At 27.7% G+C, this 56612-nt stretch carries 66 protein-coding genes, 6 tRNA genes and 1 riboswitch (2 of these 73 running past the window's edge); of the genes, 39 read left to right on the top strand and 33 right to left on the bottom strand.

Annotated elements, in window-relative coordinates; genetic code table 11:
* From ACBT_RS10705 to ACBT_RS10690, 4 genes are all read right to left on the bottom strand, one after another.
* On the bottom strand, positions 1-49 hold the 5' portion of the coding sequence (locus ACBT_RS10705; protein ID WP_024774444.1) for a CDGSH iron-sulfur domain-containing protein. The gene continues 155 nt to the left of window position 1, outside the view; only the first 49 of its 204 coding nucleotides appear in the window; the start codon lies at positions 47-49; the stop codon falls past the left edge of the window.
* Between the two features lie 27 nt (positions 50-76).
* Complete coding sequence (locus ACBT_RS10700) at positions 77-628, bottom strand: YceI family protein (protein ID WP_024774443.1); 552 nt, start codon at positions 626-628, stop codon at positions 77-79.
* On the bottom strand, positions 625-1110 hold the full coding sequence (locus tag ACBT_RS10695; RefSeq protein WP_024774442.1) for a MarR family winged helix-turn-helix transcriptional regulator: 486 nt from the start codon (positions 1108-1110) through the stop codon (positions 625-627). The genes ACBT_RS10700 and ACBT_RS10695 overlap by 4 nt, the downstream gene beginning before the upstream one ends.
* 140 nt (positions 1111-1250) lie before the next feature.
* Positions 1251-1841 (bottom strand): YceI family protein, encoded by a 591-nt coding sequence (locus tag ACBT_RS10690; RefSeq protein WP_024774441.1) that lies wholly within the window; start codon positions 1839-1841, stop codon positions 1251-1253.
* Positions 1842-1971: 130 nt separating this feature from the next.
* Here ACBT_RS10690 and ACBT_RS10685 point away from each other — a divergent pair, with 130 nt between their 5' ends.
* The 6 genes from ACBT_RS10685 to ACBT_RS10660 all read left to right on the top strand — a co-directional run bounded on the left by ACBT_RS10685 (position 1972) and on the right by ACBT_RS10660 (position 7436).
* Positions 1972-3078, top strand: a complete 1107-nt coding sequence (locus tag ACBT_RS10685; protein ID WP_024774440.1) for a pyridoxal-phosphate-dependent aminotransferase family protein — start codon at positions 1972-1974, stop codon at positions 3076-3078.
* Between the two features lie 4 nt (positions 3079-3082).
* Positions 3083-3928 carry an ATP phosphoribosyltransferase regulatory subunit gene (locus ACBT_RS10680; protein WP_024774439.1) on the top strand — a complete coding sequence of 282 codons (846 nt, stop codon included), beginning with the start codon at positions 3083-3085 and terminating at the stop codon, positions 3926-3928.
* Position 3929: 1 nt separating this feature from the next.
* Complete coding sequence (locus ACBT_RS10675; protein ID WP_024774438.1) at positions 3930-5180, top strand: adenylosuccinate synthase; 1251 nt, start codon at positions 3930-3932, stop codon at positions 5178-5180.
* A 2-nt stretch (positions 5181-5182) separates the two neighbouring features.
* Positions 5183-5734 (top strand): DUF507 family protein, encoded by a 552-nt coding sequence (locus ACBT_RS10670; protein ID WP_024774437.1) that lies wholly within the window; start codon positions 5183-5185, stop codon positions 5732-5734.
* Complete coding sequence (locus ACBT_RS10665) at positions 5734-6828, top strand: carbamoyl phosphate synthase small subunit (protein ID WP_024774436.1); 1095 nt, start codon at positions 5734-5736, stop codon at positions 6826-6828. Before ACBT_RS10670 ends, ACBT_RS10665 begins: the two co-directional genes overlap by 1 nt.
* 113 nt (positions 6829-6941) lie before the next feature.
* Positions 6942-7436 carry a hypothetical protein gene (locus tag ACBT_RS10660; protein ID WP_024774435.1) on the top strand — a complete coding sequence of 165 codons (495 nt, stop codon included), beginning with the start codon at positions 6942-6944 and terminating at the stop codon, positions 7434-7436.
* Positions 7437-7443: 7 nt separating this feature from the next.
* On the opposite strand, the gene ACBT_RS10655 is transcribed toward ACBT_RS10660, so the two are convergent.
* Genes ACBT_RS10655 through luxS form a run of 3 tightly spaced genes read right to left on the bottom strand, consistent with a single transcriptional unit; the run spans position 7444 to position 9564 of the window.
* A complete protein-coding gene (locus ACBT_RS10655; RefSeq protein ID WP_024774434.1) occupies positions 7444-8256 on the bottom strand; it encodes a D-alanyl-D-alanine carboxypeptidase family protein in 813 nt (270 codons plus the stop codon).
* 47 nt (positions 8257-8303) lie between these two features.
* Positions 8304-9047, bottom strand: coding sequence for a tRNA (5-methylaminomethyl-2-thiouridine)(34)-methyltransferase MnmD (locus ACBT_RS10650; protein WP_024774433.1), 744 nt, complete (start codon positions 9045-9047; stop codon positions 8304-8306).
* A 1-nt stretch (position 9048) separates the two neighbouring features.
* Positions 9049-9564: an S-ribosylhomocysteine lyase gene (gene luxS / locus ACBT_RS10645; protein WP_024774432.1), complete on the bottom strand. Its 516-nt coding sequence runs from the start codon at positions 9562-9564 to the stop codon at positions 9049-9051.
* A gap of 119 nt (positions 9565-9683) precedes the next feature.
* Between luxS and ACBT_RS10640 the strand changes: the two genes are divergently transcribed.
* The 4 genes from ACBT_RS10640 to ACBT_RS10625 are packed head-to-tail and all read left to right on the top strand — an operon-like array spanning position 9684 to position 13019.
* Complete coding sequence (locus ACBT_RS10640) at positions 9684-10796, top strand: MlaE family ABC transporter permease (protein ID WP_024774431.1); 1113 nt, start codon at positions 9684-9686, stop codon at positions 10794-10796.
* 1 nt (position 10797) lies between these two features.
* A complete protein-coding gene (locus tag ACBT_RS10635; protein ID WP_024774430.1) occupies positions 10798-11535 on the top strand; it encodes an ABC transporter ATP-binding protein in 738 nt (245 codons plus the stop codon).
* A 1-nt stretch (position 11536) separates the two neighbouring features.
* Entirely contained in the window at positions 11537-12451 is a 915-nt protein-coding gene (locus ACBT_RS10630) for an MlaD family protein (protein WP_024774429.1), read from the top strand.
* Complete coding sequence (locus ACBT_RS10625) at positions 12441-13019, top strand: ABC-type transport auxiliary lipoprotein family protein (RefSeq protein ID WP_024774428.1); 579 nt, start codon at positions 12441-12443, stop codon at positions 13017-13019. Before ACBT_RS10630 ends, ACBT_RS10625 begins: the two co-directional genes overlap by 11 nt.
* Here ACBT_RS10625 and ACBT_RS10620 read toward each other — a convergent pair.
* From ACBT_RS10620 to ACBT_RS10610, 3 genes are read right to left on the bottom strand one after another with little or no spacing between them, the layout of a single operon-like run.
* Entirely contained in the window at positions 13008-14045 is a 1038-nt protein-coding gene (locus ACBT_RS10620) for an AbrB family transcriptional regulator (RefSeq protein ID WP_024774427.1), read from the bottom strand. The two genes, ACBT_RS10625 and ACBT_RS10620, sit on opposite strands and share 12 nt — an antisense overlap.
* A gap of 3 nt (positions 14046-14048) precedes the next feature.
* The gene (locus ACBT_RS10615) at positions 14049-14693 is read right to left on the bottom strand and encodes an HAD family hydrolase (protein ID WP_024774426.1); all 645 of its coding nucleotides are present in this window, start codon (positions 14691-14693) and stop codon (positions 14049-14051) included.
* Between the two features lie 21 nt (positions 14694-14714).
* Positions 14715-16217, bottom strand: coding sequence for a peptide-binding protein (locus ACBT_RS10610; protein ID WP_024774425.1), 1503 nt, complete (start codon positions 16215-16217; stop codon positions 14715-14717).
* Between the two features lie 72 nt (positions 16218-16289).
* Positions 16290-16389, top strand: a riboswitch (TPP riboswitch).
* A gap of 88 nt (positions 16390-16477) precedes the next feature.
* Between ACBT_RS10610 and thiD the strand changes: the two genes are divergently transcribed.
* From thiD to tenA, 3 genes are read left to right on the top strand one after another with little or no spacing between them, the layout of a single operon-like run.
* Complete coding sequence (gene thiD / locus ACBT_RS10605; protein ID WP_034218413.1) at positions 16478-17260, top strand: bifunctional hydroxymethylpyrimidine kinase/phosphomethylpyrimidine kinase; 783 nt, start codon at positions 16478-16480, stop codon at positions 17258-17260.
* 15 nt (positions 17261-17275) lie between these two features.
* Positions 17276-18097 carry a hydroxyethylthiazole kinase gene (gene thiM, locus ACBT_RS10600; RefSeq protein ID WP_034218411.1) on the top strand — a complete coding sequence of 274 codons (822 nt, stop codon included), beginning with the start codon at positions 17276-17278 and terminating at the stop codon, positions 18095-18097.
* 12 nt (positions 18098-18109) lie between these two features.
* A complete protein-coding gene (gene tenA / locus ACBT_RS10595; protein ID WP_024774424.1) occupies positions 18110-18784 on the top strand; it encodes a thiaminase II in 675 nt (224 codons plus the stop codon).
* 74 nt (positions 18785-18858) lie between these two features.
* Here the strand turns inward: tenA and rpsI are convergent, their stop codons facing one another.
* The 13 genes from rpsI to rpsT form a co-directional block, all read right to left on the bottom strand.
* Positions 18859-19248: a 30S ribosomal protein S9 gene (rpsI, locus tag ACBT_RS10590; RefSeq protein ID WP_024774423.1), complete on the bottom strand. Its 390-nt coding sequence runs from the start codon at positions 19246-19248 to the stop codon at positions 18859-18861.
* Between the two features lie 5 nt (positions 19249-19253).
* Positions 19254-19673 (bottom strand): 50S ribosomal protein L13, encoded by a 420-nt coding sequence (gene rplM / locus ACBT_RS10585; protein WP_024774422.1) that lies wholly within the window; start codon positions 19671-19673, stop codon positions 19254-19256.
* Between the two features lie 75 nt (positions 19674-19748).
* A complete protein-coding gene (locus ACBT_RS10580) occupies positions 19749-21128 on the bottom strand; it encodes a HAMP domain-containing sensor histidine kinase (RefSeq protein ID WP_024774421.1) in 1380 nt (459 codons plus the stop codon).
* Positions 21122-21793 (bottom strand): response regulator transcription factor, encoded by a 672-nt coding sequence (locus tag ACBT_RS10575; protein WP_323053527.1) that lies wholly within the window; start codon positions 21791-21793, stop codon positions 21122-21124. Before ACBT_RS10575 ends, ACBT_RS10580 begins: the two co-directional genes overlap by 7 nt.
* Positions 21786-22184, bottom strand: coding sequence for a phosphate-starvation-inducible PsiE family protein (locus tag ACBT_RS10570; protein ID WP_024774419.1), 399 nt, complete (start codon positions 22182-22184; stop codon positions 21786-21788). Before ACBT_RS10570 ends, ACBT_RS10575 begins: the two co-directional genes overlap by 8 nt.
* Before the next feature lie 24 nt (positions 22185-22208).
* Positions 22209-22877 (bottom strand): phosphate signaling complex PhoU family protein, encoded by a 669-nt coding sequence (locus ACBT_RS10565; RefSeq protein ID WP_024774418.1) that lies wholly within the window; start codon positions 22875-22877, stop codon positions 22209-22211.
* A complete protein-coding gene (gene pstB / locus ACBT_RS10560; RefSeq protein WP_024774417.1) occupies positions 22877-23647 on the bottom strand; it encodes a phosphate ABC transporter ATP-binding protein PstB in 771 nt (256 codons plus the stop codon). The genes ACBT_RS10565 and pstB overlap by 1 nt, the downstream gene beginning before the upstream one ends.
* Before the next feature lie 16 nt (positions 23648-23663).
* The gene (gene pstA / locus ACBT_RS10555) at positions 23664-24851 is read right to left on the bottom strand and encodes a phosphate ABC transporter permease PstA (RefSeq protein ID WP_051429928.1); all 1188 of its coding nucleotides are present in this window, start codon (positions 24849-24851) and stop codon (positions 23664-23666) included.
* The gene (pstC, locus tag ACBT_RS10550; RefSeq protein WP_024774415.1) at positions 24848-25777 is read right to left on the bottom strand and encodes a phosphate ABC transporter permease subunit PstC; all 930 of its coding nucleotides are present in this window, start codon (positions 25775-25777) and stop codon (positions 24848-24850) included. Before pstC ends, pstA begins: the two co-directional genes overlap by 4 nt.
* Before the next feature lie 66 nt (positions 25778-25843).
* Positions 25844-27574, bottom strand: coding sequence for a GGDEF domain-containing protein (locus ACBT_RS10545; protein WP_024774414.1), 1731 nt, complete (start codon positions 27572-27574; stop codon positions 25844-25846).
* A gap of 66 nt (positions 27575-27640) precedes the next feature.
* On the bottom strand, positions 27641-28696 hold the full coding sequence (locus ACBT_RS10540) for a substrate-binding domain-containing protein (RefSeq protein ID WP_024774413.1): 1056 nt from the start codon (positions 28694-28696) through the stop codon (positions 27641-27643).
* Positions 28697-28817: 121 nt separating this feature from the next.
* A complete protein-coding gene (prfA, locus tag ACBT_RS10535) occupies positions 28818-29885 on the bottom strand; it encodes a peptide chain release factor 1 (RefSeq protein WP_024774412.1) in 1068 nt (355 codons plus the stop codon).
* Positions 29886-29899: 14 nt separating this feature from the next.
* A complete protein-coding gene (gene rpsT, locus ACBT_RS10530; protein ID WP_024774411.1) occupies positions 29900-30160 on the bottom strand; it encodes a 30S ribosomal protein S20 in 261 nt (86 codons plus the stop codon).
* A gap of 82 nt (positions 30161-30242) precedes the next feature.
* On the opposite strand from rpsT, the gene glmM reads away from it, so the two are divergent.
* The 7 genes from glmM (at position 30243) to ACBT_RS10495 (ending at position 36962) form a co-directional block, all read left to right on the top strand.
* Positions 30243-31577 carry a phosphoglucosamine mutase gene (gene glmM, locus ACBT_RS10525; RefSeq protein ID WP_024774410.1) on the top strand — a complete coding sequence of 445 codons (1335 nt, stop codon included), beginning with the start codon at positions 30243-30245 and terminating at the stop codon, positions 31575-31577.
* A 3-nt stretch (positions 31578-31580) separates the two neighbouring features.
* Positions 31581-32051, top strand: coding sequence for a signal peptidase II (gene lspA / locus ACBT_RS10520; RefSeq protein WP_024774409.1), 471 nt, complete (start codon positions 31581-31583; stop codon positions 32049-32051).
* A 66-nt stretch (positions 32052-32117) separates the two neighbouring features.
* Positions 32118-33398, top strand: coding sequence for a 3-isopropylmalate dehydratase large subunit (gene leuC, locus ACBT_RS10515; RefSeq protein ID WP_024774408.1), 1281 nt, complete (start codon positions 32118-32120; stop codon positions 33396-33398).
* Entirely contained in the window at positions 33398-33979 is a 582-nt protein-coding gene (gene mobA, locus ACBT_RS10510; RefSeq protein WP_024774407.1) for a molybdenum cofactor guanylyltransferase MobA, read from the top strand. The genes leuC and mobA overlap by 1 nt, the downstream gene beginning before the upstream one ends.
* 95 nt (positions 33980-34074) lie before the next feature.
* Positions 34075-35544: an NAD(P)/FAD-dependent oxidoreductase gene (locus tag ACBT_RS10505; RefSeq protein ID WP_024774406.1), complete on the top strand. Its 1470-nt coding sequence runs from the start codon at positions 34075-34077 to the stop codon at positions 35542-35544.
* A 3-nt stretch (positions 35545-35547) separates the two neighbouring features.
* Positions 35548-35772, top strand: coding sequence for a hypothetical protein (locus ACBT_RS10500; RefSeq protein WP_024774405.1), 225 nt, complete (start codon positions 35548-35550; stop codon positions 35770-35772).
* Positions 35769-36962 carry a rhodanese-like domain-containing protein gene (locus ACBT_RS10495; RefSeq protein WP_024774404.1) on the top strand — a complete coding sequence of 398 codons (1194 nt, stop codon included), beginning with the start codon at positions 35769-35771 and terminating at the stop codon, positions 36960-36962. Before ACBT_RS10500 ends, ACBT_RS10495 begins: the two co-directional genes overlap by 4 nt.
* 98 nt (positions 36963-37060) lie before the next feature.
* Here the strand turns inward: ACBT_RS10495 and rplT are convergent, their stop codons facing one another.
* From rplT to thrS, 4 genes are all read right to left on the bottom strand, one after another.
* Positions 37061-37417: a 50S ribosomal protein L20 gene (rplT, locus tag ACBT_RS10490; protein WP_024774403.1), complete on the bottom strand. Its 357-nt coding sequence runs from the start codon at positions 37415-37417 to the stop codon at positions 37061-37063.
* Positions 37418-37520: 103 nt separating this feature from the next.
* Positions 37521-37718 (bottom strand): 50S ribosomal protein L35, encoded by a 198-nt coding sequence (rpmI, locus tag ACBT_RS10485; protein ID WP_024774402.1) that lies wholly within the window; start codon positions 37716-37718, stop codon positions 37521-37523.
* A gap of 136 nt (positions 37719-37854) precedes the next feature.
* Positions 37855-38349: a translation initiation factor IF-3 gene (infC, locus tag ACBT_RS10480; protein WP_034218424.1), complete on the bottom strand. Its 495-nt coding sequence runs from the start codon at positions 38347-38349 to the stop codon at positions 37855-37857.
* Positions 38350-38378: 29 nt separating this feature from the next.
* Entirely contained in the window at positions 38379-40187 is a 1809-nt protein-coding gene (gene thrS, locus ACBT_RS10475; protein WP_024774400.1) for a threonine--tRNA ligase, read from the bottom strand.
* Between the two features lie 111 nt (positions 40188-40298).
* Between thrS and ACBT_RS10470 the strand changes: the two genes are divergently transcribed.
* Complete coding sequence (locus ACBT_RS10470; RefSeq protein ID WP_024774399.1) at positions 40299-40811, top strand: hypothetical protein; 513 nt, start codon at positions 40299-40301, stop codon at positions 40809-40811.
* A gap of 28 nt (positions 40812-40839) precedes the next feature.
* Here ACBT_RS10470 and ACBT_RS10465 read toward each other — a convergent pair whose 3' ends face one another.
* Positions 40840-41160 (bottom strand): hypothetical protein, encoded by a 321-nt coding sequence (locus tag ACBT_RS10465; protein ID WP_024774398.1) that lies wholly within the window; start codon positions 41158-41160, stop codon positions 40840-40842.
* 88 nt (positions 41161-41248) lie between these two features.
* Here ACBT_RS10465 and ACBT_RS10460 point away from each other — a divergent pair, with 88 nt between their 5' ends.
* The 17 genes from ACBT_RS10460 to ACBT_RS10380 all read left to right on the top strand — a co-directional run bounded on the left by ACBT_RS10460 (position 41249) and on the right by ACBT_RS10380 (position 50729).
* Positions 41249-42577 carry an NFACT RNA binding domain-containing protein gene (locus ACBT_RS10460; protein ID WP_024774397.1) on the top strand — a complete coding sequence of 443 codons (1329 nt, stop codon included), beginning with the start codon at positions 41249-41251 and terminating at the stop codon, positions 42575-42577.
* Between the two features lie 102 nt (positions 42578-42679).
* A complete protein-coding gene (locus ACBT_RS10455) occupies positions 42680-43456 on the top strand; it encodes a complement resistance protein TraT (RefSeq protein ID WP_024774396.1) in 777 nt (258 codons plus the stop codon).
* Between the two features lie 123 nt (positions 43457-43579).
* Positions 43580-44338, top strand: coding sequence for a phosphatidate cytidylyltransferase (locus ACBT_RS10450; protein WP_024774395.1), 759 nt, complete (start codon positions 43580-43582; stop codon positions 44336-44338).
* The gene (gene dxr / locus ACBT_RS10445) at positions 44335-45402 is read left to right on the top strand and encodes a 1-deoxy-D-xylulose-5-phosphate reductoisomerase (protein ID WP_024774394.1); all 1068 of its coding nucleotides are present in this window, start codon (positions 44335-44337) and stop codon (positions 45400-45402) included. The genes ACBT_RS10450 and dxr overlap by 4 nt, the downstream gene beginning before the upstream one ends.
* The gene (locus tag ACBT_RS10440) at positions 45392-45682 is read left to right on the top strand and encodes a hypothetical protein (RefSeq protein WP_024774393.1); all 291 of its coding nucleotides are present in this window, start codon (positions 45392-45394) and stop codon (positions 45680-45682) included. The genes dxr and ACBT_RS10440 overlap by 11 nt, the downstream gene beginning before the upstream one ends.
* On the top strand, positions 45675-46226 hold the full coding sequence (locus ACBT_RS10435) for an RBBP9/YdeN family alpha/beta hydrolase (protein ID WP_024774392.1): 552 nt from the start codon (positions 45675-45677) through the stop codon (positions 46224-46226). Before ACBT_RS10440 ends, ACBT_RS10435 begins: the two co-directional genes overlap by 8 nt.
* A complete protein-coding gene (gene tsaD, locus ACBT_RS10430; protein ID WP_024774391.1) occupies positions 46223-47218 on the top strand; it encodes a tRNA (adenosine(37)-N6)-threonylcarbamoyltransferase complex transferase subunit TsaD in 996 nt (331 codons plus the stop codon). Before ACBT_RS10435 ends, tsaD begins: the two co-directional genes overlap by 4 nt.
* Before the next feature lies 1 nt (position 47219).
* Complete coding sequence (locus tag ACBT_RS10425; protein WP_024774390.1) at positions 47220-47567, top strand: translation initiation factor; 348 nt, start codon at positions 47220-47222, stop codon at positions 47565-47567.
* Positions 47568-47588: 21 nt separating this feature from the next.
* Entirely contained in the window at positions 47589-48977 is a 1389-nt protein-coding gene (locus tag ACBT_RS10420) for a bifunctional ADP-dependent NAD(P)H-hydrate dehydratase/NAD(P)H-hydrate epimerase (RefSeq protein WP_024774389.1), read from the top strand.
* Positions 48974-49285 carry a divalent-cation tolerance protein CutA gene (gene cutA / locus ACBT_RS10415; RefSeq protein ID WP_024774388.1) on the top strand — a complete coding sequence of 104 codons (312 nt, stop codon included), beginning with the start codon at positions 48974-48976 and terminating at the stop codon, positions 49283-49285. Before ACBT_RS10420 ends, cutA begins: the two co-directional genes overlap by 4 nt.
* Entirely contained in the window at positions 49282-50061 is a 780-nt protein-coding gene (locus ACBT_RS10410) for a thiazole synthase (RefSeq protein ID WP_024774387.1), read from the top strand. The genes cutA and ACBT_RS10410 overlap by 4 nt, the downstream gene beginning before the upstream one ends.
* 109 nt (positions 50062-50170) lie before the next feature.
* Positions 50171-50248 (top strand) — tRNA-Pro (locus ACBT_RS10405).
* Between the two features lie 15 nt (positions 50249-50263).
* Positions 50264-50340, top strand: a tRNA-His gene (locus ACBT_RS10400).
* A gap of 12 nt (positions 50341-50352) precedes the next feature.
* Positions 50353-50429 (top strand) — tRNA-Arg (locus tag ACBT_RS10395).
* A gap of 4 nt (positions 50430-50433) precedes the next feature.
* A tRNA-Leu gene (locus tag ACBT_RS10390) sits at positions 50434-50518 on the top strand.
* Positions 50519-50524: 6 nt separating this feature from the next.
* Positions 50525-50601: transfer RNA gene (locus ACBT_RS10385), tRNA-Gly, on the top strand.
* 51 nt (positions 50602-50652) lie between these two features.
* Positions 50653-50729 (top strand) — tRNA-Arg (locus ACBT_RS10380).
* A 6-nt stretch (positions 50730-50735) separates the two neighbouring features.
* Here the strand turns inward: ACBT_RS10380 and ACBT_RS11795 are convergent.
* From ACBT_RS11795 to ACBT_RS10370, 3 genes are all read right to left on the bottom strand, one after another.
* Positions 50736-50861, bottom strand: a complete 126-nt coding sequence (locus ACBT_RS11795; RefSeq protein WP_257116994.1) for a hypothetical protein — start codon at positions 50859-50861, stop codon at positions 50736-50738.
* A gap of 123 nt (positions 50862-50984) precedes the next feature.
* On the bottom strand, positions 50985-52826 hold the full coding sequence (locus ACBT_RS10375) for a biotin/lipoyl-containing protein (protein ID WP_024774386.1): 1842 nt from the start codon (positions 52824-52826) through the stop codon (positions 50985-50987).
* 3 nt (positions 52827-52829) lie between these two features.
* Positions 52830-53093: an OadG family protein gene (locus ACBT_RS10370; protein WP_024774385.1), complete on the bottom strand. Its 264-nt coding sequence runs from the start codon at positions 53091-53093 to the stop codon at positions 52830-52832.
* A gap of 139 nt (positions 53094-53232) precedes the next feature.
* On the opposite strand from ACBT_RS10370, the gene ACBT_RS10365 reads away from it, so the two are divergent.
* Positions 53233-54108, top strand: a complete 876-nt coding sequence (locus ACBT_RS10365) for an AraC family transcriptional regulator (protein WP_024774384.1) — start codon at positions 53233-53235, stop codon at positions 54106-54108.
* Here the strand turns inward: ACBT_RS10365 and ACBT_RS10360 are convergent.
* Positions 54102-54803: a hypothetical protein gene (locus tag ACBT_RS10360; protein ID WP_024774383.1), complete on the bottom strand. Its 702-nt coding sequence runs from the start codon at positions 54801-54803 to the stop codon at positions 54102-54104. The two genes, ACBT_RS10365 and ACBT_RS10360, sit on opposite strands and share 7 nt — an antisense overlap.
* A 31-nt stretch (positions 54804-54834) precedes the next feature.
* Positions 54835-56612: the 3' portion of a methyl-accepting chemotaxis protein gene (locus ACBT_RS10355; protein WP_024774382.1), read on the bottom strand. It continues 268 nt past the right edge of the window; the window shows 1778 of its 2046 coding nt (coding positions 269-2046); its start codon lies beyond the right edge, outside the window — the gene reads right to left on this strand; its stop codon occupies positions 54835-54837.

Raw genomic sequence — 56612 nt, 5'->3', positions numbered from 1 at the left:
CACATGTACAGTAGTAATATTTTTTACCTGCTTCTAATTTTATTGCCATAATTTTTCCTTTTTAGAGTTTAGCTAATTACTTAGCTAAATTTCCTTGAATATCTATATTTAATTTTACTTCATCACTTACTGCAACTCCGCCAGTTTCAAGTACTTTATTCCATGTAATTCCAAAGTCACTTCTTTTAATTTTCCCACTTAATGCAAATCCAGTTTTCTCTCCAGATACTCCACCATTTTCAAGTTCTAATTTAACATTTTTTGTTACACCTTTTATTGTTAAATCTCCATATACATTATCTTTTTCAACTTTTGTTGATTTAAATGTAATTTTTGGAAATTTCTCAGCTGCAAAAATTTCTTCTGATTTTAAGTGCTCATCTCTTTTTTCATTTGCTGTATCAATAGAAGCTACAACTAATTCACCTTCAACTTTTACTAATGTATTTTTCTTCTCATCATATTCAAATGTTCCACTAATATCTTTAATTTTTCCAGTAACATTTGTAACCATCATATGTTTAACAGTAAATCCTGCATTTGAGTGAGCTGTATCAACTGTGTATGTTCCAGCAAATAGTGTTGAACTTGCAAATAAACTTAATATTCCTAAACTAACTTTTTTCATTGTTTTTCCTTTTTGTTTTTGTTGTAAATTTTGTTTAATAAATCATATAAAGTATTCATTTCTTCATCATTCAGAACATCCATAAAATCATAAAGATTTTTTGCATGATCAGGAAATACTTTTTCTATTATATTTTTACCATTTTCTGTAATAGATAAAATAGAAGCTCTACTATCCTTTGGATCTTTTATAGATGTTATTAGATTATCTCTTTTTAGGTTTTTTATAACAACAGTTGTGTTACCTGGAGTACTTGAAGTTAATTTTGTAATTGAACCAGTTGTTAAATCACCAAGATGATATAAAACTTCTAATACTTTAAATTGATTAAATGTCAGGTTGTTTTTTGATAAATAGTTTTCAGTTAGATTGTTTACTAAATGAAAAACCCTATCAATTCTAACAACTGTTTTCATTGATTTATCTATTTTGGGACCATAAGATTTTATTTTTGGTGATTTAGATTTATTGTTTGTATTCATTCGTAATCCCTCTTTTTTGTAAATCAATCAATTTAAAATCTTAAGTTTTAAATTGAATTCTTAAGAAGAGTAATTAAAGTATTTTGAATACTCTAATTATTCTAGGGGAATTATATTACTAATTAGTAGTATTGTCAAGACTATTTTTTAGATTTTTCGATAACTTTTGTAAAATTAAGTTTTTCTTCTTTTTTTGCTTCAATATCAATTTCAATGAAAATATCATTATCAACAGAGCTACTTCCTGTTTCTAAAAGTTCATCCCAAGTTAAATCAAAGTAACTTCTTTTTATTTTTCCACTTATTTTTAAATAAATCTTTCCGAAAAATTCACCACTATTTTCTAAATCAAGTTCAACATTTTTTGTAACATTTCTTATTGTTAAATCTCCAAAAATTCTATCTTGTTCAATTTTTGTTGCAACAAATTTGATTTTTGGGTATTTTTTTTCATTAAATATTTTTTCAGAAAGAATATAAGTAGCCAAATCATTTTTTGATGTAGTAAGAGAATCAACTTCAACTTCACCATTTAAAGAATTTAGAATATATTTCTTTTCATCAAAATTAAAATCTCCTTTTACAGTTTTGAAATTACCTTTTATTTCTTCATTTTTTAAGTACTTTATTGAAAATTCTGCTTTTGAAGTAGTAGAGTCTATTTTGTAATTACTAGCAAACAAAAGTGTCGAAAGAGCTAGTGTTGAAAAAGATAGTTTTATTAAATTCATTTTGTCCCTTTTAAAAATTGTCGCATAATTATAACTAATTAAACATATTTTTAACCATTTAATAATCTTTTTTTGGCTAGAATGCTCTGTTTTACTGAAATTTAAATAAAATTTAATAAGGATAAATAATATGTTATTAACACCAGGCCCAACTCCTGTACCAGAGTTTGCAAGAAAAGCAATGAGCGATATTACAATACACCATAGAACAAAAGAGTTTGAAGGAATTTTTGAAAAAACTAGAAATCTTTTACTTGAAATTTACAATATGCCAGAAGTTTTAATGCTAGCTTCTAGTGGAACAGGAGCTATGGAAGCTTGTGTTACAAATCTTACTAGAAAAAAAGCACTTACTGTTAATTCTGGAAAATTTGGAGAAAGATTTGGAAAAATCTGTAAAGCTTTCAATATTGATCATGTTGAATTAAAACAAGAATGGAATACTCCAGTTAGTGTTGAAGATGTTGTAAATACTGTAAAAAATGATTCAAATATTGATGCTATTTTTATTCAAGTTTGCGAAAGTGCAGGTGGATTAAGACACCCTGTTGAAGAGATAGCAAAGGAAATTAAAAAAATTAATTCAGAAATTATGATTGTTGCAGATGGAATAACTGCATTAGGTGTAGAAAAAATTGATACTACAAATATTGATGCACTTATTACTGGAAGTCAAAAAGCATTTATGCTACCTCCAGGTCTTGCGATGATTGGTTTATCTGCAAAAGCTGTAGAAAAAATTGAAGAAAAACCAGCTGGTTACTATTTTAATTTAGCAATTGAATTAAAAAATCAAAGAAAAAATACAACTGCTTGGACGGCTGCTACTACTTTAATCATGGGACTAGGAGCTATTTTAGAGAAATTTAAAGAGATAGGTTTTGAAAATCTATACAAGCAAACAGCATTAAGAGCAAAAGCTACTCAAGAAGCATTAAAAGCAATAGGATTTGAGATTTATCCAAAAAAACCTGCAAATGCTATGACTACTGTTTATACAGAGCAATCAAATGAAATTAGAAAAATATTAAAAAATAAATATAACGTTGATATAGCTGGTGGACAAGATCATTTAGCAGGAAAAATTTTTAGAATAAATCACATGGGATTAGTTGAAGATTTTGAAGCTTCATGGGCTGTTAATGCAACAGAACTTGTACTAGATGAGTTAGGAATTAGAACTTTTGATGGTACAGCAAATAAAGTATTTGCAGAAACTTTCTATAAAGGAAAATAGTTTAATGATTTTTGAACACGAAATTCCAAAAGGGAGTCGTCTTTATTTTGGAAAACTTGCAAAGGCTAAAAGAAGACTTGAAAATAGTGTTTGTGAAATTTTAGAGAAAAATGGATTTGAAGAGATTTTAACTCCAAATTTCTCTTATTCTCAACATCAAGCGATTGAAAATGAGCGTAAATTAATTAAGTTTTCCGATGAAGATAATGAACAAGTTTCATTAAGAGCTGATTCTACTTTGGATGTTGTAAGAATCATTACAAAAAGATTAGGGAGAACTACAAATCATAGAAAATGGTTCTATGTACAACCAGTTTTTTCATATCCTAGTAAAGAAGATTACCAAATTGGTTGTGAATGGATAGAGCACGGGGATATTTCAGATATATTAAATTTAACGGCTGAAATTTTAAAAGCTTTAAAAATTGAGCCAATTTTACAAATATCAAATATTAATATTCCAAAATTAGTAAGTACTGAGCTAAATATTAGTATTAATTTATTAAAAAATGGTGAAATTTCAGAATTAATAAAATTAGATTGTGATTGGTTAGATAAACTTTTAAGAGTAAGTAACATAAAAAGTTTAGAAGATGTTATATCAATAGTTCCAAATAATCTAAAAAACGAATTAGAAAAACTTCTAAAAAAAGCAAAAGAGGTTAATTACTCAAACATTGTAATTGCACCTTTATATTATGGAAGTTTAAAATATTATAATGACATATACTATAGAGTAATACAAGATAATTTAGTTATATGTAATGGTGGAATGTATGAAGCAGAGGGTATTAGCTCTTTAGGTTTCGCACTATACACAGATAATTTATTAAAAATAACGGAAGGGTAAAATGAAAGCAGATGTAATTGTAGGAATTCAATGGGGAGATGAAGGCAAGGGTAAAATAGTTGATATGCTTGCACAAAAGTATGATATGGTTTGTAGAAGCCAAGGTGGACACAACGCTGGTCATACAATTTGGGTAGATGGTGTAAGATATGCTCTTCAGCTAATTCCATCTGGAATTCTAAATAAAAAAGCTATAAATATTATTGGAAATGGAGTAGTTGTATCTCCTCTAAATATTATTAAAGAGATGAGTCAATTTGATAATTTAGAAGGAAGACTTTATATTTCTGATAAGGCTCATCTAAATTTACCTTTCCATGCTTTAATTGATCAAGCAAAAGAGAGACTAAAAGGTGATAAGGCAATAGGAACAACTGGAAAAGGTATTGGACCAACATATGCTGAAAAAGCTAGTAGAAGTGGATTTAGAGCAGGTGAGTTATTAAATCCAGAAAAACTTTGTGATGCTATTTTAGATTACTTTTCTCAAAATAAAGCAATTTTTGATGTATTAGAAATAGAAACACCAAACAAACCAGAACTATTAAGTGAATTAGAAGAATACAAATCAAAATTAGGTTCATTTATAGTAAATACAACAAATATGGTTTGGAAAGCACTAGAAAATGATAAAAAAGTTTTATTAGAAGGTGCACAAGGAACACTTTTAGATATTGATCATGGAACATATCCTTATGTAACATCATCAAGTACAGTTAGTGCAGGAGCTTGTACAGGATTAGGACTTAATCCAAAAGATATTGGTGAAGTTATAGGAATAGTAAAAGCTTATTGTACAAGAGTTGGAAATGGGCCATTCCCAAGTGAAGATTTTACAGAGTATGGTAAAACTATGGGTGAAGTTGGAAAAGAATTTGGAACGGTAACTGGTAGAAAAAGAAGATGCGGTTGGTTCGATGCAGTTGCTGTAAGATATGCTAGTAGATTAAATGGTTGTGACAAATTAGCTCTTATGAAGTTAGATGTATTAGATAACTTTGACAAAATAAAAGTATGTGTAGCCTATAAATACAATGGAGAAATAATAGATTATATGCCATCTAACATGGAAAATGTAGAAGCTGTTTATGAAGAAATAGCAGGATGGGATAGTGTAGTTGGAGTAAGAAAATATGATGACTTACCTGAAAATGCAAAAAAATATATAGCTAAGATAGAAGAGATAACAAATGTAAAAGTTGGGATTATCTCAACTTCACCTGAGAGAGATGATACAATTATAAGGGGATAGGCATGAGATTAAAATTACACCATACACCATACGTTTCTAGAAGAATAACAAGAGATTTAATATCTTGTGAATTCATAGAGGTGAGAAAAGAAAAAGCTAGCATTGAAGAGCAAGTAGAGAGAATTTTGGATCAAGATATTGAAAAAGAGCTTGCTTTAGATGAGAAAGTTCACGAAATTTTAGATGCTCAAACTGAAGAGATAGAGTATCTAAATGCGGATAGAAGACAACTTTTTTGGATGACAAAAAAAAGACTTGCAAATGATTTTGGCGTTATCTTAAACAATGAAGATAGATTTTCTGATATTGCTCACAAAATATTAGATTATCTATGGGAGGAGGATTATATACATTTCACTTGTTCAGATAACCAAATAAAGAATGTTATATTTGGTTCTTTGGATGATTTTATTAAAGGGTTTGAAAAGGCAGATAGTGAGGTTTTAGCTAAACTTAGAAACTATAAGAGAAAACTAATTCCAGGTACGGAGGACTATGATTTGGTGTATCATAGGCTTTATGAAGAAGAGTTAATAAAAAGAGGATTAATTTGATGCAAAAAGTATATATTTATTTAGAAAACGGGACTTATTTACAAGGACACTCTTTTGGTGCAAGTAAAACTGCAATAGGAAAATTAGTTTATAATAACGCAACATTTGGTTATCAAGAGATAATTACAGATCCAAGTAATGCAGGTCTTTTTATAAATTTTACAGCTGTTGAAATAGGAAATACGGGAGCTAATAAAGTTGATGTTGAAAGTTCAAAAGCACATGCTATTGGAATGATCGTAAGAAATTATCATGATGCTTACTCAAATTTTAGAGCAGAAATGAGTTTAGGAGATTTCTTGAAATCAGAAGATGTAATTGGAATTTGTGATATTGATACTAGATACTTAACAAAAATAGTTAGAGAAGAAGGTAGTCAGATGATGGTTGCATCTACTGAAATAACTTCTAAAGATGAATTAGCAAAACTTCTAAAAGATGCCAAAAAATATGATGAAACAAATTTTGTAGATACAGTTTCTACAAAAGAGAATTATATACATAAATCTGGTGCATGGAATAATGATGCACAAGAATTTAATAAAGCAAAAATGAGTGATAAAAAAGTTGTAGTTTATGACTTTGGAGTTAAAAAATCTTTATTAAATGAGCTTGTTGAATCAGGTCTTGAAGTTGAAGTAACATCAAATAAAACTACTTCAGATGAAATAATAAAAAGATTCAATGATAAACAAATTGGTGGAGTTGTATTAAGTAGTGGAGCTGGAAATCCAAATATTTATAAAAATGAAATAGAAAATATTAAAAAATTAATAGATGCAAATATTCCAATTCTTGCAGTTGGATTAGGACACTATTTATTAGCACTTGCAAGTGGTGCTAAAATAGAAAAAATAAAATCTATTAAATCAGGAAGTCATCCAATAAAAGGTGAAAAAACTGTTGAAATTTATTCTATAAATACAGAATATGATGTAAAAGATTTTGAGAAATTCGCAGAAGTTACATATACAAAAGTTTTTGAAAATAAAGCAGTAGCACTAAAATATAAAAATAAAGATATTTTAAGTACTGAGTTTACACCTATATCAAACTCTCCAATATATAAAGATTTTGCTTCTTTAGTAAAATAAATAAAAAACCACCTTTAGGTGGTTTTCTCTTAGAAATCCTCTAAAATATAGTTTTAACGATAATTATAAAAAAGTAAGATAAAATATAAATCAAAAATATATCAGGGAAAAATATGAAGCAAAAAAACATTTTAGATAAAGTTTTAAACTATGTTTATAATACATCAAAACAGCCAATTTTGTTGAAAGATATGTTAATAGCATCTGTACAGTTTAGTAATGGTATGGAAGTTGATAGTTCAAGATTAGGATTTAGATTGAATCTTACAAGAGCATATATTGTTTATATAGCTTTAGTTTTAGCAATTCTTGTACCTATTTCTCTTTTAACACATAAGCCATTAGCCAAAATTGATCCACATATTTCAATTATTGGTGCCATGATAATTACAGCACTGATATTTATGGGATTTAACTATTTTATGGATTTATTAAAAAATAGTATGACAAAATCAACAATTAAAAAAGCTTGGAGTTTACATTTTCCATATTTTTCGTATGAAGAGTATAATCAAAACGTAAATAAATTTTTTGAAAATGCTATGAGAGAAGAAGTATCAAAAAGAGATTTACAAAAGTATATTTTAGATAGATTAGCCCAGTTATAGGCTAATTTTATTTTTTATTTAGAACTGTATCCAGAGCTAATTTAGTATTTTCCCATCTATTTTGAGAATTAAGCATAACTAGAAGAATATCTTTTTTCCCCTCTTTTGCTCTAGCAATTAAACAAGGACCAGCTTTACTAGTGTAACCAGTTTTTACACCTATCATATATTTCTCTTTTGGAAGAAGTTTATTGCTAGTATGAGCTGTATAAGTTCTTTTTGTATTAATTGCTTTAAATGAATAGTTCTCTTTTTTTACAATATCATTAAATGTTTTATTTTTAATTGCATATTCTGTAAGTTTTAATAAATCATTTGCAGTTGTTTTGTGATTTGGAGCATCAAATCCACAAGGATTTTGGAAATTTGTTCCATTCATTCCAAGTTGTTTTGCTTTTTTATTCATCAAATTTACAAAGGCTTCTTTGTTACCTTTTCCAATATATATTGCAATTGCATTTGCTGCGTCATTTGCTGATTTAATCATTGCAGCATTTACTAAATCTCTTAAATAAAATTTTTCACCAACTTTAAAATTTAAAATAGTTGGTTCAACCTTTTTCATTTCCGCAGTTATTGTAACAACACTATCCATCTTACCGCTTTCAATTGCTAAAATAGCAGTCATAATTTTAGTTAAACTAGCAGGTCTTATTTGTTGATTTGCATCTTTTTGAAAGATTAATTGTTTTTTTGTTAAGTCTTTTACAATAATAGAATCTAAGTCTTTTTCAATTTTTTGAAAAACTTGTTTATCATTGTATGAAAACGCAAAAACAGGAATAATTAGTAATGATATAGCTGATTTTAATAATTTCATAAATTACCTTAATTTGGAATATACATTAATTATATAATAAAAAATATTTAATTATCATATAAAGCTTTGGCATTTATGTTTCTTTGTTTTTTTAATTCCATGTCAATATATTTACCAATAAGATTTTGTTTTTGTTTAAAAGCTAGAGTGATTTTTCTTTTAGTTGGTCTTGATTCATAGATAAAAAAACCCGCTTCATACATAGATAATCTTATATTTGTTGAAATTGCATAACTTGTCAAAATAGAATCAAAGTTAGAAATTCTGAAAATATCATCAAAATATTCTTTTGTCCAAAGTTCAAAGTTAACATCACTAGAAAAAGCATCTTGATAGATTACATCAAAAAAATTGTTTGGAAATTTCTTTAAATAATTTCTAGCATCACCAACAAAAATCTCAATATTAAGTTTATCATCATTATATTTTTGATTTAAAGAGAGTTCATTTATAATATTTTTAAAAGGCTCAAATTCTATAGGATAATTAAACTCTTTTAGTGATCTAATCAAATCAAAATCTAACTCAGGTGAATAAATATTGAGTTTTAAATTTAAATTATTTTTGTGAACATAGTATATAGTTGCAAGAGAATTGTATCCAATACCATAGCAAATATCTAAAATATTAAGTTCTTCTTTGTTTGAGTGATAGCTTAAAGCTGGAATTACATGTTTGTTTAATGCTTCACTTAAACTTCCATCTTCAGTGTTATGAAAGTGTTGATTGTATTTTGTAGAGAAAAGTGTATGGCTACCATCTGATGTAGTAACCAGTTTGTCACTTAGCAAATTAGTTTCCTAAGCTTGCTAATTTTTCTTCACTTAAAAATAGTTTTTCATTTGACATAACACCAATATTTGAAGATAAAATATCTTTTGCAATATCTTTTGCTTCATCTAATGAATGCATAGCACAAGTTCCGCATTGAAAAATATTTAATTCTGGAATATCAGATTGTTTTTCAACTTTTATAACATCTTCCATCGCTTTTTTCCAAGCAGATGCTACTTCTTCTTCACTAGGAACTCCAATTAAACTCATATAAAATCCAGTTCTACAACCCATTGGTGAAACATCAATTATTTCAACTTTGTCTGAGTTTAAATGATTTCTTATAAATCCAGCAAAAAGATGTTCTAAAGTATGAGTACCTTTTTCACTCATCATCTTTTCATTTGGTACACAAAATCTTAAATCAAAAACTGTAATATTGTCACCTTTTGGAGTTTGCATAGTTTTTGCAACTCTAACTGCAGGTGCTGGCATAATTGTGTGATCAACTCTAAAACTATCTAATAATGGCATAAAAAATCCTTTTAAATTTTTAATTAATAAAATAACAAAGATTATATCTAAAAGCGATTAAGAATATAAAATATAATTTTAGATAACATATATATAATTATTTTAAAGAAAGAAAATTAATGAGCGGTAATGAATATTTTTTATTAGAGCAGGGTGAAAATAACTATAAGTTAATCTTGTTAAACATTTGGGATAAAGATAATCTTTCAGATATTATAAAAAAGATAGATGCTTCTAATTTACCAAAAGATATTTCTTTAGTTATCGATTTTAAAAATTTAAAAGAGTGTGATAGCAGTGCAATAATATACTTAATATCTTTTTTTGAGAATTTTAAAGAAGAAAATTTAATATTTGAAAATTTTGATTTTATAGAAAAGAAATTTAATTTTTATAAAAAACATTATCAAAGTGAAGTAATAGAAACAACAAATAAAAATCAATTTTTCATTAATCTAGGAATGAAAACATATAATGTTTTTAAAGAGTCTAAATATTTTCTTGATTTTGTAGGCAAAGTTTTCTATTTTTTTGTCTACTCCCTTTTTAACCCAAAAAAAATTAGATTTAATGCAACACTAAAATATATCGAAACATCAGCTGTAAATGCTTTATTAATTGTTGCAGTTACCTCTTTTTTAGTAGGAATTGTAATCGCATATCAAGGTGCAGTTCAGTTAGAGAAGTTTGGGGCAAATATATTTATTGTTGAAATGATTGCAATTACAATGCTTAGAGAAATTGCTCCTTTAGTAACGGCTATTGTAATAGCAGGAAGAAGTGCAAGTAGTTACACAGCAGAAATTGGAGCTATGAAGATTACTGAAGAGGTTGATGCTATGAAAACCATGGGATTTGAGCCAATACTTTTTTTAACACTTCCAAGAATTTTTGCACTTAGTATTTCATTACCTCTTCTAGTATTTTTTGCAGATGTTATTGGAATTATTGGAGGAATGATAATTGCATATACTAGTTTAGATGTTTCATTTGTAGAGTTTGTTACAAGACTTCATAATGAAGTTGCAGTTAAACATCTATTAATAGGTATTTTTAAAGCAATTTTCTTTGGATTTATAATAGCAATTATAGGTTCTTATAGAGGTTTTCAAGTACAAAACAATACTACTAGTATAGGAAAATATACAACAATTAGTGTTGTAAATGCTATATTTGTTGTTATCGTAATAGATGCAATTTTTTCTGTGATTTTTACACAAATGGGAATATAAAATGGGGATAATAAAAGTTGAAAATCTTTATACTGCCTTTGGAGATAATATAGTTCATGAGAATCTCTCTTTTAATGTAAAAGAAGGAGAAATATTTGGAGTTCTAGGTGGAAGTGGTTCTGGTAAAACTGTTTTAGTAAAACAAATAGTTATGCTAAATGAGATACAAAAAGGAACCATAAAAATTTTTGATAAAGATATTTCAAACTTATCTTTAAAAGAAATAGAAGATATAAAATTACAATTTTCATATCTTTTTCAATTTGGAGCTTTGTACTCTTTTTTAAATGTTATAGAAAATATTGGAGTTATGTTAAAAGAGTATACAAATTTACCAAAAGATTTAATAGAAAAAATTTCATATACCTATTTAGATATTGTAGGACTTCCAAAAAGAGTTGCAAAACTTTACCCATCTGAATTAAGTGGTGGTATGAAAAAAAGAGTAGCTCTTGCACGTAGTCTTGCAATGCAACCTAAGATTTTATTTTTAGATGAACCAACAAGTGGACTTGATCCAGGTAGTACAAAGCAAATAAATGAGCTTCTTTTATATTTGAAAAATAGTCTAAACATTACAACTGTTATAATAACTCACGATTTAGAAACAATAAAAACTGTTCTTGATAGATTTATAATTATAAAAAAAGAGATAATTTTTGATGGAGACATAAATGCTGCTATGAATTCTTCTAATAAATTTGTTCAAGAGTTTTTAACAAACACAAAGGATACTTAATATGGATACAAAGATAAATTTTTTTAAAATAGGTTTGTTTGTAAGTATTATATTTACAGCTTTAGTCATAGGGATATTTTGGCTAGGTAAATATGGTATTGAGAATAAAAAATATGATGAATATTCAATTTATTTTTCAGAATCTATTTCTGGATTAAATGTTGGTTCATCTATTAAATACATGGGATTTGATGTAGGAACTGTAAAAAATATAAGAATAAATCCTGAAAACTCAGAACAAATACAAATTGATATTCAAATACAAAAAGATACACCAATAAAAGAAGATAATTACGCAATTTTAGGAAATTTAGGAATCACTGGACTTAAATATATAGAGTTAAAGGGAGGAAGTAATAGCTCTGAACTTTTAAAAGCTAATGAAGATGGAATAAAAGTAATAAACTCGAGAAGATCAGCTTTAAGTTCATTTGTTGATTCAACAGAGGATATTACAAAAGAGATAACTTTATTGTTGATTGAATTTAGAAAAATATTAAGCCAAGAGAATTTATCGAATTTTGCAATTTTATTAAAAAATAGTCAAAAAAGTATGAGTAATATTGAAAATTTTTCAGAATATTTAGTAAAAAATCAGAAAAAAATAGATGATCTTTTAATAAGTATGAAAAGTTTTGCAAATACAGGAAATTCTTCTTTTGCTAGTGTTAAAGCCTCAGCTGATAATTTTAAAGAATTGACTACAAAATTACAAAAAGAGCTTGATAATGGAACATTTGATATAAAAGAGATAACTCAAGATAGTTTAGATAACTTGAATAATGTATTAAAAAGCTTAGAGAGTAATTTGAATCAAACAGAGAATTTAATACAAAATATAAATGAAAGTCCAAGTGATTTATTACTTAAACAAAAAACAATAAAATATGGACCAGGAGAGAAAGATGAAAAATAGTATTTTAATTTTTGTAATATTATTTATATTTAGTGGATGTGGATTAAAGCAAGAAAACTTATCTATCAATTATTATTCAATTGATTTTCAAACAAAAAGTATGTTAGAAAAATCAAAGTTTAATTCGATTTTTATTGAAGAACCAAACGTAAATAATGCTTTCAATTTAAAATCTATTTTTTATAGCACAAAAGATTATAAGTTAGAAGAGTATGCAAAAAATAGATGGATAAATACTCCTTCAAATATGATTTATACTCAAGTAATAGACTCTTTTAATTCAAGCAATATTTTTAATACAGTGGTTACAAAAGATAAAAGAATAAAAACTGACTATTTATTAAAAACGGAAGTAATTAAATTTTATCAAGTTTTTGAAGAGGGTAAATCATATGCTATTTTAAAAATAAATTTTGATTTAGTAAAAGATAATATGATTATAAAATCATTCAATTATGATAAAAAGATTTTATGTAAAACAAATGATGCTTATGGTTTTGTAGTAGCTACAAATGAAGGAGTAGAAGAAAGTATAAATATTTTACTAAGAGATTTACTAACTTTTTAATCTCTTAGCTAAAATAGGAGCTATATTCATAACAATTAAAAGTCTTACAATATGATGTAAAGTTATATAAGGTAGATTTGCACCAACTAAAAGAGCTATTAGATTTATTTCAGTTTGTCCACCAGGACCAAAAGCAAGAAGAATATCTAAAGTCTTGAAATCTAAATAAAAATGAATAATTGCAATAAATATAATACATAATATGGCTAAAATTAAAAAGTGTCCAAGAGTAGCAATAAGTGTTTTATAGATTGTTTTAATTGGAACACCTTTAAATGTAAAACCTATAATTACACCAAAAACAACTTGAATGAATTTTAAAAATTCATCAGGAATTGCTACATTAAAAGTACCAGTTGAGTATAAAATTATGCTAACAATCATAGGACCCATTAAAAAAGCTGCTGTAAGTTTAACTTTTTTTGCAACTATAGCTCCTATTATTCCAAAAATGTATAAAATAAGAAATTGTTTAAAATCTATATTTACAAGAGGAGTTGTAAGTAATTGATTTCCTCTGATATCTATTTGAAAAATGTATTGTATAATAAAAGGTAAAGATACAACTACAAAAAACAATCTTGAGCTTTGCATTAAAGTTATTTTAGAAGTATTGGCTTTTAGTTCTTGTCCAATTATTACCATTTCAATAACACCTCCAGGCATACTACCTAAGTAAGAAGTTTTCAAATCATATTTTAAAATTTTATAGTAATAATAAGTTCCAAAGAATATCACTAATATAGTAAAAGGAACTACTAACAGTAGACTAAGTGTATATTGTGGAATATATTTTAAAATTTCTGGAGTAAAGGCACTTCCAATTGCAAGTCCTATTAATATTCTTGCTGGGCTTGAAAAAAGTTTTGGACTAGAAATAGGAATTTTTTCAAATCGTATAGCTATACTTGTAGCAAATATACTACCCATTAACCAAGGAAGAGGTAGATGTAAAAATATGAAAATTAAAGAACCAAATAGCCCTATAAAAAGGGCTAAAAGCATTTTAAAAAATGATATGGACATAAATTATATTAAATTTTGAAGATATTTTACAGCTTCAAGTGAATCTTTTTTTACAATATTTGTATATTTTATAAGTTCTTCTTCATTTGAGTAACCACATAAAAGACCAATGGAGTTAATATTTGCACTAGCTGCTGAAAGTAAATCTAGTTTTGTATCACCTATCATAAAGGCATTATGTCTATTCCTATCATAATTCATACCTTCTAGAGCTTTTAAAATAGGTTCTTGATGAGGTTTTGGATTTTCTACATCTTCTCTTCCAATAATAATCTCAAAATGTTTTGTAATATCAAAATTATCTAAAATTGGAGTTGAGTAGATTCTCGTTTTTGTAGTAACCACTCCAAGTCTCGCAAAATTTGAAGCTAAATTAACTGCTTCATAAGCATTTTCAAGAAGGGTAGTTTGTGCAACTGAAATCTCTTTATATCTATTTTTGTAGCTATCTACAAAATCCCAAACATATTTTTTTGGAACTCCTAAATTTCCAAACATAATATCAAGTGGGTACCCAATCTCTTTTATAATATCATTAATTGTTCCATTAAAATTGAATTTATGTTTATCAAAAGCGTGTAAGAATGTACTTGTAATTGCATCTGTTGAATCGATTAAAGTACCATCTAAATCAAATAAAATTATCATATCTTTTTTCAAATTTTTTCCTTATTCTTCTATTTGCCAATCTTTTTGGTTATGCATTATTCCTATAAATGCAGGTTCAATATTTTCTATTTTTTTATTAATTGCTGTAATTGAATCAGGAATATATAAAAATAAGTACGGTAAATCTTCAGCTACTATTTTAAAAATATCCTTATAAATATCACTTAGTTCATCTTTATTTATAGTTACACTACCTTTTTCTATTAGTTTATCTACCTTTTCATTTTTATAACCTACTAGATTAAATCCACCAAGTTTAGAGCTAGAACTATGCCAAAGAGGATAAGCATCAGGCATTAGTGCTAATGACCATCCAAGTAATACTGTTTCAAATTTTCTTGGATGAACAACTGTATTTAAAAAAGCTTGCCATTCCATGACTCTTATTTTTAATTCAACTCCCACTTTTGCTAGTTGATATTGTAAAATCTGAGCTGTATTTACTCTAATATCATTACCTGTATTTGTAATTAACTCAAAACTAAGTGGATTTTTCTCATCATATCCAGCTTCTTTTAAAAGTTGTTTTGCTTTTTCTAAATCTTGTTTAGTCTCTTTTACATTATCATTGTAAGCAAAACTTCCAGGCATAAAAGGTCCATTACAAACTTCTGCATAACCAAAAAATAAGATATCAACTAGTTCTTGTCTATTTATAGCTATAGATAGAGCTTGTCTTACTTTTATATCTTTAAATTTTGGGTTTTCCAAATTAAATCCTAAGTAACTAAATCCAAAACTAGGTCTAGATAGCATTTCGAAGTTATTTTTAAAATTATCATCAATTTGTCTTGAAGTTTGCATTGGAGTTAATCCTCCAATATCAAGTTTTTTTTGTTTTAGATATAAAAATGATGTATTTGGATCTGGTAAAAATTTATATAAAATCTTATCAATTTTTGGTTTTCCACCAAAGTAATCAGGGTTTGCAATAAGTTCTATATCTTGAGCTGTTTTAAATTCTTTAATTTTATATGAACCTGTACCTATTGGATTTTTATTAAAACTACTAGTCATTAGATTTTTTTCATCTTTTAAAATATGATAAGGTAAAAGTCCTACCATCCAAATCTCTAGAGCTTTAAAATATGGTTTTTTATAGATTATTTCAACTGTTAAATCATCTAAGGCTTTTACGCTTTGTACTTCATTGAAATTTGATTTTATTGAATTAAATACACTAGGATTTATTATTTGTTCATAAGTAAAAATAACATCTTTTGAAGTAAGTTTAACTTTATCATGCCACAAGACATTATCTTTTAATTTTACAATTAACTTAGTAGGGGTTATAAATTCATAAGAACTAGCTAATTCAGGTGTTATATTTCCATCTTTGTCATATTTAAAAAGTCCATTAAAAAGCCAATCAGATATCTCACCACTTGCACTATCATTTGCTAGGATTGGATTTAGTCTACTAGGACTTGAGCTCATACTTAAATTTAATGTACTTGCGCTAATTGATGTTAAAAATATTAAAATAAAAATAAAAAATTTCATGGGATATTGTATAGTTTTTTTACAAAAAATAGCATAAATTAGCTTTTAACTTTTATTTGTGATACAATTCATCTTTTATTGCAGGGGGACGTATTTTAGCGTTGAGAAGGTAAAACCTGACCCTTTGAACCTGTTGGTTTACACCAGCGTAGGAAGCGAGTTTGTTAAAATTAAATTTAATATCAAGGGTGCTTTCTAATTAGAAAGTACCCTTTTTTTGTGATAAAAATTATAAAGTAAAATATTAAGAAGGAAGAATTATGAAAAAAGTTTTAACTATTGCAGGATCTGACTGTATTGGTGGAGCTGGAATTCAAGCTGATATAAAAACTTTTAGTGCGTTTGGAACTTATGGGATGAGTGTCGTTACTGCTGTTGTTGCAGAAAATACTTGTAGAGTTATTGATATTCAAGATGTAAGTCCAATTATTATAGAAAAACAGTTACAAGCTGTTTTTGAAGATGTTGTTCCAGATGCTATAAAAATTGGTATGTTGGCAAATATAGAAGCTATGAAAGTAGTTGCAAATTTTTTAAAGAAACAAAAAGTTAAAAATATTGTAATTGATCCAGTAATGTATGCAAAAAATGGTGATGCATTAATGGATATAAATAATATGAGTAGTCTAATAGAAATTATTGTTCCATTAGCAGATGTTTTAACTCCAAATATAGCTGAAGCTCAACATTTAACAGATATGAAAATATTATCTAAAGATGATATGAAGATAGCAGCAAAGAAAATATACGAAATGGGTTGTAAAAGTGTTTTAATAAAAAGTGGAAATAATTTTGATGATGAATCAATTGATATTTTATATGATGGTAAAGATTTTCATCTATTTGAAACACCAAAAGTGGATACAAAAAATACTCATGGAACAGGATGTACATTCTCTTCTGCAATTGCAGCTAGTTTAGCTTTAGATAATTCTTTAGAAAACTCTATAAGAAATGCAAAAGATTATATTTTTGGTGCTATAAAAAATTCACCAAATATTGGTCATGGAAATGGTCCATTAAATCATTTCTATAAATTTTAATTAAAAGGATATTTTATGATAAATGATTTAGTTGAAATTTTAAATCAAATAAGAGTAAAAAATCCTCTTATTCATCAAATAACAAATTATGTTACAGTAAATGATTGTGCAAATATAACTTTAGCAGTTGGAGCAAGTCCTGCAATGGCAGATGATGAAGCGGAGGTAGAAGAGTTTGTTAATATTGCTTCATCTTTATTAATAAATATAGGAACATTAAATAAAAATGTAAAAAATTCTATAGTAAAAGCTGTAAAAAAAGCAAATGAATTAGAGGTTCCAGTTGTCTTAGATCCAGTTGGTGTTGGTGCTTCAAAATTTAGAAAAGATTTTGTAGAAGAGCTTTTAAAACAAACTAATATATCTTCTATTAGAGGAAATATATCTGAAATAAAGTCTATATTAAATCTAAGTTCAAATACAAAAGGTGCAGATGCTTCTAAAGAAGATTTGGAATCAATTGATAATACAGTAAATATAGCAAAAGAGTTAGCAAATAAGTTAGGTTTAGTTGTTGCTATTACTGGTGAAGTTGATGTTATATCTGATGGTAAAAGAGTTGTTGCTATTAAAAATGGTAACCATCTTTTGCCACAAATTACAGGAACAGGATGTATGTGTAGTTCTTTGGTTTCTAGCTATTGTGGAACATCAAAAGATAAAATATTTGAAGCGACAATTCTTGGCGTGATTACTATGGGAATTGCTGGTGAAATAGCTTATGAAAAAAGTAAAAATAGTGGTTTAGGAACTTTTCATAAAGAGTTATTTAACTCTATAGGTAATTTTAATGAAGAAATTTTAAAACAAAAAGCAAATTTTAAAGAAATAATGTAAAAAGGAATATATATGTCGTTTTCAAGAAATTTAAAAGAAAAAGCAATAAAAGTATGGGAAGATGGATATAACCATCCATTTGTTCAAGAACTAGGAGCAGGTACTTTAGATAAAGAAAAATTCAAATTCTATTTATTACAAGATTACTTATATTTACTGGAGTATGCGAAAGTTTTTGCAATGGCTATGGTAAAAGCTGATGATGAGAAAATGTTAAGTAATTTAAGTAGTATAACAAAAAGTATTTTTGTTGATGAAATGGAAGTTCATAGAACATATATGAAAGAGTTTGGAATTACAGAAGATGAAGTTGTAAATGTTAAAGCTTCTTTATTTAATAGAACATATACAGCAAATATGCTTGCAACTGCACAAAAAGGAGATTTGGCTGAAACTTTAGCTACTGTTTTTCCTTGTGCCTGGACATATTGTGATTATGGGAAAAGATTAAAAGAACAGTATAAGAAAAATTTGGAAGATAATTTCTATAAATCTTGGATAGAAACTTATGCCGGATATGAATTTGAAGAATCATTTGAATGGTTTTATGATGCGATTGATGAATTAGTTGAAAATAAAACAGATAAAGAAAAAAGAAAAATTGAAGAAATTTTTATTTCAAGTGTTGAATTTGAATATATGTTTTGGGAAATGGCATATAACAGAGATATGTCTTATAAAAAATAATATTTGGCAATAAAAAAAGGAGGCAAATTTGCCTCCTTTGAAATATACAAAAGTAAAACTTTTGAAACTTCCAATTATCTTTTTGAGAATTGAGAAGATTTTCTTGCTTTTTTCTTTCCGTATTTTTTTCTCTCAACAGATCTTGCATCTCTTGTTAATAAACCATGAGGTTTTAAGATTGTTCTGAATTGCTCATCATAAGCAACTAGTGCTCTAGAGATTCCGTGTCTTGCAGCGTCAGCTTGAGCAGAGTATCCTCCACCTAAAGTTTTAACAACGATATTAACACTTGTCTCTTGTTTTGCAACGTGTAATGGTTGCATTACTCTTTTCTTAATTGAATCATGACCACCAAGCCATTGATCTAAAGATTGTCCATTTATAGTTAGTTGTCCATTTCCATTTTCTAACCAAACTTTAGCTATTGCTGTTTTTCTTCTTCCAGTTGCATATACTTTTGCCATTACTATTATCCTTTAATTTGAGCAGTATGAGGGTGTTCACTTCCTGCATATACTTTTAATTTTTTTAACATAGCTTTACCAAGAGTAGTTTTTGGAAGCATACCTCTAGTTGCTAATTTAAACAGTTTTTCAGGGTTTTTTTCAATCATATCTGACATTTTGTGAGTTTTTGTACTACCAAAATAACCTGAGTGAGTATAGTAATTTTTAACTTCTAATTTAGCACCAGTAAATTTAGCTTTACTTGCATTGATTATAACTACGTAGTCACCACAATCAACATTTGGTGTAAAACAAGGTTTATTTTTTCCTCTTAATATTGTAGCAACTTCAGTAATTATTCTTCCGAATACTTTACCTTCAGCATCTACTACAACCCAAGATCTTTCGATTTCGTTGGCTTTTGCCATTTGAGTAAATTTCATTTATTAACTCCCTTTCTTTGATGAGTTGGAATAATATTTAAGTTGTACTTATATATAACTTAAATTAAGGGTAAATTAATAATGAATTCTGAAAGTTGAACCTTTATTTACTGTTGAGATAATTTCAAGTTCAAAATTATGTAGTCTTAAGATAGATTTTACAATAAAAAGTCCAAGACCTAAAGAATTATTCCAATCATTGCTAGAAGCTCTATAAAACTTTTTATCAATTTGTTCTAAATCTTCTTTACTAATTCCAATTCCATAATCGGTAATACTTAAATAATTTTTTTCAATTTTAATATCAATATTATTACTTGAATATTTCAATGCATTTTCTATTATATTTGAAATTACAATTGAAAAAAGTGTTTCATCTGCATCAATAAAAACTTCATTTTTTGTAATATTTATCTCTCTATTTTTATATTTTATTTTTAAATCACTAGCACAATTTTCAACTAAATTATATAGATTGATTTTTGTTTTAATAAGGTCTTGTTTTTTTTCTTGAAGTCTAAGACTAAGTCTTAATTTATCAATTATTTGCGACAGTTTTATTGAATTAGAATGAATTTTATTTAAAAACTTTAGTTTTATGTCTTGTGTTAAGTTCTCATTCTCAATCAAAGTTTGACTATATCCTGAGATTATTGCAATTGGATTTTTAAATTCATGAGAAAGGCTAGAAATAATCTCATCTTTTTGTCTATTTGCAAGTTTTAGTTTTGCTGTATGTTTTGCTTTTATTTGATCTTGTTTTGATAGTTTATGTGCAACTTTATTTAGAAGTTTAGCAATCTTAAAAAACTCAAAAGTAAAACTAGATTTTAAATTTAGTTGTACTCTATTTTTTGTAAGATTTATTAGAAAATTTAAAATTAAATCCATCTCTTTTTTTATTTTAAGACTTAACAAATAACTTATAAAAAAAGATATTAGAAGGAAAAATAAAATGTATATAAATATTTCAAAAATTAATTTTTTGAAATTATCAAAAATTTTATCAGTAAATGCAGACATTCTAATAAAATAGATTTTATTATCTATTTCAAATTTTTTTGCTACATATAAAAGCTCTTTTTGTAAGCTTTTTGAAAATCTAACACTACTAGCTTGTCCATATTTATTTGCATTTATTATCTCTTCTCTATAAAGATGATTTTCAGTTAACTCTAGATTTTCACTTTCTGCAATTACATTCCCATTTTGGTCAATTACTGATACTCTTAAATTTAATTTAGCACCTAAATCTTTAATAATTTCTTGAATATGGTCCAAATCACTTTGTTTTAGAAGAATTAAAAGACTATCCATATTTTGACTAAGATTTAATTTTGTATCTTCTAAATATAAATTTTTTGCCCAAAAATATACTACAAAAGTTATTGTAAATATAGTTACTAAAAAAATGGCTAAAAAACTTCTAAAAAAAAGTTTATGAATTTTTAACAAAATATATAACCTTCACCACGAACAGCTTTTATATAGTTTTTACTTCCATCAGGATCTATTTTGTCTTTTAATCTCTTTATAGCAACATTCACAGTTTTTTCTTGTTTATCTATAGAATCTTTCCATATATTTTCTAGCAAATGCTCTCTACTTAGTAAGATATTTTGATTTTTTAAGAACTCTAAAAGTAGATTGTGTTCAAGATGTGTTAAGTCTAAAAGTTTATCATCTATAGAGAAGCTTTTATTTGCAAAATTATATAAGATATCTTTAACTTTTAGAGTATCACACTCTTTATTTGAACGTTTTATAACAGCTTTTATTCTTGCAAGCAGTTCATTTATATTAAAAGGTTTTGTAATATAATCATCTGCATAAGCTTCAAATCCATCTAGAATATCTGTTGGTTTATCTTTTGCTGTAAGATAAATAACAGGATTTTGATAGCCACTATTTCTAATTTCTTTTACAAAAGTAGTACCTTCAATATTTGGAAGGTTTCTATCAATAAGAATTAAATCAATTTTCTCTTCATCTAATATTTTTTTCACCTGAGGAGTAATCGATAAAAAACCTATAGTTTCATAACCCTCTTTTTGGAGAGTAAACTCTAATAATTCTAGTAAATCCTCTTCATCTTCAATTATTAAAACAGTATTATTCATCATTTTCTTTTATTGGTTCAATAGTTTTTTTATCTCCACCTGGAGAATATTTAATAGCTAGTATTCTAAATAAGAAGAATACAAAAATTACAAATAGTAAAAATACAATATCTACGTAATCTCTATTCTTATTAGCAGATAAAATAATTACTTCTCTAATTAAGAATATTATAAAAATATCAATAACAAATCTAAGTCGTAAAGTTTCTCTCTTTATGAAATCAGAAATCATCTTTACAACTTCCATAACTACAATAAACTCTAACATTAAAATAATTGCTCGATAGAAATCATGGCCGGCAATTAATATAACAAAGAATATAGTTGTAGCTATTAAAACTTCGTAGTTTGAACTAAAATAATCCGATATTTTTCTTATTGCTTTTTTCATACAAAAAGTATATCATAAAGAGATTTATGATTGTACTATGTCTCCCCCAATTTGTGCAAATTGTAAAAGTTTTGCAATAGATACAGCCCTATCTGCTATTTTTTCTAATCTTCTTAAGCTACTTAAAATATCAAAATACTCTTTAGATAAATCTAGTTTTTGAGTAATTAATTTTAATATATTCTTTTCAATCATTAAATATAAATCATCAGTTTTACTCTCTTCAACAACAACTCTATGATATTTTTCTTCAATATGTTTTTCATCATGCTCATCAATAATTGAAGTAGCTGTTTGTAATGATAATAAAGCAGATTTTAGAAGAGGAATAGCATATTCTAAAATTATTGCTGTATTTAAATCATTTGAATAAGATTTTTTAAACATTTTTGCAAAATCTTTTGTATTTGCAGCTGTTCTTACCATCTCATTTGTAATTTTAAGAAAAGATACTAATCTTCTTAAATCTTTTGCTTCTGGTGAATATAAAGCCAATGTTGAAACTATGATATTGTCAATTTCATTAGATCTAACAAGAATCTTTTTTTCACTAATTTCAACATTACTTAAATCTTCAATTTTTCTATCATTTAGTGCTTTTAAACAAACTTCTAAAGCTTCAATAACTGAAATTCCAATTTGTTGAATTTCCGTTTTTACATTATTTAATTTTGTTTCATATGGTTTTAACATTATCCAAATCTCCCTGTAATATAGTCTTCTGTTTTTTTATTGTGTGGATTAACAAAAATAGTTTCTGTTTCATCATATTCAATTAGTTTTCCTAAATGGAAGAATGCTGTATAATCAGCAACTCTTGCAGCTTGTTGCATATTATGAGTTACAGTGATAATTGTATAATCTTGTTTTAATTCAAGCATTAATGCTTCAATTTTTTCTGTACTAATTGGGTCAAGTGCAGATGTTGGTTCATCCATTAAAATAATTTCTGGTTTAATTGCAATTGTTCTTGCAATACATAATCTTTGTTGTTGTCCACCTGAAAGAGAAGTTCCAGGTTGATTTAATTTATTTTTTACTTCATTCCAAAGACCAGATTTGATTAAAGAAGATTCAACTAATTCATCACACTCTTTACCTTTTCTAACAATTCCATGTTTTAGTGGTGCATAAGCAACATTATCATAAATAGATTTTGGAAAAGGATTTGGTTGTTGAAATACCATTCCTACTCTTTTTCTAACGCTTACTTCATCAACATCTTTGTCATAAATATTTTTTTTATCAATAATGATTTTTCCGTCAATTTTAACAATAGGAATTAAGTCATTCATTCTATTTATACATCTTAAAAATGTAGATTTTCCACAACCAGAAGGTCCGATTAAAGCTGTAATTTTATTTTGATATAAATCTACATTTATGTCAAATAAAGCTTGATTTGAACCATAAAATAGATTAAGATTTTTTACGTCTATTTTAACTTTATTATTTGTATTCATTTTTATATTTTTCCTTTTACCATTTTACTTCAAGTTTTTTTCTAAGATATATAGCTATTGCATTTAATGAAATTAGAATTGTTAATAAAACTAAAATTCCTGCAGCTGTTTTTTCTATATACATACCCTCAGGCATTCCAGCCCATGTAAAAAGCTGTGCTGGCATTACTGTTGCTGCACCTGTAACCATAGTTGGAGCATCTGGAATAAATGCAATCATTCCTATGATAATTAATGGAGCAGTTTCTCCCATAGCTTGTGCTAAACCAATAATTGAACCAGTTAAAATTCCTGGAAATGCTAAAGGTAAAACGTGGTCACGTGTTACTTGAATTTTATTTAATCCTAAACCATATCCAGCTTGTCTTATATTATCTGGAACAGCTCTTAAAGCTGCTCTTGAACTTACAATAATAATTGGTAAAGTCATAAGTGCTAAAGTTAATCCCCCAACAAGTGGTGAACTTCTTGGCATTCCAAATAGATTTATAAATATTGCAAGACCTAAAAGTCCAAATAAAATTGAAGGTATAGCTGCAAGATTATTTATGTTAATTTCAATAAATCTTGTAAATTTATTATCTCCTGCAAACTCTTCAAGATAAATAGCTGTCATAACACCAATTGGGAATGCAACAGCCATAGTTATAATTAAAGTCAAAATTGAACCAATCACACTTGAAAAAATACCTGCGTACTCTGGAATTTTAGAATCCCCATTTGTAAAAAATACAGTATTGAATTTTTTCTCAATTAAACCATTTGAGTTTAATTCATCAACAAATGCTTGCTCATTCTCTTTTAGTTTATAGTTATGACCTTTTAAATATTGGTCAACTTGGTCATCTGCTAAAACCCACATATTTTGTGTTGTATTCATATAAGATGGATTTTGTTCAACTAATTTATTTATGTCTCTTAACCAAGCTCTAGAAACAATATCTCTATACTCTTTTGGAACAGCAAATCTTGTATCATCTAAAGATTTTTCATTAAAAGTTACATTTACTTTTATGTAAGCTACATTAAATGCAGGTAAACCTTTAACTATCATATCAAAAAGGAAGAACGCTAAAAATGCAATAGAGAAGATTAAAGATGTTAATGTAAATCTTTTAAATCTTTTTGCACTTGTATGTCTACTTTTTAAAGTAGGGTCATAAAATGGATTGTGTTGTTTATTTTTCTTTTTTCTTTTTATCATAATGTATTCACTTTATATTTTTCTTTGAATTTTCTAATTAAAGATAATGAAATCATATTTAAGATTAGAGTCACAATAAATAACATTAGACCTAATGCAAATGCAGAAAGAGTCTCTGGCGAATTAAATTCAAAGTCTCCAACTAATGAATTTACAATTGTAACTGTAACAGTTGTCATGTCTTCTAGTGGATTCCAAGATAAATTTGGTCTTAATCCAGCTGCCATAACAACAATCATAGTTTCTCCTAATGCTCTTGAAAGAGCAAGAAGTGAAGCTGAAATAATTCCTGGCATTGCTGAAGGTAAAACAATATTTTTAATTGTTTCTCCATGAGTCATTCCAAGACCAAAAGCAGCTTTTCTTTGAGAATCTGGAACAGCTCTGATAACATCATCTGATAGTGAAGATACTAAAGGAATAATCATAATTCCCATTACAATTCCTGAAGCTAAAGCACTATTAAAAGTTGCTTCAAGACCAAAAAAGTTTGCAGCCTTTACAACAAAAGGAGCAACTGTAACAGCAGCGAAGAAACCATAAACAACTGTAGGAATTCCTGCAAGAATTTCAAGAAGTGGTTTTAAATAATCTCTTACTTTAGGACTAGAATATTCACTCATATAAATTGCACTTCCAAGTCCAATAGGAATAGCTACAAGTAATGCAATAATTGTTATTACAAATGTACCAGCAAATATAGGCAATGCACCAAATTGGCTATTTGTAACACCTGGACTCCAAACTGTTCCAGTTAAAAAATACCAAAAACTTCTTAATTTAAAAAATTCTATTGCTTCAAATAAAATTGAAAATAGAATACCGAAAGTTGTTAAAATAGATATTGCAGCAGCGATGATAAGAGTAAACTTTATAAGTTTCTCGTTTAATTCTCTTCGTCTTTTTTGTGATTCAAAGGTACTCAATACTTTCCTTTGTATTAAATTTTTGCAAATTTTATATTTATTCGATTACAATATGATTACATAGTATTATACTATTCTAAATATAGGCTCTTTTGAGTTCTTTGAATCTCTTTTGATAAGATTTAGTGTATTGTCAAAATCTGATATATTTGATGATGGATTAATTTCTATTATTGCAGAAGATACACTCAATAAATTAAATTCTCTAGTTGTATTAAATCTATCTTTTGATATTATGAAACCTCTGTTTTTATCATCATTTGAATAGAGGTTCACCACACTACTTTTAAATTCTTCTTGTATGTTGTAAGTTAATTCAAATATATCATCATATTTATAATCTTTTAATCCTACAAAGAAATCATCACCACCAATATGAGCTATAAATGAATTTTTTGGATATCTTTTTTGTAATAATTCTGAAAAAATTAATATTGCTCTATCCCCTTGTCTAAATCCATAATTGTCATTAAATGGTTTAAAATCATTAAAATCAAAATATATTATGTGAGTTGTATTTATATGAGCATTTTCAAATGAATTGTTTATAAACTTTTCTATTTGATTATTTCCAGGAAGTTTTGTCAATGGATTTTGATTCGTAGCTATTTCTATATTTCTTTTATAAGAAAGTGTTAAAAGAGAATTTAGATTTATAAAACCTTTATATTTTTCTGATTGTGTTATAAATATTCCTAGTGAATCATTGAATTTAAGATTGTACATTTCAAGAATTTCATCTATACCCCAAGATATTTCTACACTTAAAGCAGGTTTGATATATTTTAGTAATGTTGATGAAAATGTTTTATTTTGTGCTAAAGAAAGACCATATTGTGAATAAGAAATTTTCTTTATATCACTTTCATAAATAATTCCTAAGAAATAACCAAATTCATCAATAATTGGTACAAAGTTATGCTCTGTATTTTTTTTAAAGTGTAAAAATAAATCGTATAAAGATGTATTTACATCCAAAGGATATATCTCTTCTATGTATTTATCATCAATAAAATTAGTCTGATTAGATCTTTTATCATTTAAAATTAAATTAGAAATATCTTGATATATATTTGTGATATCTTCTATACTTTTTGTTGGTTTTTGGACTAGATATCCTTGTATAAAATCAGCCCCTATATCTTTACAAGTATAAAACTCTTTTACTGTTTCTACACCTTCTGCAATTACTTGCATTCCCATGATATGAGCCATTTCAACTATTGATGAGCAGAAAAGTTTTTTCTTAGAATCTTGATCTATATTTGAAATAAAAAATCTATCAAGTTTTATAATATTTGCTTCACTAAAGTATAAAAGCTTTAATCCAGAAACACCAATTCCAAAATCATCTATTGCAATTTTGTAACCACTCTCTTTATATCTTTGTAGCATAGATGAAAGAGCATTTTGTTCAATTGCTGTTCCCTTTTCACTTAGTTCAAAATATATAGAATCTTTATTTAGATTATATTTATTTAATATTTTTGCAGTATTTCCCTGTGAGTAGTTCTTGTTGTAAATTATTCTATTATCTAGATTGTAAAATAGTTTTAAATTATTAATTTTTATTTTTGAGAATTTACTTATAGCTTTTTCTCTTAGTTGTAAATCTAATTCATATAAGTAGTCATCATTGAATGCTAAATCAAAAAGATCATCAATATTTGTAAGTCCTGGTATATCTTGAACATTTCGTAAAAGAGCTTCAACAGCATATATTTTGCCAGTATGAGAATAGATTATAGGTTGAAAAGCATAATCAAGCTTATCAATTATTTTTGACCAATTTGTCATAAATTTCCTAAATAGATATTTTAAAAAGATTATAAAAAGAAGAGGTATCTTCTTTTTATAAGTTTATTAGTGTTTTAAATCTTCAGCAGTTAATTTTTGGCTATTTAAAACTTTATTTCTAGCTTGTGTTCTCACATCATCAGTTAATGGAATTAAACCTAATTCACTTAATATTCCATCATTCCCTATCATTTTTTCAGACATGAAAAGGTTTGTAAACTCTTTTAAAGATGGAACATCTTTAGAGTGTTGATTTTTAATATAAAAATACATAGATCTAGCAACTGGATATTTTGCACTTGCAATAGTTTCAACAGTTGGTAAAACATTATCAATACTTAAACCAATAACTTTATCTTTGTTTTCAGCTAAGAAAGAGTAACCGAAAATTCCAATCGCTGCTTCATTTTTTGTTAATTTTTGAACAATTAAATTATCATTTTCACCAGATTCTACATAAGCACCATCTGTTCTGATTTCAGAATAAGCTTTATATTTTTTATTAGCTGTTTCATCTTTTTTGAATAAATCTGTATAAACAGGCATTTTTTCGAAAGTTGATTGTAAAACTAGTTCTTCAAATGAGTCTCTTGTTCCTGAAGATTTTGGAGGTCCATAAACAGTGATTTCTCTATTTGGTAAAGAAGCATCTATATCAGACCATTTTTTATATGGATTTGAAACTAAAGATTTACCATCAGCACTTGGTACTTCTTTTGCAACTGCTAATGCTAATTGTGTTTTTGATACATTGAAACTTTTTACTTGAGATGATTGAGCAATTGCAATACCATCAAAACCAATTAATGCTTCAGTAATATCATTTACACCATTTTCTTCACACATTTTTAATTCATTTGCTTTCATTTTTCTAGAAGCATTTGCAATATCAGGTGTATTAATATCTGCACCAGCACAGAATAACTTAATTCCTCCACCTGTTCCAGTTGATTCAACTACTGGAGTTGGGAATTTTGAAGTTGCTCCGAACTCTTCAGCAACTGATGATGAAAAAGGATAAACTGTTGATGAACCAACTATTTTAATTTGATCTCTTGCACTTAATGTTGTTACTAATAAAGCACTTGCTATTAAAGCCATAGATGTTTTTTTGAAACTCATATTATCTCCGTATAAATTTATTTATGACGAAAGTTTAATATCAGTTGGTTACATTTTGATTACTAGATAAATTTTGTTTAGGATTTATATTTTATAGAATTGAAGTAAAAAACAAATGGAGTTATAATCCATTTGCCTCGATTAGTCTAGATTGATGATCAGCAATAAGAGGATCAATTACTTCATCAAATAGACCATCATTTAAGATGTTTTCCAGTCTATATAAAGTTAAGTTTATTCTGTGGTCACTGATTCTATTTTGTGGGAAGTTATAAGTTCTAATTCTTCCACTTCTATCACCAGTTCCTACTTGCTCTTTTCTATTAGCACCTTCGGCTTCCATCTTTTTTTCCATCTCAATCTCATAAAGCTTAGCTTTTAAAACTTTCATAGCTCTATCTTTATTTTTGTGTTGAGACTTTTGGTCTTGATTTGTTACAACGATACCAGAAGGAATATGAGTGATTCTTACAGCCGAGTCTGTAGTATTTACAGATTGACCACCATTTCCACTAGCTCTCATAACATCAATTTTTAGATCACCTGGATCTATTTCAATTTCAACATCATCAACCTCAGGCATAACTGCAACTGTAATTGCTGATGTATGAACTCTTCCTTGAGATTCTGTTGCTGGAACTCTTTGAACTCTGTGAGTACCACCTTCAAATTTTAGCTTAGAATACACATGGTCACCTTTTACCAGAATTACTATTTCTTTGTAACCACCTGCTTCACTATCACTTGAACTCATTATCTCAACTTTCCAATCATTGTTTTCAGCGTATCTGAGATATCCTCGGAATAAATCACCAACAAAAAGTGCAGCCTCATCCCCACCTGTTCCAGCTCTTAGTTCCAAATAGATATTTCTATCATCATTTGGATCTTTTGGAATCATAAGAAATTTAATCTCATCTTCTAAAATTGGTTTTTTAATTTCCAGTTCTTTTAACTCTTCCTTAGCTAATTCACCAAGTTCACTATCATCAAGCATAAGTTTGTTCTCTTCAATATCTTCAAGAACTTTTATATACTCTTTTGCTTTGTTAACTATTGGTTCAATGCTTGACTGCTCTTTTGATAAAGAAGTCATTCTTTTGATATCACTAGTAATATCAGGAGACATTAAAAGATTTGTGATTTCCTCAAATCTAGCAATGAATGGTTGAAGTTTATCTTTTAACATCTAATGTTTAATAATTATATAGCGTTAACTTTAACTTGTAATCTACTTACTTTTCTAGCAGCAGTTCCCTTAGTTAAAATACCTTTAGAAACACAGTGGTGGAAGTATTTGTTTGCAACTTTCATAGCAACAGTTGCTTTCTCTTTATCTGCACTTTCAACTGCACTTAAAACATCTTTAGTGATATTTTTAATTCTTGTTTTGTAAAATCTGTTTCTTTCAGTCTTTACTAATGTTTGTCTAGCTCTCTTCTCAGAAGATTTATGATTTGCCATTTTTTTAACCTCTTTGTAAAATTTTAAAGGATAGAATACTATCCAAAATAACTTAAATAGAGTTTAATTTTAGGAAGATTTAATGAAACTATTTGGAACAGACGGTGTTAGGGGTAAGGCTGGTGAATTTTTAGATGTAATTACTGTTGTAAAACTTGCACAAGCAGCAGGGATACATTTTAGAAAACATTCAACAACAAATAAAATATTAGTTGGTAAAGATACAAGAAGAAGTGGATACATGATTGAAAATGCACTTGTTAGTGGTCTTACATCGGTTGGTTATGATGTTATTCAAATAGGACCAATGCCAACTCCAGCAATTGCATATTTAACTGAAAGTATGAGATGTGATGCTGGTATTATGATTAGTGCTTCGCATAATCCATTTGAAGATAATGGTATAAAATTCTTCGATAATCATGGAAATAAATTAAGTGTTCAAGATGAAAAAGCTATTGAGAATATATTTAAAGATATAGATTTATTGACATCTTCTCAGGCTACAGGAACACAAATTGGTGCTTCAAAAAGAATAGATGATGTTATTGGAAGATATATTGTTGTAATTAAATCATCTTTCCCAAAAGATTTAACGCTAAAAGGATTAAGAATTATTCTTGATTGTGCGAATGGTGCTGCATATAAAGTTGCTCCAACAATTTTAGAAGAGCTAGGTGCAGATGTTATTACAATAAACAATAAACCAAATGGTTTTAATATAAATGACAACTGTGGAGCAATGCATCCTGAGAATGTTGCTAAATTAGTAAAAGAATATAGAGCAGATATAGGTCTTGCACTCGATGGAGATGCAGATAGATTGGTTGTTGTTGATGAAAAAGGTGAAATAGTTGACGGTGATAAGTTAATAGGTGCTCTAAGTGTATATTTGAAAAATGAGAAACTTTTAAAAGGTGATGCTTGCGTTGCAACAGTTATGTCTAATAAAGCTTTAGAAGATTATTTGGAAAAAAATCAAATAAAACTTTTAAGAAGTGATGTTGGAGATAAATATGTTCTTGAAGTTATGAAGGATAATAATTTAAATTTTGGTGGAGAGCAAAGTGGACATATAATTTTCTCTGATGCCGCTAAAACTGGAGATGGTTTAGCTTCTGCGCTACAAGTACTGGCAATGCTTCTAAAAAGTAAAAAAAGAGCTAGTGAAGCTTTAAATCCGTTTAGTTTATACCCTCAAATTTTACATAATATGAAAGTAAATGAAAAAATACCATTAAAAGATATAAAAGGTTTAGATGAAATTTTAAAACCAATTAGAGAAAAAGGTATTAGAGATTTAATTAGATATTCTGGTACTGAAAATAAAATTAGACTTTTACTTGAAGGTAAAAATAGAAAAGATGTTGAAAATGCAATGTCAACTCTTATTGATTTTTTTAAAAAAGCTTTGTAAGAAATGAATAAAAAGTTAAAAATATCAATAATTATTTTTTTCATAATATTTGTTGTAGATCAAGTTGTTAAATACGGTTTTGCAAATTTAGGATGGGATTTAGATGGTCCAATAATGTCACTAAAACTTGCTTATAACTATGGAGTAGCTTTTTCTATGTTTTCATTTTTGGCTGAAAATTTAAAGTATATACAACTTGTTATTGTGATAGTTGGAACTATATATCTTTTTAAAAATAAAGAGCTTTTCTACAAATATTATATACCAATAGCATTTTTATATGCTGGAGGTTTATCAAATATTTTAGATAGATTTACTTATGGTGCAGTAGTTGATTATTTCTATTGGCATTATATATTTGAATTTGCAATTTTTAATTTTGCAGATGTAATTATAAATTGTGCTGTTGCTATAATTATAATTATACAAATAATAGATTCACGAAGAGAAAAGAGAGAAAAAACTGATTTGTAGCTTAAAATAGTTTTGGCTATAATCAAATCAAAATTTTAAAAAATTAAAAATTAGTTAGGATGAAAAATGGGTCAAACAATTACAGAAAAGATATTTAGTGAGCATGTAGGAAAAAAAGTATATGCTGGAGAAATTGTAAGAAGTCCAATTGATATGGTAATTGGTAACGATATTACAACACCAATTTCGATAAAAGCTTTTGAAGATGGTGGTTTTGAAAAACTTGCTAATCCAGATGGTTTTGCAATAGTACTAGACCATTTTATTCCTGCAAAAGATATTGCAAGTGCAAACCAAGCGAAAATTTCAAGAGATTTCGCTATGAAACATAATCTTAAAAACTTTTTTGATGAAAAAGATATGGGTATAGAACACGCACTTTTACCAGAAAAAGGATTAGTAGTTCCAGGTGATGTTATTATTGGAGCAGATTCTCATACATGTACACATGGTGCTTTAGGAGCATTTAGTACAGGAATGGGAAGTACAGATATTTCTTTTGGAATGATTACTGGTGGTAATTGGTTCAAAGTTCCTGAGTCAATTAAAGTTGTATTTAAAGGTAAACCAGCTCCATTTGTAACTGGAAAAGATTTGATTTTAGAAATTATCAGAATACTTGGAGTTGATGGAGCATTATACAAAGCTTTAGAATTCACAGGTGATACAATTAAGTATTTATCAATGGATGATAGATTCTCTTTATGTAATATGGCTATTGAAGCAGGAGCAAAAAATGGAATAGTAGCTTATGATGAAATTACAAAAGAGTTTTTAGATACAGTTGCTAAAAACAATAATGGATTAAGAGCCGAGCCAAAAATTCATTATTCAGATGAGGATGCTACATATTGTCAAGTAATAGAGATTGATGTTGAAAAACTAGAGCCTGTAATTGCATATCCATTCTTACCATCAAATGGTCATTCAGTTTCTCAAGCTGTAAGTGATAATATAAGAGTTGATCAAGTATTTATTGGAAGCTGTACAAATGGAAGATTAAGTGACTTTAAAGTTGCTGCTGAGATTTTAAAAGGTAAAAAAGTAGCAAGACATGTAAGACTTATTTTAACTCCAGGAACTCAAAAAATTCTAAGAGATGCAACAAAATTGGGGTATATTGATACTTTAGTTGATGCAGGAGCAGTAGTGTCAAATCCAACATGTGGAGCATGTTTAGGTGGATATATGGGGATCTTAGGAGATGGAGAAGTTTGTATCTCTACAACTAATAGAAACTTTGTTGGAAGAATGGGTTCTAGAAGCTCAAAAATATATCTAGCAAATAGTGCTGTTGCTGCAGCTTCTGCAATATCTGGATATATTACAGATCCTAGAAGTTTATAATGACTAAAACACCATTTAAAATACCTTGTGTAATTTTAAGTGGAGGTAAGAGCTCAAGAATGGGAGAAGATAAATCTCTTCTCCCATTTTTTTCTTCAAAAACTTTAATAGAGTTTCAATATAAAAAATTGGAGCAATATTTTAATCATATTTATATATCTTCAAAAAGTGATAAATTTGATTTCCTAAAAGATAAATCCAAACTAATATTAGATAAAAATCATGATGTTTCTTCACCGATTCTAGCTTTACAAACTATATTAGAAAAATTTGATAAAGTTTTTATAATACCAGTTGATACACCATTTGTTGAGTTTAAAACTATAGAAAAACTGATTATTGATTCAAATAGTTTTGATATAACTATTGCACAAACTCCTTTTAAAACACATAACCTTTGTGGAATTTTTACAAAAAATATATTACCTTTTATAGAAAATATGATCAATCAAGATATTCATAAAATAAACTATTTAATCAAAAATTCAAAAACTCAAATCATAAATTTTGAAAATGAAGATGAATTTTTAAATTTAAATGATAAAAACGAGTACCAAAAAGCTCTTAATTATATAAAATAAACTAATAATATTTATAAAATAATATCTTATATTAATAAGTAGTATATTATAACTTTTTTGTTATTATCAAGTGTATTTATAAAAAGGGGATTTCTATGAATAAAGATGAGTTAAAAAAAGCTCTTGAAATCGTTGATGCTGAGATAAAAAAAGCTGGAATTTCAAGAAGAGAAGCATTTAAACTTGCTGGATTGGGAGGAGCTACTTTTTTAGCTGGTGGTATTGATGCAAAAGCATCTACAACTTTAAAAGCTAGTAGTCAAGCAAAAGGTAAAATAGTAATTGTTGGTGGAGGATTAGCTGGAGTTTCAACTGCTGCAAGACTTATGAGTGCACTTGATGATGCTGATATTACAATTATTGAACCTAATACAAAATCAGTTTCATATCAACCAGGAACAACACTAGTTGCAAGTGGAGTTTATAAATCAAAAGATGAGTTGTTGTTTGATACAAAAGATTATATGCCAAAAGGTGTTAAATGGATTCAAGAAAAAGCTGTTGAATTTAATCCTGATGAAAATAAACTTACATTATCAAATAAAGAAGTTGTTGATTACGATTATTTAATAGTTGCAGCTGGAATTACACTTGATTATGGAGCAATTAAAGGTTTAGAAGAGATCGGTGATGCTTATAGTGTAGGTGATGCTAGTAAAATATTAAAAGTTTTTGGAGATAGTGGAGTAACATCAGTTTATAATATTGATAGTTCAGCTCATATGTGGGAACAGTCTCAAAAATTTATTGAAAGAGCAAAAAAAGATAAAGTAAATGCTATTTTCACAGCTCCAAATACAGCTGTGAAATGTGGTGGTGCACCTAAAAAAGTTATGTATTTGCTAAACTCTAGATTAAATGAAGCAAAAGTAAGAGCTAATGCAACATTAACATATTATGATGACAGTGGAAGATTATTTGGTGTAAAAGAATATGCAGATGCTATTGAAAAACAATTTATTGCTAGAGATATGAAGTGGAATTTAAATCATAATCTAACTAGCGTAGACATTTCTAAAAAAATTGCAACATTTAATAAACATTGGGAAGAAAAAGGTGCTTTTGATGCAGATTTAGGAGAACATGAAATTATTAAAAAACAACTAACTGTTGAAGTACCTTTTGATTTTTTACATGTAACCCCACCTCAAAAAGCACCAGATGAAATAGGAAAATCAGCGATTGGTTCAGCAAAAGGTTGGGTTCCTGTAAATAAAGAGACTTTACAACATGTTAAATATAAAAATATTTTCTCTTTAGGTGATATTGCAGCTGTTCCTATGGGGAAAACAGGTGGAACTGTAAGAAAGCAATATAAAATTCTAGTTGATAATTTAATATCTGTAATGGAAGGAAAAGAGCCAACTGAAAAATTTGGTGGTTATACAGTATGTCCACTAATTACAGATATTGGAACTGTTATGTTAGCAGAATTTGATTGGACGGCAAAACCAACTCCTTCATTCCCTTTAGATCCAACACAAGAAAGATGGATTTGGTGGTTATTGAAAGTTTATTTATTAAAACCAATGACTATGTATGGAATGTTAAGCGGAAAGGCATAATATTTGAAAAAAGAGTTAAAAATATATATCTTTATCTTGATTATTCTTAGTATAATAATACACTATAAAGAGTTTTTAACTCATCCAGTAGAACATGTATTAGGACTTATGGATTCTGGAGCTTATGGTTTTGGTGGATTTCATCCATTTATATTTAGTGCAGTTATTTATATAATAATTGGAATACCAAGAGTATTATTTAAAATTATAACAAGGAGAATAGTATGAAAAAAGTAGTTTCTAGTTTATTAGTGGCATCACTTTTAGGATTTAGTGTAAATTTATTTGCTCAAACAGGAGAGTTAAAAGAACCAACACCAGCTGTTTTAGAATTAATTAAAAAACATAAGTTAGAACAAGTTAATTTTGATTATGTGAAAAAAATAATTGGAAATGGAAGTAGAGGAGCTGTTGAAGCTATTTTAGTTGATGCTAGACCTGAATTAAAGTATCAAAAAGGAACAATACCTTCAAGTATAAATATTCCAGATACAAATTTTGAAGAATTTTATTCAAAATATGATTTCTTATCAAAAGATAAAAATAAAGAAATAATTGTATATTGTGGTGGTTTTGGTTGTGAAAAAAGTCCAATTGTTGCAGACCTTTTAAAGAAAAAAGGTCATAAAAATGTAAAAGTTTATAGTGCTGGTGAACCTGAGTGGGGAAATAAATCATATCTTGAGGTTGGAACAGTTGTTATAAAATCATATTTAGAAAATAATAGTGCTTTACTTGTTGATGCAAGACCAAATGCAAAATTTATGCAAGAGACAATTTTAGGAAGTATAAGTATCCCAGATACAGAATTTGATAAACTTGTCGGAAGATTTCCAATAAATAAAGATGAGAAAATTGTAACTTTTTGTGCAGGATTTGATTGTGAGAAATCTAATATAGTTGCTGAAAAACTTTATAATTTAGGTTATAAAAATGTATCAGTTTATGCTGGTGGGCTTCCTGAGTGGAAAAAAGCTGGTTTAGCTACAACAGCAGGTGCTAAAAAAGTTGAAGAAAAACCAAAAGAAAAGAAATTAGAGTTTAGTAAAAATGGAGTTAAACTAGGAGCAGATGAAGGAACAGTTGATGGTGAGTGGTTAAAAGCACTTATAATAGATAATAAAGTTCCAGAAAATATTCAAATAGTAAATGTACTAAACAAAAAAGAGTTTGATAAAGGGCATATAAAAGGATCAATTAATATTGAAGCAGAAAAATTAAATGCTAAAGAATTATATGAAAAACTACCAAAAAATAAAACTATAGTTTTCCACTGTGCAGCAGGTTCAAGATCTTTAGAAGCATGGATGAAATTGAAAAAAGATAATATAGATGTTTCTGAGATTTTCTATTTTGATGCAAATGTTAATTGTAAAGAAGATAATTGTAAAATTGATGTAAATGAACCATTAGGTTAATTCATAAAAATTATTAGGGTGCAGATTTTGTACCCTGATTTTAGAAATAAAAAAAGGGAAGAGTTTTAGCTCTTCCCTTTTTTATTTATGCAAATTTATTATTTAAGTGCTGCTTTAGCAGATGCTACTAAAGATGCAAATGCAGCTGAATCATTCATAGCAAGATTTGCTAAGATTTTTCTATCAAGTTCAATACCTGCTAATTTTAATCCATTTATGAATCTTGAATAGTTGATATCATTTAATCTACAAGCTGCATTGATTCTGATAATCCATAGTTTTCTAATATCTCTTTTTTTCTGTCTTCTATCTCTAAATGCGTATACAAGACTTCTTTCTAATTGTTCTTTAGCTTTTCTAAAGTGTTTTCTTCTTCCACCGAAGAATCCTCTAGCTAGTTTTAATACTTTTTTGTGTCTTCTTCTTCTTACAACACCAGTTTTTACTCTTGGCATATTATTCCTTTCTTTACCATTATTTTTAATAAGGTGTCAGCAACATAGGCTGAACTTTTCCATAAAATGGAGGGACAAAATTACTTAAGTATATTTTAAGTAATTACGCTTTACACAACGTTGAAAGAACACCAGCAACATTTGTACTATGTACAGTTTGTGGTCCTCTTAAATTTCTTTTTCTTTTTTGAGTTTTTTTAGTTAAAATGTGGCTTCTAAAAGCAGAACCTCTTTTGATAGTTCCATTTTTCTTTACTTTAAATCTTTTAACAGCACCTTTAACGCTTTTCATTTTTGGCATAAAGAAATCCTTTCATATAAATTTGCATTTTCATAGTGAAAAAGTTTTGGATTATACTTAAAAAAATATTAATAAATGTTTAAAATTTATTTTGTAGTATAAAAGAGGAATAGTTCCTCTTCTATTTTGAGTAGATTTAATCTTTTTTAGGTGTAACTAGAAGATTTACATATCTTCCTTCTAGTTTTGGTTCTTTATCCATAATAGCAATGTCTTCTATCATGTGCCAAACTCTATTTAAAACTTCAACTCCAGCTTCAGGATTTGACATCTCTCTTCCTTTTAGGAAAACTCTAAATTTAACATGATTTCCTTCTTCTAAGAATTCTATCGCATGTTTTACTTTATAGTTAATATCATTTTCTGCAATTTTAACAGAAAGCTTTATCTCTTTAACTACTATTACTTTTTGATTTTTCTTTGCTTCTTTTTTCTTTTTTTCTTGTTGGTATTTAAATTTACTATAGTCCATTATTTTAGCAACTGGTGGAGTTGCATCTGGAGCTATCAAAACTAAATCTAAACCAGCTTCATCAGCAATAGCTAAAGCTTGTGAAGTTGGAATAATTCCGTGATTTGTTCCATCATCACTAGTACATCTTAGTTCTTTTGCTGTAATATCCTCATTCATTATTACATCAGATTTTTTATTGTCTCTACTCAAATTCTACTCTCCTTGTTAATTTTGTTTAGTAAATCGAAAAATTCTTCTTTACTTAAATTTGATTGTTCTCTTTTTCTTCTATCTCTTAAAGCAATTTTAGAATTTGCTACTTCTTCGTCTCCAAGTACAACTATCATTGGAACTCTTTGCTTTTCAGCCATTCTAATTCTTTTGTTTAAACTTTCGTTCATATCATAAATAGCAGAATCTATATTGTTTTCTAAAAGCTCTTTTTTCAACTCTTTTGCATAAGCAACATGAGGTTCTGCGATTGGTACGAATATAACTTGTGTTGGAGCGATTACAAATGGGAACTCTCCAGCGCAATGTTCAGTTAAAATTCCAATAAATCTTTCAAAAGATCCTAAAATAGCTCTATGAATCATTACTGGTTGTTCTTTTTCCCCTTTGTCATTTATAAACTCAGTTTTAAATCTTGAAGGTAAATTCATATCAATTTGTACTGTACCACATTGCCATTTTCTTCCAATTGCATCAAGAATTTTTATATCGATTTTCGGACCATAAAATGCTCCTCCACCTTCATCAATTCCATAAGATATACTTTTTTCATCAAGTGCATCCATAATTGCTTTTGTCGTTTTTTCCCAGAAAATATCATCACCAATAGCTTTTTCTGGTTTTGTAGAAACTTCAATTTCATATTTAAAATCAAATAATTTTAAAAGAGAATCAACAAATTCTAAAACTTCAAAAATAACATCTTTAACTTGGTTTTGTGTACAGAAAATGTGTGCATCATCTTGAGTAAATTCTCTTACTCTAAAAAGTCCATGCATAGCCCCACTCATCTCATGTCTATGTACAACACCATATTCAAAAAATTTAAGTGGCAAATCTTTGTATGAAACTAAATCGTTTTTGAAAATTTGTATATGACCAACGCAGTTCATAGGTTTTATCCCATACTCTTGTTCATCAATAGTTGTAAAATACATATTTTCTTTATAGTTAGCATAATGTCCAGAGATTTTCCACATTTCAGATTTTAGAATTTCAGGTCCACGAACTGGTTCATAACCTCTTACTCTATGTGCTTTGTATAAAAGGTGTTCTAATTTACTTCTTAATCTTGCACCATTTGGTAACCATAATGGAAGTCCTGCTCCAATATCGTCATTGAAAGTAAATAGTTCTAGTTCTGTTCCTAGCTTTCTATGATCTCTTTTTTTAGCTTCTTCAATCATAGTAATATAATCATTTAAAGCTTTTTTATCAAAGAAAGATATTCCATAAATTCTAGTAATCATCTCATTTTTTTCATCACCGCCAAGATATGCACCGGCAACTCTTGTTAGTTTGAAATTTCTAATCATTCTAGTATTTGGTAAATGAGGACCTCTACATAAGTCTTCAAAATCACCTTGTTTATAGATAGTTAAAACTTCATCTTTGATATTTTTTAGAACGGCTTGTTTTAATTCATCATTTTTGAATTTTTCATAAAACTCTTCTTTTGAGGTTTCATGTCTTGTAATTGGAAGCTTTCTATCAGCTAGTTCCTTCATTTTCTTTTCTATTTTTGGTAAATCTTCATCAGAAATTTTACTATCTACTTTAAAATCATAATAAAATCCCTCATTTACAACAGGACCAACAAAGAATTTTGCTTCAGGATATAGTTCTTTAATTGCTTGAGCCATAAGGTGAGCAGTTGAGTGTCTTAAAATCTCTAAAGATTCGCTTGAATCGTCGGCTTTAATTGTATTTCCACTAATATTTAAAGCCTCTGCAGTTTGAAGGTCATAGATTTGACCATCTTTTATTACTCCAATAGGTTCCAATAATTTCCTTTTTTTTTAAAAATTTAATAAAATTGCATTTATTCTATCTTATTACAACTTAAACGTAATAAAAAATATTACAAAATCAATAAAATTTGGTTACAATTTGAAATGGTTATAAATATTTCAAAAATAAAAACAGAAGCTTTATTATTATTTTGTAGAGATTTGATTCTTTCATATAAAGACAACAATGAATTAAAGGGCTATGGATTAGATAAAGAAGTTTTAATTGAATTCAATAATTTGGGCTTAACAATATTAAATGAAATCAATAAAATAACTTTTTCTCATGACTATTATTTAAAAAATAGTAGAAATTTTAGAGTAAAAGCAATTTTAAATTGTTATGATTTTATCAATAAGGAGATTTCAAAAAATCTTAAAAAGAATGAAGAATTTAATCCTTCAATGTTATATTTTTCTATGCTTACATTATGGTTTAAAGAATTAAATAAAGAGTCTAATTCAAAAGAATTTATATATTTTTTATTATATCCATATGGAACAGTTTATGATAAATTGTTAATTGGAATTAAAAATGTTGAGTATAAAAATATGAGTATTAAAATGATTGAATTAGCTGAAAAAGTTATTTATAAATATGACAAGGTTGTATTATAAAGATGGATTTACCATCTTTATAAAATAGTTAGCAAGAAGGAACGTTTCCTGAATCACTTGCAAATTCAATAGAGAAATCCATAATATGTTCTAGCAAGTTTTCTTTAACATCTCCAGCTTTAACATTTGGGCATATTTTCATAATTTCCTCTTCTGCTTTACCATCAGCTTTAATTTTTTTCCACTCTTCTTGAGTATGTTTTAAAGCAAATTTAGCTCCATCCATACCGCAAGGTTCTTTTAAAAACTTGATAAATGCTTTTTGACCTTTTACTACATCTGCTACCAAAGAAGTTGTACCAATACTTAATAATAAAGTAGAAGCTGCTAAAATCTTAACTAATTTCATACGTTTCTCCTGTAAATAAATTTAGATATAATTATATCCTTAAGATATAAAAATCTTCTGAATAATTATAAAATAAAGTGAATGAATTATGAAATATTTTTTATTAAAAGCAGTATGTGAATATTTAAAAGAAAATGCCTGTATTATAAAGTTTATTAAAAGAATAGATAACAATATAATTATAATTGAATTTAATAATAAAAATATCATCTATTTTGATTTAAGTAAATCAAATGCAAAAATTTTTAAAACTAAACAACAAATTACATCAAAAAAAGATTTTAATGCGCCATTTGATGTTGTTCTCCAGAAAAAATTTACAAATTCAAAAATAGAAAATATTGAGTTGTACAATGATGATAAAATAATAAATATAAAAGTTAGTTCTAGTTCTTCTTATAAAAAAGAAGTTGCAATTCTTCAGTTAGAGTTTACTGGAAAATATACAAATATTATTATTTTAGATGAAAATAGAGTTATTTTAGAAGCATTAAGACATATAGATGAATATTCATCTTTTAGAGTTGTAAAAGTTGGTGTAAAACTTGAAGAGATACCTAAAAAAGATTTTGTACCAAAAATAGAAAAAATTGATGATATTGAGAACTATTTATATAAAATTTACGAAGATATTGAAAAAGAAAATTTAGAAAGTGTAAAAAAACAAAAAATTTTAAAGGTAGATAGAAACATAAAAAAGTTAGAAAATATTCTAAAATCCTTACCAAAAAAAGAGGAATTAGAAATAGAATCAAATGATACATATACAAAAGCAAATATTCTTATAGCAAATCTTCATAATATAAAACCGTATCAAAAAATAATCCAAATTGAAAATTATGATGGAAATCATATAGAAATTGAGTTAGAAAATATGCAAAATCCTAGTAAATATACAAATGAACTTTTTAAAAAAGCTAAAAGATTAAAACAAAAAGCTCATAATATTTGTATTGAAGAAGATAATTTAAAAGATAAATTAGAGTTTGCAAAAAGATTAAGAATCAACATTGAGAATTCAAATTCAATAGATGAATGTGAATTTTTATATCCTAAAAAAGAAAGAAATCAAACTAAAACAAAAAAAGAAAAAAATTATGAAAGCTTTTTTTATGAAGGTTATAAAATCATGCTTGGAAGTAATGAAAGAGAAAATATATATCTTCTTGAAAATTCAAAAGCTAGTGATTTTTGGTTTCACTTAAAAGATAGACCCTCTTGTCACGTAATTGTTCAAAATAGTAAAAAAGAGTTACCTCCAAGTGTAGTTCAAAAAGCAGCAACTTTGTGTGTAAATTTTAGTATAGAAGGTGGGGGAGTTTTCGAAGTTGATTATACACAAAGAAGAAATGTGAAAATACAACATGGTGCAAATGTACTTTATAACCCCTACAATACAATAGTTATAAAAAATTAAATATATAAATAAGATTATTATTTTATTGTCTATTTGTTAAGTGAAAATTAATTTTTAAATTGTAAAATCTAGGCGAAATTTTTATCAAGGAGACTATTTATTATGAATAGATTAAAAAGTTTAGGGCTAGGAATTGTTACTGCAACAATCTTATTTTCAGGTTGTGCTACAACTGAGTTACAGACAAATGCAAAAATGACACAAAGTATTTTTATTAATCCAGTTAAAAAAGAGTTAAGAACTGTATTTATTTCTAGTAAGAATACAAGTGGGCAAAAGATTAATCTTGAGAATACTATTATCTCGGAATTACAGGCAAAAGGTTATAGAATTGTAGATGATCCAGAAATAGCAACTTATGTTTTAATGGTAAATGTTCTTTATTGTGATAAAAAACAAGAAAATAATGCAGCTGGAGGTGCTCTTGCAGCTGGAGCTGTTGGAGCTGGAGTTGCTGGATATAATAATGGAGGAGCTGGTGGTATGGCAGCAGCTGGTTTAGGTGCAGCACTAGTAGGTGGATTATTGGCTAAAGCAACAGAAGATACTATCTATCAAATGCAAGTTGATATTGTTATTAGAGAAAAAGCAAAAGGTCCTGTTTACTCTACAAATTCAACTGCATCTGGACAAGCTAGTGTAAATGATGGTAAAAAATCAGGATTTATTAACAGCTTTGGAGGATCAGTAAAAGATACAAATGCAACAGGACATTTAAACTCTAATATGGCAAGTGCTAATACTCAAAGTTATGAATCAGATTTTATTGAGCATAAAACAATGATGTTAGCTGAAGCTACAAAAATGAGACTTACTTTACAAGAAGCTACACCAATTTTAGAAAGACAAATTTCTAATCAAATTGCTGGATTATTCTAAAAACTTTTAAATGCACTAAATTTTTTAGTGCATTTTTATACTTTTTTATATTCAAAACAAAAAATCCATTTAAAAGCCAAATTTTAGTAGAATAGTAAAATTTTCAATTTAAGGTCAAGAAAGATGTTAGAAATTTTAGGTGGCTTATCTACTAGAGTAAAAACAGGCATTGTTTTAATAGTTGCAATGCTGATTGTTGGTTATATTGATTCATATTTCCTATTCTGGTTATTATTTGGAACTATGCTTATGATTGCTGTAAAAGAAGCAAAAGATTTATATAAACTAGAAGATAGAAGTATATATATTTATATTTTGTTACTTTGGGTAGCTGTATATTTTTATCCTATGCCAGTTGATTTAATATTTATTGTGGCTATTGGTTATGCTTCTCAACTAGCTTATAAAAGAAAACTTGATAAAAAAATGATTTTACCACTTCTTTATCCAACTGCATCTTTTGTATTTTTGATGACGCTTTATAGTGAATTTGGTGTAATGGTTTTACTTTGGCTATTAGTTATAGTTGCTGCTACTGATACGGGGGCATATTTTACTGGTAAGGCATTTGGAAAAACACCTTTTAGTGAAACTAGTCCTAACAAAACCCTAGAGGGTGTGGTTGGTGGTATGACTCTAGCTATTATATTAGGTACGTTAACATCAATAAATGAAATAGGTGTTTTAGGAGCTATTATAGTTTCAGCAATAGTTTCATTATCTTCAGTTTTTGGAGATTTATATGAAAGCTATTTAAAAAGAGAAGCTGGTGCAAAAGATAGTGGAAATATATTACCAGGTCATGGTGGAGTCTTAGATAGAGTTGATGGATATCTTTTTGGGGCGATAGTTATGTTAGTTCTATTAAGGGTTATTATTTGATAATTCTTGGAAGCACAGGTTCTATAGGAGTAAATACTTTAGAAGTTGCAAAAAAGTTCGACTTAAATGTTGAAGTTTTAGTTGCAGGGAAGAATATTGAACTTCTAAACAAGCAAATAAAAGAGTTTAATCCAAAGAAAGTTGTAATATCTTCAAAAGAAGATTTAGAACTAGTAGATCATAAAAACGTTTCATGTGGAGAAGATGCTATTTTGGAAGCTATTGAAAATAGTAGCTCAGATACAGTAGTAAATGCTCTAGTAGGTTTTCTTGGATTAAAACCAACTTTAAAAGCTATAAAATGTGGTAAAAAATTAGCATTAGCAAATAAAGAGTCTTTAGTTGTAGCTGGAAAGTTTATTGACCAAACAAATTTAAGAGCTATTGATAGCGAACATTTTGGACTTTGGTATTTACTTCAAGATAAAGTTGTAGATTCAATGGTTATTACAGCAAGTGGAGGTTCTTTTAGAAATTATCCACTTGAAGATTTAAAAAATGTATCAATAAAAGAAGCATTAAATCATCCTAATTGGAAAATGGGAAATAAGATAACTATAGATAGCGCTACAATGACAAATAAAATATTTGAAATAATTGAAGCCGCATGGTTATTTAATACAAGAAAGCTTGATGCAATCATTGAACCAAAATCATTAATTCATGCTCTTATAAATTTTAAAGATGGAAGTACAACAGCTCATATCGCAAATACTTCAATGCAACTTCCAATATCGTACGCTCTTATGAATAAAATTGATAAAAATATATTAGAACCAGTTGATTTATTAGAAATATCAAAATTAGAGTTTAAAAAGATTGAAAGTTCTAGATATCCAATTTGGGATATAAAAAATGAAATCCTAAATAATCTTGATTTAGGTGTTGTATTAAATGCTGCAAATGAAGTTGCAGTTTCAAAGTTTTTAAATAGAAAAATAGGATTTTTAGATATTTCAAAAATATCTTTAAATGCAATAAATAAATTTAATAGTATAAAAATAAATAGTTTAGATGATATTTTTGCAGTTGACAAAGAGGTAAGGAGTTATTGTGCCTCTTGATTTATTAATTCCTTTTGGAATTTTATTGATTCTAGTAGTTTATTTAATTTATAGTAGAACAAAATTTGAAAAAAGTATAGTTAAGTTATATGAAGAAAAATTCGAAGATTGGAAAAAGCATACTCCTATTTCAACTGAAACAGTTGTACATAAAGAGCTTGTAGGATTAGTATTTAAAGAAGATTATAAATTGACTGTTGAACTTTTTGATAAGAGTGTAGAAGATAGATTGAAAAGAACAAAATTTGATACAAAATTTATAGGAAAAGAAGATGAGTAAAAGAGTTTTAATACTTCATGGATTAAGTGGAAGTAGTTATCCACATTGGCAAGCACATTTGGCAATAGATTTAATAAAAGATGATTATATTGTATCTTTTCCAGAATTACCAAATAAAAATAATCCAAATTTAGAAGAATGGAAATCTTTTGTAAAAAAAGAGATAGAACATTTTAAACCACAAATTGTCGTTTGTCACTCATTAGCAAATATCTTATGGTTTCATATTTGTGATGAAATAGATATATCTTTAGAAAAACTAATGTTAGTTGCTCCTGTAAGGAATGAAGAGTTAAATGAAGCAAAAACTTTTTTCCCGTATCCAATACCAAGTAATTTAAAATCAAAAGAGGTTATTATGGCAGCTTCAACAAACGATCCATATCTTAGTCTTGATGAAGCTATAAATTTACAATCAAAATTAAATATTGGTATGAAAATTATGGAAAATGCTGGACATATAAATACAAGCGCTGGTTTTGGTAAACTTGATTGTGCATTAGATTGGATAAAAAGAGTTGAAGAGTGTGAGGAAAATAGATGATTCTAGCTATAGAATCATCTTGTGATGATAGCTCAATTTCTATTACAAAAATAGATACATTAGAATTAATATTTCATAAAAAGATTTCTCAAGAACTTGAACATAGCTTTTATGGTGGAGTTGTTCCTGAATTAGCAGCAAGATTACATATAGAAGCTTTACCAAAAATTCTTGAAGAGTGTGAAGAGTATTTACCGCAAATAAAAGCAGTTGCTGTTACAAATGCTCCAGGATTGAGTGTTACTTTAACTGAAGGTGTTGCTATGGCAAAAGCTGTTAGCATAGCGTTAAATATTCCAATAATTGCTGTAAACCATTTAAAAGGACACATATATTCACTTTTTATTGAAAAAGAGGAAAAATTTCCTATTACAGTTCTTTTGGTTTCAGGAGGACATACACAAGTAATAGAAGCAAATAGTTTAGATGATATGCAGATTTTGGCAAAGACTATGGATGATAGTTTTGGAGAGAGTTTTGATAAAGTTTCAAAAATGTTAAATCTTGGCTATCCTGGTGGTCCTATAATAGAAAAATATTCACAAAATGGTGATTGTAACAGATTTGCTTTTCCTATTCCTCTTTCTCAAAGTCCAAAAATAGAATTTAGCTATTCAGGGCTTAAAAATGCAGTAAGATTAAAGATAGATGAATTAGAAGGCACCTCTTTAAAGAGTCAAGATATAAGTGATGTTTGTGCTAGTTTTCAAAAAACTGCAGTTGACCATATCTTGCAAAAATTAAAGAAACTATTTAAACAAAAAACTATAAAAGATTTTGCAATAGTTGGTGGGGCAAGTGCAAATTTATATTTAAGAAGAGAGTTAGAAAAACTTTGTTCTTCATATGGTACTAATTTGCATTTAAGTGATTTAAAATATTGTTCAGACAATGCAGCTATGATAGGTAGAGTAGCAATAGAACAATACAAAAATAAAGATTTTATTAATATAGAAGATTTAGATATAAAAACAAGATTAAAGGATTATTAAAATGGGAATTGTAGAAAAATTAACTTTAGGGCTTACAGCGAAGCTAGATGGAAATAGTTTCGATACACAAAAAGAAGATAATAAAAATCCTAAAAAAGATACAAAAACGATATTACCAAAAAATCAACATCAGTTAGTATTTGCTCTTGAAAAAAGAAATGGTAAACCAGTTACAATTATTGGGAAATTTCAAATTGAAGATGATAAAAGAAAAGAGATTTTAAAACTTTTAAAAACTAAGCTTGCATGTGGCGGAGCTATAAAAGATGAGTATATAGAAATTCAAGGTGACTTGAAAGATAAAATTAGAATAATTTTAGTTGACAATGGATGGAAATTTAAGAACTAAAAATATGTATAGGAGCTTTTCATGAAAAAGATATTTGATGAGGTAAGAAGTTTAGATAAAAAAGCTATTGAAAACTACTTTTTAAGTGAAGATATCTTGATGGAACATGCTTCTATAGGCATACAAAAATATATAACTAAAAAATTTAAGAAGAATGAAAAAATTTTAATTGTTTCTGGTACTGGGAATAATGGAGCTGATGGTATTGCTTTAGCAAGGCTACTTCATAAAAGATTTGATGTTAGTTTATATCTTACAAATGAACCAAAAACAGAGATTGGGAAATTACAATTAAAAAGAGCAAAATCAATAAATGTAAATTTTGTAAAAGATATTTTTCAAGCAGATATTATTGTTGATTGTATATTTGGAACAGGTTTAAATAAAGAGTTAGATAAAAATAGTATTGATTTAATAGAAAAATTAAATAATTTTAAATCCTTTAAAATAGCCTGTGATATTCCTAGTGGATTGGATATTTTAGGAAGAGTTACAACAATTGCATTTAAAGCAAATGTTACAATAACTATGGGAGTATTAAAAACAGCACTTTTTAGTGATGTTGCAAAAGATTATGTTGGGAAAATAAAAGTTACAAAATTAGGTATTGAAGATGAATTTTTTCAATCAACATTGACTAATAAATATTTATTAGAAAAATCAGATTTAGTATTGCCATATAGAAATATAGAAAATTCTCATAAAGGTACTTACGGGCATTTAAATGTAATTTCTGGAGAAAAAGTGGGTGCTTCAATAATTTCTTCTATGGCTGCTTTTTCTTTTGGAGCAGGACTTGTAACAATTATCTCTGAAAATCAAAAATCTATTCCACATCTTATAATGCAAGATAAAGTAATAAGTAAAAATTGTACAGCAATAGCTATTGGTATGGGGCTTGGTAAAATAGATGATAGTAAATTAGAAAATATATTAAAATTGAAATTGCCAAAAGTATTAGATGCAGATATTTTTTATAACAAATTAATATTAGAATATTTGAATGAATATGTTGTTTTAACTCCACATCCAAAAGAGTTTATATCTTTATTAAAATTAGCAAATATTGCAGATATCACTATAGAAGAATTACAAAACAATAGATTTAAGTATGTTAAAGAGTTTTGTAATAAATATCCATATGTTGTATTATTGCTAAAAGGTTCAAATGTTATTATTGCACAAGATGATAATATCTATATAAATAGTTTTGGAAATTCATCTTTAAGCAAAGGTGGAAGTGGTGATGTATTAAGTGGACTTATAGCTTCTCTTTTGGCTCAAGGATACAAAAGAGTTGAAGGATGTATAAGTGCAAGTTTAGCTCATACTTTAAGTGCATTAAATTATAGTAAGAATAATTACTCTTTAACACCAGATGATTTAATAGAAGGAATAAAAAATTTATGAGTATGGTTGTTATTCAAACAACTTGTGGAAGTAAAGAAGAAGCGAAAAATATAGCTTATACTTTAATAAGTAAAAAGTTAGCAGCTTGTGTACAATTAAAAGATATAGAATCTATATATTATTGGAAAAATGAAATTTGTTGTGATAATGAAACACTTCTTATTATAAAAACAAAAAAAGAACTTTTTTCTAAGGTTCAAAGTAAAATTTTAGAGCTTCATAGTTATGATGTGCCGGAAATTATTGAAATAGATATTTCAAATATTAGTGAAGATTATTTAAAATTTATAAAGGAAAATACAATATGAGTGATATACTAAAAATAGGTAAATACGAATTAAATAGTAGGTTAATTGTTGGAAGTGGAAAGTACAAAGATTTTACTACAACAAAAGAAGCAACACTAGCAAGTGGGAGTGATTTGATTACAGTTGCTATTAGAAGAGTAAATATTACTAATCCAAATGAAGAAAATTTATTGGATTATTTTAAAGATACAAATATAAAATTTTTACCAAATAGTGCAGGGTGTAAAAATGCAGAAGAAACTATTACAACATTTAGATTAATGAGAGAAGCAACAGGAATAGATTTAATAAAACTTGAAATTATTGGAGATTTTACAAAAACTTTATATCCTGATGTTATTGAGACTATAAAAGCTTGTGAAATTCTAAAAAAAGATGGTTTTACAGTTATGGCATATACTAGTGATGATTTAATTGTTGCAAAAAGACTTGAAGATGCAGGAGCTGATGCTATAATGCCACTTGCTGCTCCTATTGGAAGTGGTTTAGGAGTACAAAATAAATATAATATAGCATTTATTAAAGATAGTGTAAAAGTACCTGTTATTGTTGATGCTGGAGTTGGATGTGCAAGTGATGCAGCTATTTGTATGGAATTAGGAGTTGATGGTGTATTAACTAATACTGCAATTGCTTGTGCAAAAGATCCTATTTCCATGGCTATAGCAATGAAGCATGCAGTAATTGCAGGAAGATTGGGTTATAAAGCAGGAAGAATAGAGAAAAAACCTTTCGCAAGCGCATCTTCTCCACTAGATGGATTAATACAATTTTAGTTATTTTTGAAGATTTTATGAATTTTTTCAAAAAATCTTCAAAAACACTTGACAAAACTAAAAATATATAATATAATTCCGTCCACTTTTTGAGATAAAAGGTGTTTGTCGGGGCGTAGCGCAGTCTGGTTAGCGCACCTGGTTTGGGACCAGGGGGCCGGAGGTTCGAATCCTCTCGCCCCGACCATTTGTTTTTTATATGGTAGATATAGCTCAGTCGGTTAGAGCATCGGGTTGTGGTTCCGAGGGTCGTGGGTTCGAGCCCCATTATCTACCCCATTTTTTTACTATGCTTCCATAGCTCAGCTGGATAGAGCAACGCCCTTCTAAGGCGTAGGCCGTACGTTCGAATCGTACTGGGAGTACCACTTTGCGGATGTGGTGAAATTGGTATACACGCCAGACTTAGGATCTGGTGCCTCACGGTGTAAGAGTTCGAGTCTCTTCATCCGCACCACTTTAAGCGGGAGTAGCTCAGTTGGCTAGAGCTTCTGCCTTCCAAGCAGACTGTCGCGAGTTCGAGTCTCGTCTCCCGCTCCATAAAGCCTTATATAAGAAGATTTCTTTTTATGTAAGGCTTTTTTTATATATGCTTCCATAGCTCAGCTGGATAGAGCAACGCCCTTCTAAGGCGTAGGCCGTACGTTCGAATCGTACTGGGAGTACCAGTTTTATTAAATACTACCACCAATACTTATTCCATAACTACCACCGCTGCTAATATTAGCACCTGTTGTAATACAACCACTTATAGCAATAGATACAATTATAATAAAGATTAAGTAGATAAATTTTCTCATAATTAGACTTCTTTTTATTTTTTGATAAAGATTTTACAATATTATAAATAAATAGTTAGATAATAATTGAGGATAGATATCTGGTGTAGATAATAGAGGTAAAAACCTCTATTTTTAAGATTTTTAAGCGATTACTGCTAAAACTTGACCTTCTTCAACTGCTTTAGAAGGCTCTGTTAAGATTTTACTAATTGTTCCCGAAACAGGTGCAACAATATCAATCTCCATTTTCATAGCTTCTAAAATCATAATTTGTTGATCTTTCTCAACTCTATCACCTTCTTTTACAAGAATCTTCCAAACATTACCATTTACTGCTGCTGGAACTTCTGTGCCATTATAAACAGGTTTTGCAGCTGCAACTGGAGCTTGTTGAACTGGAGCTTGAGGTGCTACTTGTTGAACAACTTGTTGAACTGGAGCAGCTACTTGAATATTTTGAACATCTCCTTCAAAAACTGATACATTAAATCTTTGACCATCTACTACTACTGTATAATTTCCATTTGCCATTTTATTTTCTCCTTTTTGTTTTGTTTCTTTCTTATCTTCATTTGAACTATTTTTTCTTACATTTAAAGGACCTTCTCCTTTTAAAAATGCAATACCTTTTTCATCACATGCTGCTGCTATAAAAATATTTTCTTCTGTTGTAGGTATATTTTCAATTTCTAATCTTTGTCTCCAAACATCAATTTTTTTCTTTGGATCTGCATCTGCAATATCTAAAGGATTTAAAGTTGTTGGTTCAAGTTTTAGTTTTTGTGCTGCTAATTCTACAATTTCTTTATCTGGTTCAACTGGAGTTTTACCAAAGTATCCTAAAACCATTCTTCCATAACCTGGAGCTATTTGTTTCCATGGACCAAACATAACATTTGCATATGCTTGTTGCCAATAGAATTGTGATACAGGAGTTACACTTGTACCAAATCCACCTTTAACAACAACTTCTTGCATAGCTTTAATTACTTCAGAGAATTTATCAAGTGTTCCATTATCTCTCATCATTTGAGTGTTTGCTGTTAAAGCACCACCTGGCATTGGTGAGAATGGAATAAGTGGTGACACTTGAGTAGCTTCTGGTGGAAGAAAATAATCTTTTAAACAATCAGCTAAAACTTCTTCATATTTTAAAATTTTATCAATTTCTAGTCCACCAAGATCGTAATTCATACCCTTAGTTGCATGTAACATCGTAAGAATATCAGGTTGACTTGTTCCTCCACTAACTGGGCTAGCGGCTAAATCTATACCATCAGCTCCTGCTTCAAGTGCTGCTAAGTAACATGCAACTGAAACTCCAGCTGTTTCGTGAGTATGCAATCTTATGTGAGTTGAATCACCTAAAAGTTTTCTAGCCATTTTAATTGTTTCAAAAACTTTATTTGGACTACTTGTTCCACTTGCATCTTTAAAGCAAATAGAATCAAATGGTAATCCACTATCAAGAATTTTTCTTAAAGTTTTTTCATAAAAAGGTACATCATGGGCACCTGTACAATTTGGTGGTAAATCCATTAAAGTAACAACCGCTTCATGTTTTAATCCATGATTTTTAATACATTGCGCTGAATACTCTAAATTTTGAATATCATTTAGTGCATCAAAATTTCTAATAGTAGTTGTTCCATGTTTTGCAAAAAGTTTTGCGTGTAAATCAATTAATTCACGACTACCAGTATCAAGCATAACAGTATTAATACCTCGAGCTAATGTTTGTAGATTTGCATCAGGACCAACGATTGCTCTAAATTTATCCATCATGTCAAAAGCATTTTCTTGAAGATAGAAGAATAAAGATTGAAATCTAGCTCCTCCACCAAATTCAAAATGTCTAATTCCTGCATCTTTCGCAGCTTCAACAGCTGGAAAGAAATCATTCATTAAAACTCTTCCTCCAAAAACAGATTGAAATCCATCTCTGAAAGTAGTATCCATAATATCAATATATTTTTTTGCCATAAACTATGCCTTTGCTTTCGTATGATGCTCAATTGCAGCCATAATTGCAGCTACTTTTCTAGCATCAATTCCATAAGGATTTGCTGGTGCTTGAGAAATAACATTATTATAGATAACTTGAGATGTTGCAGGCTCTGGTTTTTTTGGAAAAAATTCAACAAAAGTAACACCTTTTGCTTTTAGCAAAAATCCAATAACTAATAGAATAGTTGATACTATTCCCATAATTATGAAAAAGCTAAATAGTGCTTGTAATAGGGCTTCCACATTTCTCCTTTAAGTATTTATTAACACTTGTTTTAAAGTACCGTATTTTAGGAAAATTTTATATTTTCTTCTTCTTTTTTGGTGCTTTATAAATTGTTGTTTCGTGCTAATTTTATCTAAAATTTGATAAAATTATCTTATGAAAAAAGAGACTTTAGAAAAAAGAACAAAAATCGCAAATGACATAATGTACTATATTTATACGCATATAGATACAAATATTGATATAGAAGAACTTAGCTTAGATTTGAACATAAGTAAATTTCACATGCATAGAATTTTTAAAGAGATTTTCGGACGAAATATTTATGAAAGCATTAAATCTATTAGATTGCAAAAAGCTTCAAATCTACTACTTACAAACAAATATTCAACAATATCTAGTATTGTAAATTCATGTGGTTACTCTTCACAATCTTCTTTTATTAAAATATTTAAAGAAAGATTTGGAATGAGTCCTAAAGAGTGGAAAAATGGTGGATATAAAGAATATTCAAATGAAATAATTAAACAATCAAAATTTGCTATGAAATCAAAAGCTAATTTTGAGAATATAACACCAACTATTGTTAAAGCAAAGGCAATAGAAAGTTACTATATAAGAAATAGAGGTTACAACAAAAATATTGAAGCAACATGGCAAAAGCTTCAAACATGGGTTTTAACAAATAATATAAAATCATATAAAAGAGCAGCACTTTTTCACGATAATCCTACGATTACGCCATTAGATGAGTGTCAGTATATAGCTTGTATTATAGTTGATGATGAAAAAAGTATAAAAAGTGATAGGATTCCAAAATTCAAAATTGCTGAGGGTGTATACGCAAGGTTTGATTTAAAAGCAAAAGCTGAAGATTTGTTACCATTTATTCAATGGGTATATCATGAGTGGCTACCAAAAAGTGAATATGAAACAACAACAAAGCCATCATATGCAATCTATGATAAGTTAGATTTTATAGATGGAGATGATGAGTTTGAGTTTAGCTTTTATGTATCAATAAATTATTGAATTTGAGTTAACCATCTTTTTAAAAAGTCTTCTCTTGAATATAGTTTTGCACCTAAATCAAATTTATATTGCATATATGGATGACCTAAATTCCAAAAAGAGAAGTTATTTTTTTCTAAATAAAGAGCTAATAAGACCATTTGAAGTTTTCCCCAGTTTTTATAGTTTTCATCTTTTGATGAAAAACCACTAAGAGAAGTATATGTTGAGTTTATTTTATATCCAATTTCACCAGCTATTAATTCTTTAGAATTTTTATCATATAGCTCTATACTTAATATTGAAAAATTATTATCTGGATTTTTGTACAAATCTACAATTAAATCTTTATATTTATTTGTAAGCCAATTATCTTTGTGGTAATCATCAAGTTTTTCTAAAATTTTATTTATATCTTTATTTATCAGAAACTCAAAATTATTTTGATTTATTAGCTTTTTTACTCTTTTATTTATATGAAGATTATCAAAATCTAAAATAGCATATTCAAATTGTATTTCAGGCAGAAGGTAAAATAGGTTATCAATGAAAATAGATGTAGATATAAAGCCAGTTTTTGCTAAAAGAATATAAAACTCTTTTGAAAAATCATCACTTAGATAATAGTTTACATTTGTATTTGAGTAGATATTTATAAGAGTATTTTTCTCTTTTATATCATTTTTATCAATTAAATATAAAAAATCTTGTTGCAAATTTTATAATTCTAAAATAGGATAACCTATTTTAGAATGATTCCCATTCATCATCACTTGTAGATGATTTAATCTCTTTTTGTTTTGTACTATTTTTTTCTATTTTTACATCAACCTTTTTAGTTATAAAAGTATCAGCTTTTTTTGTTGATTTATTACTATTTTTATACTGTTCATGAAGTTCAGCTTTTCCAATGAACTCATTTTTATCTGCATCTTCAACAACTTTATAAGCAATTTCATTTGCTCTTGTTGCAATTTCTTTTGTATTTGCAGCAATTACTGCATTTTGTTGAGTTTGTTGATCTAATCCAGTTACTGCATCATTGATTTGTGTAATTCCAGCTTGTTGTTCTTTTGAAGCATTTGCAATTTCAGTTATTGTTTGACTTTGTTTATTTATATTTTCAAGAAGTTCTGTATATCCTTGAATCATTTCAAAACTTATATTTTTACCTTCATTTGCTTTTGAAGTAGCATATTCAACTAAAGATTTTATCTCTTTTGCAGCTTCTGCACTTCTGCTTGCAAGATTTCTTACTTCTTGTGCAACAACTGCAAATCCTTTTCCAGCTTCACCAGCAGTTGCAGCTTCAACAGCAGCATTTAAAGATAGAATATTTGTTTGGAAAGCTATTTGATCAATTACAGAAATAGCTTCATTTATTCTATTTACTTGTGTGTTTATTTCATCCATCGCAGTTGTAGTATGATTTGCTAACTCTTGACCTTTTTTTGCAGAATTAGTAACTTGCTCAGAATATATTGACATTTGTGCAACATTGTTAGCATTGCTAATTACTGTGCTAGTTATCTCTTCAAGTGCTGCTGCTGTCTCTTCTAGTGAAGCTGCGGCATTATTTGAACTTTTGTTTAGTGTATCAACATTTTCAAGTAATTCATTAGAACTATTTTGTAAACCAAGTCCTACTTTTAAAGATTGTTTTAAAAGTTCAGATATCTCTTCTCCTAACTCATTCATAGCAACAGCAACTTTTGCATAAGGATTAGGGAATTTTGTAGTAAAATTATGTTTTTTAAAGCTTTCTATAACATTTAAAAGCATATTTACATCTCTTGCAATTGTATGCTCAAGATAATCTTGTAATTGATCTAAAAGATTTTTTAAAATAACTAAATTTGGAGTATCACTTTGTTTTTCAATTTTAGCTAGCATATTTCCTTTTGAAAGTTCTTTTACAAATCTTTCAACATCTGCTAAAAATTCATTATCTTTTTTTATACTATCACTTGTATTTTTAATATTTAAATTCACAACTGCAGCTATTTCACCAAATTCATCTTTTGATGATATATTTATAAATGAACTAGAGCTTGTTTTATGATTTAAGAAATCAAAGAAACTAAGAGTTCCTTCTTTTATTTTATTTAAAGAGTTAGTTATTAAGCTAATAGTTATAAATACAAAAATAAGACCAGCAATAGCTATTATTAAAATTACAACAATAATTGTGTATATCGAATTATTTGCACTTTGTGCAGATTCATCTATCATCTTTTTAGAAAAATTAAATGTTCTTTCTCTTTGTTCCACAAGAAGTTTTGAGAAATTATCAGAAACTTTAACTAAAGTTGCAATTTCTTTTATATACTCATTAACATATTTATCTTGTTCTGTTTTATTTCCACTATTTTCAATAGTTTTTGCAATATAATCATCTAATTTAATATGAACATTTTTCCAAAGATTAAAAGCTTCTTCAAGTCCAGTAAAAGCTTTTTTACCAGCTTCTGTTTTTCGTGGAGTGCTTTTGAAAAAATCCCAATGTTTTTGAATTCTATTCCAAG

This window comes from Aliarcobacter cibarius, assembly GCF_013372265.1.
Lineage (GTDB): Bacteria > Campylobacterota > Campylobacteria > Campylobacterales > Arcobacteraceae > Aliarcobacter > Aliarcobacter cibarius.
The sequence above is the reverse complement of the archived record's forward strand: the minus strand, read 5'-3'. Positions and strand labels throughout refer to the sequence as shown.

Bases quoted from the DNA above. Each gene is read 5' to 3' on its own strand.
- ACBT_RS10700 (WP_024774443.1), bottom strand. From the start codon at position 628: ATGAAAAAAGTTAGTTTAGGAATATTAAGTTTATTTGCAAGTTCAACA.
- ACBT_RS10695 (WP_024774442.1), bottom strand. From the start codon at position 1,110: ATGAATACAAACAATAAATCTAAATCACCAAAAATAAAATCTTATGGT.
- ACBT_RS10690 (WP_024774441.1), bottom strand. From the start codon at position 1,841: ATGAATTTAATAAAACTATCTTTTTCAACACTAGCTCTTTCGACACTT.
- ACBT_RS10685 (WP_024774440.1), top strand. From the start codon at position 1,972: ATGTTATTAACACCAGGCCCAACTCCTGTACCAGAGTTTGCAAGAAAA.
- ACBT_RS10680 (WP_024774439.1), top strand. From the start codon at position 3,083: ATGATTTTTGAACACGAAATTCCAAAAGGGAGTCGTCTTTATTTTGGA.
- ACBT_RS10675 (WP_024774438.1), top strand. From the start codon at position 3,930: ATGAAAGCAGATGTAATTGTAGGAATTCAATGGGGAGATGAAGGCAAG.
- ACBT_RS10670 (WP_024774437.1), top strand. From the start codon at position 5,183: ATGAGATTAAAATTACACCATACACCATACGTTTCTAGAAGAATAACA.
- ACBT_RS10665 (WP_024774436.1), top strand. From the start codon at position 5,734: ATGCAAAAAGTATATATTTATTTAGAAAACGGGACTTATTTACAAGGA.
- ACBT_RS10660 (WP_024774435.1), top strand. From the start codon at position 6,942: ATGAAGCAAAAAAACATTTTAGATAAAGTTTTAAACTATGTTTATAAT.
- ACBT_RS10655 (WP_024774434.1), bottom strand. From the start codon at position 8,256: ATGAAATTATTAAAATCAGCTATATCATTACTAATTATTCCTGTTTTT.
- luxS (WP_024774432.1), bottom strand. From the start codon at position 9,564: ATGCCATTATTAGATAGTTTTAGAGTTGATCACACAATTATGCCAGCA.
- ACBT_RS10640 (WP_024774431.1), top strand. From the start codon at position 9,684: ATGAGCGGTAATGAATATTTTTTATTAGAGCAGGGTGAAAATAACTAT.
- ACBT_RS10635 (WP_024774430.1), top strand. From the start codon at position 10,798: ATGGGGATAATAAAAGTTGAAAATCTTTATACTGCCTTTGGAGATAAT.
- ACBT_RS10630 (WP_024774429.1), top strand. From the start codon at position 11,537: ATGGATACAAAGATAAATTTTTTTAAAATAGGTTTGTTTGTAAGTATT.
- ACBT_RS10625 (WP_024774428.1), top strand. From the start codon at position 12,441: ATGAAAAATAGTATTTTAATTTTTGTAATATTATTTATATTTAGTGGA.
- ACBT_RS10620 (WP_024774427.1), bottom strand. From the start codon at position 14,045: ATGTCCATATCATTTTTTAAAATGCTTTTAGCCCTTTTTATAGGGCTA.
- ACBT_RS10615 (WP_024774426.1), bottom strand. From the start codon at position 14,693: ATGATAATTTTATTTGATTTAGATGGTACTTTAATCGATTCAACAGAT.
- ACBT_RS10610 (WP_024774425.1), bottom strand. From the start codon at position 16,217: ATGAAATTTTTTATTTTTATTTTAATATTTTTAACATCAATTAGCGCA.
- thiD (WP_034218413.1), top strand. From the start codon at position 16,478: ATGAAAAAAGTTTTAACTATTGCAGGATCTGACTGTATTGGTGGAGCT.
- thiM (WP_034218411.1), top strand. From the start codon at position 17,276: ATGATAAATGATTTAGTTGAAATTTTAAATCAAATAAGAGTAAAAAAT.
- tenA (WP_024774424.1), top strand. From the start codon at position 18,110: ATGTCGTTTTCAAGAAATTTAAAAGAAAAAGCAATAAAAGTATGGGAA.
- rpsI (WP_024774423.1), bottom strand. From the start codon at position 19,248: ATGGCAAAAGTATATGCAACTGGAAGAAGAAAAACAGCAATAGCTAAA.
- rplM (WP_024774422.1), bottom strand. From the start codon at position 19,673: ATGAAATTTACTCAAATGGCAAAAGCCAACGAAATCGAAAGATCTTGG.
- ACBT_RS10575 (WP_323053527.1), bottom strand. From the start codon at position 21,793: ATGAATAATACTGTTTTAATAATTGAAGATGAAGAGGATTTACTAGAA.
- ACBT_RS10570 (WP_024774419.1), bottom strand. From the start codon at position 22,184: ATGAAAAAAGCAATAAGAAAAATATCGGATTATTTTAGTTCAAACTAC.
- ACBT_RS10565 (WP_024774418.1), bottom strand. From the start codon at position 22,877: ATGTTAAAACCATATGAAACAAAATTAAATAATGTAAAAACGGAAATT.
- pstB (WP_024774417.1), bottom strand. From the start codon at position 23,647: ATGAATACAAATAATAAAGTTAAAATAGACGTAAAAAATCTTAATCTA.
- pstA (WP_051429928.1), bottom strand. From the start codon at position 24,851: ATGATAAAAAGAAAAAAGAAAAATAAACAACACAATCCATTTTATGAC.
- ACBT_RS10545 (WP_024774414.1), bottom strand. From the start codon at position 27,574: ATGACAAATTGGTCAAAAATAATTGATAAGCTTGATTATGCTTTTCAA.
- ACBT_RS10540 (WP_024774413.1), bottom strand. From the start codon at position 28,696: ATGAGTTTCAAAAAAACATCTATGGCTTTAATAGCAAGTGCTTTATTA.
- prfA (WP_024774412.1), bottom strand. From the start codon at position 29,885: ATGTTAAAAGATAAACTTCAACCATTCATTGCTAGATTTGAGGAAATC.
- rpsT (WP_024774411.1), bottom strand. From the start codon at position 30,160: ATGGCAAATCATAAATCTTCTGAGAAGAGAGCTAGACAAACATTAGTA.
- glmM (WP_024774410.1), top strand. From the start codon at position 30,243: ATGAAACTATTTGGAACAGACGGTGTTAGGGGTAAGGCTGGTGAATTT.
- lspA (WP_024774409.1), top strand. From the start codon at position 31,581: ATGAATAAAAAGTTAAAAATATCAATAATTATTTTTTTCATAATATTT.
- leuC (WP_024774408.1), top strand. From the start codon at position 32,118: ATGGGTCAAACAATTACAGAAAAGATATTTAGTGAGCATGTAGGAAAA.
- mobA (WP_024774407.1), top strand. From the start codon at position 33,398: ATGACTAAAACACCATTTAAAATACCTTGTGTAATTTTAAGTGGAGGT.
- ACBT_RS10505 (WP_024774406.1), top strand. From the start codon at position 34,075: ATGAATAAAGATGAGTTAAAAAAAGCTCTTGAAATCGTTGATGCTGAG.
- ACBT_RS10495 (WP_024774404.1), top strand. From the start codon at position 35,769: ATGAAAAAAGTAGTTTCTAGTTTATTAGTGGCATCACTTTTAGGATTT.
- rplT (WP_024774403.1), bottom strand. From the start codon at position 37,417: ATGCCAAGAGTAAAAACTGGTGTTGTAAGAAGAAGAAGACACAAAAAA.
- rpmI (WP_024774402.1), bottom strand. From the start codon at position 37,718: ATGCCAAAAATGAAAAGCGTTAAAGGTGCTGTTAAAAGATTTAAAGTA.
- infC (WP_034218424.1), bottom strand. From the start codon at position 38,349: ATGAATGAGGATATTACAGCAAAAGAACTAAGATGTACTAGTGATGAT.
- ACBT_RS10470 (WP_024774399.1), top strand. From the start codon at position 40,299: ATGGTTATAAATATTTCAAAAATAAAAACAGAAGCTTTATTATTATTT.
- ACBT_RS10465 (WP_024774398.1), bottom strand. From the start codon at position 41,160: ATGAAATTAGTTAAGATTTTAGCAGCTTCTACTTTATTATTAAGTATT.
- ACBT_RS10460 (WP_024774397.1), top strand. From the start codon at position 41,249: ATGAAATATTTTTTATTAAAAGCAGTATGTGAATATTTAAAAGAAAAT.
- ACBT_RS10455 (WP_024774396.1), top strand. From the start codon at position 42,680: ATGAATAGATTAAAAAGTTTAGGGCTAGGAATTGTTACTGCAACAATC.
- ACBT_RS10450 (WP_024774395.1), top strand. From the start codon at position 43,580: ATGTTAGAAATTTTAGGTGGCTTATCTACTAGAGTAAAAACAGGCATT.
- ACBT_RS10435 (WP_024774392.1), top strand. From the start codon at position 45,675: ATGAGTAAAAGAGTTTTAATACTTCATGGATTAAGTGGAAGTAGTTAT.
- tsaD (WP_024774391.1), top strand. From the start codon at position 46,223: ATGATTCTAGCTATAGAATCATCTTGTGATGATAGCTCAATTTCTATT.
- ACBT_RS10425 (WP_024774390.1), top strand. From the start codon at position 47,220: ATGGGAATTGTAGAAAAATTAACTTTAGGGCTTACAGCGAAGCTAGAT.
- ACBT_RS10420 (WP_024774389.1), top strand. From the start codon at position 47,589: ATGAAAAAGATATTTGATGAGGTAAGAAGTTTAGATAAAAAAGCTATT.
- cutA (WP_024774388.1), top strand. From the start codon at position 48,974: ATGAGTATGGTTGTTATTCAAACAACTTGTGGAAGTAAAGAAGAAGCG.
- ACBT_RS10410 (WP_024774387.1), top strand. From the start codon at position 49,282: ATGAGTGATATACTAAAAATAGGTAAATACGAATTAAATAGTAGGTTA.
- ACBT_RS11795 (WP_257116994.1), bottom strand. From the start codon at position 50,861: ATGAGAAAATTTATCTACTTAATCTTTATTATAATTGTATCTATTGCT.
- ACBT_RS10375 (WP_024774386.1), bottom strand. From the start codon at position 52,826: ATGGCAAAAAAATATATTGATATTATGGATACTACTTTCAGAGATGGA.
- ACBT_RS10365 (WP_024774384.1), top strand. From the start codon at position 53,233: ATGAAAAAAGAGACTTTAGAAAAAAGAACAAAAATCGCAAATGACATA.